This window comes from Deltaproteobacteria bacterium (genome assembly GCA_009692615.1).
Lineage (GTDB): Bacteria > Desulfobacterota > Binatia > UBA9968 > UBA9968 > DP-20.
Window position 1 is genome coordinate 1 of sequence record SHYW01000007.1, and the last position, 57671, is coordinate 57671.

The 57671-nt window shown below is 57.1% G+C and carries 56 protein-coding genes (1 of these 56 running past the window's edge); 27 read left to right on the forward strand and 29 right to left on the reverse strand.

Annotated elements, in window-relative coordinates; translation table 11 throughout:
• Positions 1-339, forward strand: coding sequence for a hypothetical protein (locus tag EXR70_02610; GenBank protein ID MSP37372.1), 339 nt, complete (start codon positions 1-3; stop codon positions 337-339).
• A gap of 194 nt (positions 340-533) precedes the next feature.
• On the opposite strand, the gene EXR70_02615 is transcribed toward EXR70_02610, so the two are convergent.
• Positions 534-1616: an extracellular solute-binding protein gene (locus tag EXR70_02615; GenBank protein ID MSP37373.1), complete on the reverse strand. Its 1083-nt coding sequence runs from the start codon at positions 1614-1616 to the stop codon at positions 534-536.
• Positions 1617-1754: 138 nt separating this feature from the next.
• Between EXR70_02615 and EXR70_02620 the strand changes: the two genes are divergently transcribed.
• Entirely contained in the window at positions 1755-2843 is a 1089-nt protein-coding gene (locus EXR70_02620) for a hypothetical protein (protein MSP37374.1), read from the forward strand.
• A gap of 279 nt (positions 2844-3122) precedes the next feature.
• Here the strand turns inward: EXR70_02620 and EXR70_02625 are convergent, their stop codons facing one another.
• On the reverse strand, positions 3123-4754 hold the full coding sequence (locus tag EXR70_02625) for a GAF domain-containing protein (GenBank protein MSP37375.1): 1632 nt from the start codon (positions 4752-4754) through the stop codon (positions 3123-3125).
• A 238-nt stretch (positions 4755-4992) separates the two neighbouring features.
• Between EXR70_02625 and EXR70_02630 the strand changes: the two genes are divergently transcribed.
• The 8 genes from EXR70_02630 to EXR70_02665 all read left to right on the forward strand — a co-directional run bounded on the left by EXR70_02630 (position 4993) and on the right by EXR70_02665 (position 15397).
• Positions 4993-7182, forward strand: a complete 2190-nt coding sequence (locus EXR70_02630) for a PKD domain-containing protein (GenBank protein MSP37376.1) — start codon at positions 4993-4995, stop codon at positions 7180-7182.
• Positions 7183-7694: 512 nt separating this feature from the next.
• Positions 7695-9542, forward strand: a complete 1848-nt coding sequence (locus tag EXR70_02635) for a hypothetical protein (protein MSP37377.1) — start codon at positions 7695-7697, stop codon at positions 9540-9542.
• 175 nt (positions 9543-9717) lie between these two features.
• Positions 9718-10395, forward strand: coding sequence for a class II aldolase/adducin family protein (locus EXR70_02640; GenBank protein MSP37378.1), 678 nt, complete (start codon positions 9718-9720; stop codon positions 10393-10395).
• A gap of 69 nt (positions 10396-10464) precedes the next feature.
• Positions 10465-11148: a class II aldolase/adducin family protein gene (locus tag EXR70_02645; protein MSP37379.1), complete on the forward strand. Its 684-nt coding sequence runs from the start codon at positions 10465-10467 to the stop codon at positions 11146-11148.
• The gene (locus tag EXR70_02650) at positions 11145-12092 is read left to right on the forward strand and encodes an isocitrate lyase/PEP mutase family protein (GenBank protein MSP37380.1); all 948 of its coding nucleotides are present in this window, start codon (positions 11145-11147) and stop codon (positions 12090-12092) included. Before EXR70_02645 ends, EXR70_02650 begins: the two co-directional genes overlap by 4 nt.
• Positions 12093-12152: 60 nt before the next feature.
• Complete coding sequence (locus tag EXR70_02655; protein ID MSP37381.1) at positions 12153-13151, forward strand: ABC transporter substrate-binding protein; 999 nt, start codon at positions 12153-12155, stop codon at positions 13149-13151.
• A 34-nt stretch (positions 13152-13185) separates the two neighbouring features.
• Positions 13186-14265: an LLM class flavin-dependent oxidoreductase gene (locus EXR70_02660; GenBank protein MSP37382.1), complete on the forward strand. Its 1080-nt coding sequence runs from the start codon at positions 13186-13188 to the stop codon at positions 14263-14265.
• A gap of 91 nt (positions 14266-14356) precedes the next feature.
• Positions 14357-15397: an ABC transporter substrate-binding protein gene (locus EXR70_02665; protein ID MSP37383.1), complete on the forward strand. Its 1041-nt coding sequence runs from the start codon at positions 14357-14359 to the stop codon at positions 15395-15397.
• A 113-nt stretch (positions 15398-15510) separates the two neighbouring features.
• Here the strand turns inward: EXR70_02665 and EXR70_02670 are convergent, their stop codons facing one another.
• On the reverse strand, positions 15511-16500 hold the full coding sequence (locus EXR70_02670) for a cupin domain-containing protein (GenBank protein MSP37384.1): 990 nt from the start codon (positions 16498-16500) through the stop codon (positions 15511-15513).
• A 119-nt stretch (positions 16501-16619) separates the two neighbouring features.
• On the opposite strand from EXR70_02670, the gene EXR70_02675 reads away from it, so the two are divergent.
• Entirely contained in the window at positions 16620-17849 is a 1230-nt protein-coding gene (locus EXR70_02675; protein ID MSP37385.1) for an amidohydrolase, read from the forward strand.
• 44 nt (positions 17850-17893) lie between these two features.
• Here EXR70_02675 and EXR70_02680 read toward each other — a convergent pair whose 3' ends face one another.
• Positions 17894-19123: an RtcB family protein gene (locus tag EXR70_02680; protein MSP37386.1), complete on the reverse strand. Its 1230-nt coding sequence runs from the start codon at positions 19121-19123 to the stop codon at positions 17894-17896.
• 235 nt (positions 19124-19358) lie between these two features.
• On the opposite strand from EXR70_02680, the gene EXR70_02685 reads away from it, so the two are divergent.
• The 10 genes from EXR70_02685 (at position 19359) to EXR70_02730 (ending at position 28288) form a co-directional block, all read left to right on the forward strand.
• Positions 19359-20375, forward strand: coding sequence for a Fic family protein (locus tag EXR70_02685; protein ID MSP37387.1), 1017 nt, complete (start codon positions 19359-19361; stop codon positions 20373-20375).
• A gap of 131 nt (positions 20376-20506) precedes the next feature.
• Positions 20507-21307, forward strand: a complete 801-nt coding sequence (locus tag EXR70_02690) for an ABC transporter ATP-binding protein (GenBank protein MSP37388.1) — start codon at positions 20507-20509, stop codon at positions 21305-21307.
• Positions 21308-21319: 12 nt separating this feature from the next.
• The gene (locus EXR70_02695) at positions 21320-22306 is read left to right on the forward strand and encodes an ABC transporter substrate-binding protein (protein MSP37389.1); all 987 of its coding nucleotides are present in this window, start codon (positions 21320-21322) and stop codon (positions 22304-22306) included.
• A gap of 102 nt (positions 22307-22408) precedes the next feature.
• Positions 22409-23155 carry an ABC transporter permease subunit gene (locus tag EXR70_02700; GenBank protein MSP37390.1) on the forward strand — a complete coding sequence of 249 codons (747 nt, stop codon included), beginning with the start codon at positions 22409-22411 and terminating at the stop codon, positions 23153-23155.
• 2 nt (positions 23156-23157) lie between these two features.
• Positions 23158-23973, forward strand: a complete 816-nt coding sequence (locus tag EXR70_02705; protein ID MSP37391.1) for an ABC transporter permease — start codon at positions 23158-23160, stop codon at positions 23971-23973.
• Positions 23974-24110: 137 nt separating this feature from the next.
• Positions 24111-24302: a hypothetical protein gene (locus EXR70_02710; protein MSP37392.1), complete on the forward strand. Its 192-nt coding sequence runs from the start codon at positions 24111-24113 to the stop codon at positions 24300-24302.
• A gap of 36 nt (positions 24303-24338) precedes the next feature.
• Positions 24339-24875, forward strand: a complete 537-nt coding sequence (locus EXR70_02715) for an adenylate/guanylate cyclase domain-containing protein (GenBank protein MSP37393.1) — start codon at positions 24339-24341, stop codon at positions 24873-24875.
• A gap of 56 nt (positions 24876-24931) precedes the next feature.
• Positions 24932-26032, forward strand: a complete 1101-nt coding sequence (locus EXR70_02720) for a hypothetical protein (GenBank protein ID MSP37394.1) — start codon at positions 24932-24934, stop codon at positions 26030-26032.
• A gap of 13 nt (positions 26033-26045) precedes the next feature.
• A complete protein-coding gene (locus EXR70_02725) occupies positions 26046-27032 on the forward strand; it encodes an ABC transporter substrate-binding protein (protein MSP37395.1) in 987 nt (328 codons plus the stop codon).
• 242 nt (positions 27033-27274) lie between these two features.
• Positions 27275-28288: an LLM class flavin-dependent oxidoreductase gene (locus tag EXR70_02730; protein MSP37396.1), complete on the forward strand. Its 1014-nt coding sequence runs from the start codon at positions 27275-27277 to the stop codon at positions 28286-28288.
• Between the two features lie 20 nt (positions 28289-28308).
• On the opposite strand, the gene EXR70_02735 is transcribed toward EXR70_02730, so the two are convergent.
• Positions 28309-28770 carry a septal ring lytic transglycosylase RlpA family protein gene (locus tag EXR70_02735; GenBank protein MSP37397.1) on the reverse strand — a complete coding sequence of 154 codons (462 nt, stop codon included), beginning with the start codon at positions 28768-28770 and terminating at the stop codon, positions 28309-28311.
• Between the two features lie 166 nt (positions 28771-28936).
• On the opposite strand from EXR70_02735, the gene EXR70_02740 reads away from it, so the two are divergent.
• On the forward strand, positions 28937-29998 hold the full coding sequence (locus EXR70_02740; GenBank protein ID MSP37398.1) for an extracellular solute-binding protein: 1062 nt from the start codon (positions 28937-28939) through the stop codon (positions 29996-29998).
• 249 nt (positions 29999-30247) lie between these two features.
• Positions 30248-31111, forward strand: a complete 864-nt coding sequence (locus tag EXR70_02745) for a GGDEF domain-containing protein (protein MSP37399.1) — start codon at positions 30248-30250, stop codon at positions 31109-31111.
• Positions 31112-31247: 136 nt separating this feature from the next.
• On the opposite strand, the gene EXR70_02750 is transcribed toward EXR70_02745, so the two are convergent.
• The 19 genes from EXR70_02750 to EXR70_02840 form a co-directional block, all read right to left on the reverse strand.
• The gene (locus tag EXR70_02750; GenBank protein ID MSP37400.1) at positions 31248-32258 is read right to left on the reverse strand and encodes a transporter substrate-binding domain-containing protein; all 1011 of its coding nucleotides are present in this window, start codon (positions 32256-32258) and stop codon (positions 31248-31250) included.
• Positions 32259-32355: 97 nt separating this feature from the next.
• Positions 32356-32970 carry an urease accessory protein UreG gene (gene ureG / locus EXR70_02755; protein ID MSP37401.1) on the reverse strand — a complete coding sequence of 205 codons (615 nt, stop codon included), beginning with the start codon at positions 32968-32970 and terminating at the stop codon, positions 32356-32358.
• A gap of 13 nt (positions 32971-32983) precedes the next feature.
• Positions 32984-33673: an urease accessory protein UreF gene (locus tag EXR70_02760; protein MSP37402.1), complete on the reverse strand. Its 690-nt coding sequence runs from the start codon at positions 33671-33673 to the stop codon at positions 32984-32986.
• Positions 33670-34176: an urease accessory protein UreE gene (ureE, locus tag EXR70_02765; protein ID MSP37403.1), complete on the reverse strand. Its 507-nt coding sequence runs from the start codon at positions 34174-34176 to the stop codon at positions 33670-33672. Before ureE ends, EXR70_02760 begins: the two co-directional genes overlap by 4 nt.
• Complete coding sequence (gene ureC, locus EXR70_02770; GenBank protein ID MSP37404.1) at positions 34176-35873, reverse strand: urease subunit alpha; 1698 nt, start codon at positions 35871-35873, stop codon at positions 34176-34178. The genes ureE and ureC overlap by 1 nt, the downstream gene beginning before the upstream one ends.
• A complete protein-coding gene (locus tag EXR70_02775; protein MSP37405.1) occupies positions 35870-36178 on the reverse strand; it encodes an urease subunit beta in 309 nt (102 codons plus the stop codon). Before EXR70_02775 ends, ureC begins: the two co-directional genes overlap by 4 nt.
• A 124-nt stretch (positions 36179-36302) precedes the next feature.
• Positions 36303-36605 carry an urease subunit gamma gene (gene ureA, locus EXR70_02780; protein ID MSP37406.1) on the reverse strand — a complete coding sequence of 101 codons (303 nt, stop codon included), beginning with the start codon at positions 36603-36605 and terminating at the stop codon, positions 36303-36305.
• Positions 36606-36617: 12 nt separating this feature from the next.
• Positions 36618-37457 (reverse strand): urease accessory protein, encoded by an 840-nt coding sequence (locus EXR70_02785; GenBank protein MSP37407.1) that lies wholly within the window; start codon positions 37455-37457, stop codon positions 36618-36620.
• A 7-nt stretch (positions 37458-37464) separates the two neighbouring features.
• Positions 37465-38154: an urea ABC transporter ATP-binding subunit UrtE gene (urtE, locus tag EXR70_02790; GenBank protein ID MSP37408.1), complete on the reverse strand. Its 690-nt coding sequence runs from the start codon at positions 38152-38154 to the stop codon at positions 37465-37467.
• A 2-nt stretch (positions 38155-38156) separates the two neighbouring features.
• Positions 38157-38987, reverse strand: coding sequence for an urea ABC transporter ATP-binding protein UrtD (urtD, locus tag EXR70_02795; protein ID MSP37409.1), 831 nt, complete (start codon positions 38985-38987; stop codon positions 38157-38159).
• A complete protein-coding gene (urtC, locus tag EXR70_02800; protein ID MSP37410.1) occupies positions 38984-40075 on the reverse strand; it encodes an urea ABC transporter permease subunit UrtC in 1092 nt (363 codons plus the stop codon). Before urtC ends, urtD begins: the two co-directional genes overlap by 4 nt.
• Position 40076: 1 nt before the next feature.
• Positions 40077-41693 (reverse strand): urea ABC transporter permease subunit UrtB, encoded by a 1617-nt coding sequence (gene urtB / locus EXR70_02805; GenBank protein ID MSP37411.1) that lies wholly within the window; start codon positions 41691-41693, stop codon positions 40077-40079.
• 61 nt (positions 41694-41754) lie between these two features.
• Positions 41755-43005 carry an urea ABC transporter substrate-binding protein gene (urtA, locus tag EXR70_02810; GenBank protein ID MSP37412.1) on the reverse strand — a complete coding sequence of 417 codons (1251 nt, stop codon included), beginning with the start codon at positions 43003-43005 and terminating at the stop codon, positions 41755-41757.
• A 146-nt stretch (positions 43006-43151) separates the two neighbouring features.
• The gene (locus EXR70_02815) at positions 43152-44465 is read right to left on the reverse strand and encodes a hypothetical protein (GenBank protein ID MSP37413.1); all 1314 of its coding nucleotides are present in this window, start codon (positions 44463-44465) and stop codon (positions 43152-43154) included.
• Positions 44466-44764: 299 nt separating this feature from the next.
• A complete protein-coding gene (locus EXR70_02820) occupies positions 44765-45802 on the reverse strand; it encodes an ABC transporter substrate-binding protein (protein ID MSP37414.1) in 1038 nt (345 codons plus the stop codon).
• 20 nt (positions 45803-45822) lie between these two features.
• Positions 45823-46797 carry an ABC transporter substrate-binding protein gene (locus tag EXR70_02825; GenBank protein MSP37415.1) on the reverse strand — a complete coding sequence of 325 codons (975 nt, stop codon included), beginning with the start codon at positions 46795-46797 and terminating at the stop codon, positions 45823-45825.
• A 14-nt stretch (positions 46798-46811) separates the two neighbouring features.
• Positions 46812-47681, reverse strand: coding sequence for a polysaccharide deacetylase (locus EXR70_02830; GenBank protein MSP37416.1), 870 nt, complete (start codon positions 47679-47681; stop codon positions 46812-46814).
• Positions 47682-47727: 46 nt separating this feature from the next.
• A complete protein-coding gene (locus EXR70_02835) occupies positions 47728-48675 on the reverse strand; it encodes a polysaccharide deacetylase (GenBank protein ID MSP37417.1) in 948 nt (315 codons plus the stop codon).
• 15 nt (positions 48676-48690) lie between these two features.
• Complete coding sequence (locus EXR70_02840) at positions 48691-49671, reverse strand: ABC transporter substrate-binding protein (protein ID MSP37418.1); 981 nt, start codon at positions 49669-49671, stop codon at positions 48691-48693.
• Positions 49672-49867: 196 nt separating this feature from the next.
• Between EXR70_02840 and EXR70_02845 the strand changes: the two genes are divergently transcribed.
• Positions 49868-50833, forward strand: a complete 966-nt coding sequence (locus EXR70_02845) for an ABC transporter substrate-binding protein (GenBank protein ID MSP37419.1) — start codon at positions 49868-49870, stop codon at positions 50831-50833.
• A gap of 140 nt (positions 50834-50973) precedes the next feature.
• On the opposite strand, the gene EXR70_02850 is transcribed toward EXR70_02845, so the two are convergent.
• The 4 genes from EXR70_02850 to EXR70_02865 form a co-directional block, all read right to left on the reverse strand.
• Positions 50974-51987 (reverse strand): ABC transporter substrate-binding protein, encoded by a 1014-nt coding sequence (locus EXR70_02850; GenBank protein ID MSP37420.1) that lies wholly within the window; start codon positions 51985-51987, stop codon positions 50974-50976.
• A 2-nt stretch (positions 51988-51989) separates the two neighbouring features.
• Positions 51990-52739 carry a hypothetical protein gene (locus EXR70_02855; protein MSP37421.1) on the reverse strand — a complete coding sequence of 250 codons (750 nt, stop codon included), beginning with the start codon at positions 52737-52739 and terminating at the stop codon, positions 51990-51992.
• 530 nt (positions 52740-53269) lie between these two features.
• Entirely contained in the window at positions 53270-53848 is a 579-nt protein-coding gene (gene pal / locus EXR70_02860; GenBank protein ID MSP37422.1) for a peptidoglycan-associated lipoprotein Pal, read from the reverse strand.
• Between the two features lie 164 nt (positions 53849-54012).
• The gene (locus EXR70_02865; GenBank protein ID MSP37423.1) at positions 54013-55176 is read right to left on the reverse strand and encodes a hypothetical protein; all 1164 of its coding nucleotides are present in this window, start codon (positions 55174-55176) and stop codon (positions 54013-54015) included.
• A 124-nt stretch (positions 55177-55300) separates the two neighbouring features.
• Between EXR70_02865 and EXR70_02870 the strand changes: the two genes are divergently transcribed.
• The 3 genes from EXR70_02870 (at position 55301) to EXR70_02880 (ending at position 57529) form a co-directional block, all read left to right on the forward strand.
• Positions 55301-56176 (forward strand): hypothetical protein, encoded by an 876-nt coding sequence (locus tag EXR70_02870; GenBank protein ID MSP37424.1) that lies wholly within the window; start codon positions 55301-55303, stop codon positions 56174-56176.
• Positions 56177-56227: 51 nt separating this feature from the next.
• Positions 56228-56953 carry a hypothetical protein gene (locus EXR70_02875; GenBank protein ID MSP37425.1) on the forward strand — a complete coding sequence of 242 codons (726 nt, stop codon included), beginning with the start codon at positions 56228-56230 and terminating at the stop codon, positions 56951-56953.
• Between the two features lie 84 nt (positions 56954-57037).
• On the forward strand, positions 57038-57529 hold the full coding sequence (locus EXR70_02880; protein MSP37426.1) for a hypothetical protein: 492 nt from the start codon (positions 57038-57040) through the stop codon (positions 57527-57529).
• 125 nt (positions 57530-57654) lie between these two features.
• On the opposite strand, the gene EXR70_02885 is transcribed toward EXR70_02880, so the two are convergent.
• On the reverse strand, positions 57655-57671 hold the 3' portion of the coding sequence (locus EXR70_02885) for a methionine synthase (protein ID MSP37427.1). The gene runs 1114 nt beyond the window's last position; only the last 17 of its 1131 coding nucleotides appear in the window; its start codon lies beyond the right edge, outside the window; its stop codon occupies positions 57655-57657.

Genomic DNA, 57671 nt, shown 5'->3' on the forward strand with positions numbered 1-57671 from the left:
TTGTACAATCTCGTCAAAGCCTGGGTGGCAACCAAACCCCGCCAGGAACTCTGGCAAGGGCTGCGCCACATCGACTACTTCGGCGCGCCGATCCTATCCATGGGTGAAGTCATCGAAGACGAGCATATCAAGGAACGCAAAGCGTTCGTCGACAGAAATCATCCGGTGGCCGGCCCAGTGAAATTGCTCGCGCCATGGATTCACATGTCGAAGACCCCCACCAGCATCCGCGCCGACGCGCCGCTGTTGGGCCAACACACCGACGATGTGCTGGGCAATGTCCTGGGCCTGAGCGGCGCGCAGCTAAGCGACCTGCGCGCCGGCAAAGTCATCAAGTAGCGAGAGTCTCGGATTCGGATTTTTCTCCCGCAAAGGTGCTGGGACGCAAAGGTAAGAAAATAACGACTGTCATTTCGACCGAAGGGAGAAATCTCTCCGATCTTCGACGGCTTGGTCCGGATGACGGGCCTTGCCCGTCACTTAGCGCCTTTGCGCCTTTGCGAGAGACAATCCGACTCCGAATCTTCTATCCCTTACTTCAAAAACTCTTTCTGAAAATAATCAGTCCACTCGTTGGCTTTCTCGTGCATCGTTTCCGGGCTGATGTAGCTGGCGCGTTTGAAGCGGCCGCCGCCGGGTTTGAGGTCGGCCTGGCGCGCCGGCACGTCCGGGTGTGACGGCAGGTAGTTGGCCGCTTGAATGATCCGTTGGCCTTTGCGCGACAACAGGAAATCGAGAAACAACATCGCCGCGTGGGGATGGGGTGAATATTTCGCTAGACCGATGGTGCTGATGGTCGCCGTCACCGGCTCCAACGGCAGCCACTCCACCGGCGCGCCGGCGGCCTTGCTGATGTAGGCATGGTGATTGAAAATTTGCAGCGCCATCGGATATTCGCCGGCGATTACTAAATCCAACACCTGGCGCGCGCTGGCGGTGGTCTTGGCGATATTTTGCTGTTTCAGCTTTTGCAAATACGCCTTGCCGGCCTCCTGCCCCATGGTGAGAAGAATATGGCCGATGAACTGCGGCCCGCCCGAGCCCCGGCTGGTGGACCACATGATCTGGCCTTTCCAACGCGGATGGAGCAAGTCCTCGTAGCTCTTCGGCACATCGGCGGCTTTGACGTTGCGCGTGTTGTAGGCCGCGGTCATGAAATAGACGTTGCTGCTCGCCCAAAAACCCTTGGGATCTTTGAGTTCCGGCGGATACTCGGCCAGCTGCGGCGAAGTGAAACGCTGCATGAAGCCCGCCTGCTGGATCATCGTCGTCGAGCCGCTGCCGCTGATCAGGTCGACGTCGTAACGCTTGGCCTGATATTCGAGCAACATCTTTTGCGCGACGCGCTCCGAGTTGCCGCGAAAAAATTCCAGTTGAACGAACGGATAGTCTTTTTCGAAAGCTTCCTTCAACGGCCGAACCACCTGATCGACGATCAGTCCGGTATAAAAATTAATCTTGCCTTCCTTCTTGGCGCCTTCGACGAGAGTCTTTTCCCGGTTGGGCGACTTGAGCAACGCGATCTCTTCCACGGTGGCGGCAAACGGCGATCCCGCCCATTGCAGCGCCAGCACTAAAGCACCGACCGCCAATTGGTATGTTCCGCGCTTCATCATCGCAATCTCCAGCTCAAAATAAACTCGTCAAACTCTAATCTTAGCGCCGCATCTTTATCAAGCCGGCGGCTGGTTTGACAGCGCCGCATCACTGCCATAATTTGTCGAAGTGAATCGGCAAGCGAAAAGGATAAACCCATGCGTGTGATCGATTGCGACGCCCATGTCGAAGAGTGCGTCGAAACTTGGCAATATCTCGACCCGGAATTTTATTTACTGCGGCCGATCCCGCTGACCTTTCCCGAAGACACCTGCTTTGGCTGGCACAACGCCGCCTGGGTGATCGATTACAAGCTGCGCTTTTTCGCCGCCAACCCGACGACCATGGCGCGGGCGTCAAAGAAAGACGTATCGATCCCGGTGCAGGAAATGCGCGATGTCGAAACCCGCATGCGCCACATGGACGAGTTGGGCATCGACACCCAAGTGGTCTTTCCGTCCATCTGGTTGGGCTGCTTGGCCGAGAACGTCGAACTGGAAGCCGCGCTGGCGCGCAGCTACAACCAATTCATGGCCACCCAATGCGCTCAATCCGGCGGTCGCATCTGGTACGTCGCCATCGTCCCCTGGCGCCGGCCGGAGATGGCGGTGCAAGAAATCCGCCGGGTGAAAACTCTCGGCTCGGCCGCCGGCATCTACGCCCGCGGCATCGAGTGGGACCGGCCGCTCACCCATCCCGAGCACTGGCCGATTTTTGCAGAGGCGGCGAAGCAAGATTTGCCGGTGACGGTTCATGTCGGCAACGGTTCCAGTCCGATGATTCGGGAAATGTTTCAAGGTGTGCCGCGGCCAACCTACGAAGACGGCCGCCCCCATATCCATCCCCTCGGCAAAGGCATCGTCAGCGGGCCGTACGTCCTCTACGCTTTCCAACAAATCTTAGGCTCGACACTGCTCGAAGATTTTCCCAAACTGCGGGTGGCATTTTTAGAAGCCGGCTCGGAGTGGACCACGCGCTTGATCAAAGGTTTGCGCGCGAGCAAGAAAACCAAGATCGATCAGTGGCTCGCCGAGCGGGTTTTCGTCTCCTGCGCCATGGACGACGATCTGCCCTACATCATCGGCAAGAACGGCGACGACTTTCTCGTCACCGCCACCGACTTTCCCCACGGCGACGCGTTCCGTCAGGATCAGTTGGCCAACGGCCTCAAAGCGCGCGGCGATCTGAGCGACGAAACCATGGAAAAGATTCTCTCGACTAATCCCCAGCGGCTGTTTCATTTTTAGGCGCTTCAGGCTTTTGTCTGGATAGCGCGTCACGTCCAGTTTGTTTTTTTCACCACGAAGAGCACAGCGCGGCACAGCCGCAACCAAACGGGAAAGAGTTTTCACCACGAAGGGCACGAAGGGTTAGGAAAATTTTTAGTCCGAACTTCGTGCTCTTCGTGTCCTTCGTGGTGAATAAGTCTTCACGGTAAACCCGGAAGAACCCATTTTTTAATATTTCGTAGGGGCGACCGGCGGTCGCCCTTGGTCACGGGTGAGAATGACGGCTCGAAGAACGAATCAGCCGTTCGTAGCCAGGCGAAAAATTTCCGCGTCGCGAAACAGTTGCAGCAGATCGCCGTCGATGGCGCCATGCTTGACTTCGTCGAGCAGTATATCGAGGGCGCGCTCCCGCGGCACGGCGCGTTTGTAGGGGCGGTCATTGGCCGATAGGGCGTCGTAAATATCTGAGATCGTCATCATCTTCGACTGGAACGGAATCGCCGGCGCCGCCAGATTGCGCGGGTAACCGGTGCCGTCGAGTTTCTCATGATGCGCCGAAGCGATCTCGGGAATATTTTTAATTTCCTTGGTCCAAGGGATCTGGCGCAAAAAACTCTGGGTGTGCGTGACGTGGGATTGAATCTGCAGCCGCTCGTCGTTATCCAGGCTGCCGCGGTCGATGGAAAGTAATTTAACTTCCGCGCTCGCCAACAGCGGCTGCGGTTGGCCCGCCGGATCGATGAACTGGCGCGCCGCCAGCTCGGCGAGCTGGGTAAAATTGCCCTCGCGCATCACCGTCGGCTCGTTGCAGCGCACGATGAATTCGAGAAACTCATCGAGCTCACTCAATTGCGCGTCGAGTTCATTTTGAAACTCAGCCTGGCGGGCGAGAAATTCGGCCCGGCCTTTGGCCAAAAGATAGGCCAGCTTGCGCTCGCTCTGTTCATGCTCCAGCGCTTTGCGCACATAGGCGAAACGCTGGCGGATCAGATCTAATTGCCGGGGATAAAGCTTTTTGGCCTTGACCAGCACCTCTTCGCGCACGCCGACCTTACCGAAATCATGCAGCAAGGACGCGTAGCGAATCTCTTTCATCTCGGCGCGGCTGAAACGAATGTCGCGGAAAGCCTGGCTATCGGCGCGGTCCACCGCCTCAGCCAATCCTACGGTTAGATCGGCGACGCGAAAGGAATGGCCGGAAGTGGTCGGATCGCGCGACTCGATGGCGCCCACCGAAGCGCGCACGAAGCCCTCGAATAAATTTTCGATGCTGTCATAGAGCCGGTTGTTCTCGATCGCCACCGCCGCCTGGCTCGCCACCGAGCGGAGCATCGGCCGGCATTGTTCGGGATAGGACGCCACGACATCGTCGACGGTTTGGCGATCAACGCGCGAATTAATGTCGCGCTTAAAATTGATCAGTTGGATCACTCCGGTGATTTCACCGCGCGGATGTTTCATCGGCACCACCAACATCGACTTACAACGGTAACCGCTGTCCTCGTCGAATTTGGGATTGAAGCGAAACGGCAACTCCGGCGGGATCTGATAAACATCCGCCAAAGCGATCTCGTCGCCGGTGCTAGCGACGTAACCGGCCAGACTCGAACGATCGATGGCTAACAGCGATTCGGTAAACGGCACCGACACGCTGTCATTCTGAGTGATTTTGAAACGCAACGAGCGTTCGCCGCGGTCGTTCTCTTCGGTTAGATAAAGCGAGCCGGCGTCGCTGTTGGTGATCTCGCGGCACTTTTGCAGCATGAAACGGAGCAGCGCCTCGCGATCTTTTTCGGTCGACAGCGCGATGCCGATCTCATTGAGCTGAGCGATTTCCCAACGAGCGCGATCGAGATCCTGTTCAAGCTCGACCTGGCGCGCGGGACTGATCGCAGTTAATTGTGGGGATAAATCCCGGCCATGAGTCATAAATAGAAATATCTCTTCGACCGACGCTGAAAACCTATCCGAAAAGCGCCCACAGCGTCAACATGTCAGTCCATTTGCGGCGGCCACGGACAATTCACCTGGCAGCGATGACATAATTTAGCAGATCTTTGGCGTTAAACTGCTTTCGCCTACACGGCAAACCCTCGGCATGGTTTCTGCTCGTTTCCCCGCCCGTAGTCGAATCATTGTATCCAACCAAAAAACGGGGGCCAAGATTATGGTCTGTTCAAGTCGTAGCTACTTATCCCGCTTAATTCGTACCGTAGTCATTTTTTTCGCGCTTGGCGCCGGCGCGCAGAATCCGCCAGCGACGATCAACGTCGACGTCAATTTGAATCGCCGGCCGATTAATCCGAACATTTACGGCGTTGCCCATGCGACTACCGCGCAGTTAAACGACTTGAACAGCCCACTCAACCGCAACGGCGGCAACAACACCAGCCGTTACAATTGGCAGTTGAACGCGGACAATCGCGCCAACGATTGGTATTTCGAAAGCATACCGGAACCGAGCGCCGTGGCCGGTGAGCGCGGCGATACATTTATCGCAAATGCCAAGGCAGCCAATGCACAAGCAATGCTCACCATTCCGACGCTCGACTGGATCGCTAAGCTCGGAGCGAATCGCGGCAAGTTAGCGAGTTTTTCCATCGCCAAATACGGCGCCCAAACCGGCAACGACTGGCAATGGTTCGCGGACGCCGGCAACGGCATCCGCAGTGGCGGCGGTTACGTCACCGGCAACAATCCCAACGATGCCAACGTCGCGTCGAACTCGACGGTGCAGCAAAGCTGGGCGCAGCATTTAGTCAACCGCTGGGGCGCCAACAGCAACGGTGGTTTGCGCTATTACATTCTCGACAACGAGCCGAGCATCTGGCACGCCACGCATCGCGACGTCCATTCCACTGGCGCGACCATGGATGAGATCAAGAACAAAATTATCGACTTCGCCGGCAAGCTCAAAATCGTCGATCCATCGGCCCTGGTGGTTGGCCCTGAGGAATGGGGTTGGAGCGGTTACACGCTCAGCGGCTACGATCAGCAGTACGGCAGCTTGCACGGCTGGAGCAATCTTCCCGATCGCGTCGCCCACGGCGGCTGGGATTACTTACCCTGGTTGCTCGATCAGCTGCGGCAAAATGACTTAGCCACCGGCAAACGCTTGCTCGATATTTTTACCGTGCATTACTACCCGCAAGGCGGGGAATTTAGCGACGACACTTCGACGGTGATGCAGCTTCGGCGCAATCGCTCGACGCGCTCGCTGTGGGACCCTAATTATATCGACGAAAGCTGGATCAACGACCGCGTCAAGTTAGTGCCGCGCCTGCGCGACTGGGTGAACGCCTACTATCCCGGCACGCTCACCGGCATCACGGAATACAACTGGGGCGCGGAAAATCATATCAACGGTGCCACCGCGCAAGCCGACATCTATGGCATCTTCGGCCGCGAAGGCTTGGACATGGCGGCGCGCTGGACCACGCCGGATGCCAGCACGCCGACTTACAAAGCGATGAGACTTTATCGCAACTACGACGGCAACAAGTCGACCTTCGGCGATGTCAGCGTCGCGGCAACGGCGGCGAATCCCGATAACGTCACGGTCTTCGCCGCCGAACGCTCCGCCGACGGCGCGCTGACGATCATGGCGATCAGCAAGTATCTATCCGGCACGACCGCGGTGACGCTCAATCTCGCCAATTTTCCCCATAACGGCAGCGCCCATGTCTGGCAGCTCGGCGCGACCAATGCGATTAATCACCTGGGCGATGTCAATTTCATCGGCGGCAGTTTTAACTACACGCTGCCAGCCCAGAGTATCACACTTTTCGTTTTGCCCGCGGCGAGCGGCAACCAAACGCCGGTGGCGGTCATGTCGGCGCAACCCGGTTCAGGCACCGCGCCGCTGAATGTTGCCTTCACCGGCAGCAGCTCGACCGATGGCGACGGCTCCATCATCGCCTATGTTTGGAATTTTGGCGATGGCGCAACCGCTTCCGGTTCCACCGCGAATCATCTCTACAGCGCGCCGGGCAGCTACCTCGCGCGCTTGACCGTCACCGACAACCAAGGCGCGACCAACTCGACCACTACGACGATCCAGGTCAACGCCAGCTTGCCGAGCGCACCGAGCAATCTAACGGCAAGCACGATCTCGCGCAGCCAGATCAATCTAAGCTGGTCCGACAACGCCAACAACGAAACCGGCTTTAAGATCGAACGTTGCACCGGTGCCACTTGCACCAACTTCGCGCAAATTGCCGCGGTGGGCGCCAACCTAAAAACTTTTGCCAATAGCGGCCTCAAACGCAACACCGCCTATCGCTATCGCGTGCGCGCTTATAACGGCGTGGCGGATTCAGCCTATTCAAATATCGCCGGTGCGATAACCGCGCGCTAGGCGAATCGGAAATTGCACTACGTAGGACACGAAGATCACGAAGTTCGGGGTGATTATTTTCCTAAACCTTCGTGCCCTTCGTGCCGTCGTGGTGCAAACAAATTTTTCAACGACATAACAAACTTACGGTGAGCGATCGAATCTCCATCGACTCCAAAAAACGCTCGAACATTGCCTAAACCACGCCGCTGGTGAAACCACACGCAAGCGACGCCAATCTTCGCCCGCAATTCTGAGCAGGACCAACGCACGTTCCCACCTAAGCGTAGCGAAAGGCCGCCGCCAGCAACTCAATCCTCGCCCAGCCGTCCAATTGTGTCGAACGCTTCGGCCAGCGGTGGAAACAATCAGAGAGCGCCAAGTGACATCGGGTAAGAACGATGAAAAAGAATTTTTCGTACAGCGGCTGGCATAGCACGTGCTCCATTAGCGAGAAACCAAAGTTTCCAGGTCGGTGATGACGCGGATGGGGTTGCCCCTCCAACGCGCTCGCCAACGAACCAGAAGCGCCCATGAAAGGATTTTTTATCATGAAGCCAAAACCAGTTGGAGCGAAACGCTTTGTCGCATTTGCATCGGGTCTCTTGTTGTTTTTGTTCGCCGTGGCGCTGCACGCCCAAAGCCATCCCCATTTATTCAAAACCCGTCCAGTGCCGACCCAAGCTGGCCAAAATGGGCAAAGCGCTCTGCTCGGCGATATCGATCAAAATTTTTTAGGGAACGGTCCCGAAAACATGACCATCGTCCTTCCCGGCAAAGCCGACCTGCTGGTCAATCGCGAACATCATCAAGCGCGCGGCGCGCGCAGCTTGGTCTGGCGCGGCGCCGCCCAAGGCGACTCCAGTCACAAAGTTACATTGACCGTTCACAAAGGCATACTGCTCGGCCATATTCAGCACGGCAACGAGATTTTTACTCTGCGGCCGGCCGCCAATGGCCGCACCGTCGTCGAGAAAATTAATTCCTCCAGTTTCGCGCCGGAGTGGGGCCATGATCAGCATACCCATGGCAAAGAGATGGTGCCGCCAGTAAGCGGTTCGATTGATGATCAAAGCACCACGACCACTGCACCCGCCGTGGCGGCACTGGGTGCCACTACCGAGATCGTACTCATGTCGGTCTATACGCCGCAAGCGCGCGCCGCCGGCGGCGGCACGACGCAGATCCAGGGGCAAATTCAGGCCGCCGTCGATCAAGCCAATAGCGCCTTCATCAACAGCAACATGATCGGCCGTTATCGTCTCGCCTATGCGGGTGAAGTTGCCTACAACGATTCCGGCGTGATCACGACCGATTTGAATTGGGTCACTGGCGATGCCGGCGTGGCTTCGTTGCGCGATAGTAACGCCGCCGACATGGTGTCGCTGATTACCGCCAACGGCGGCGGCTACTGCGGCATCGGCTGGGTGCAGAGAAATCCGGGCTCCGGTTTCGCAGGGTACGCGTTTCAAGTCACCGCCCAAAGCTGCTTGACGAACCAGACTTTAGCCCACGAGCACGGCCACAACCTCGGCATGGAACATAACCCGGAAAGCGCCGGCGTGACTCCGGACCAGGCCTCCTATCCATACTCGTTCGCGCACTGGGTCAATGGTCAATTCCGCACGATCATGTCGTACGATGTTTGCAGCTTGGGTTGTCCGCGCGTTTTGAATTATTCCAATCCCGATGTCCTCTACAACGGCGTCGCCACCGGCGTGCTCGATCAACGGGACAACGCGCAAACCGCCGATAACACCGCAGCCATCGTCGCGGCGTTCCGCTCCGGCGGCGCCGTCACGGTAAACAATCCGCCGGTATTCACCGGCAATCCCATCGTCAAGCCCGACGCGACTCAAGGCGCGGCGTATTCCAGTACGCTCGCGGGCAGCGCCAGCGATGCCGACAACGATACGCTGAGCTTCAGCAAAAGCGCTGGGCCGGCTTGGCTGATCGTCAGCGCCAATGGCGCGCTGAGCGGCACGCCAGGGTCCATCGACGTCGGGCTCAATAACTTCACGGTCACTGTCTCCGACGGCCGCGGCGGTTCCGCCAGCACCACGTTGCAGATCAACGTGGCGGCACCGCTGATCACAGTAACGCCAACATTGACCGCGCCAACGAATTTAGCCGCAGCCTCCATCATGTCACGGCGCATCGATCTGTCCTGGGCGGACAACTCAGGCAACGAAAGCGGCTTCAAGATCGAGCGCTCGAATAACGGTTCGAGCTTCTCGCAGATCGCCACGGTGGGTGCCAACGTGACGACTTTCTCCGACACCAAGCGCCCCTCGGGTAGAACCTATTACTACCGCGTGCGCAGCTTCAACAACACAAACAACTCCGGTTATTCGAACATGGCTCATATGATGGCGAAGTAATCCCACAGGTTCGAAACCAGAAGGTTTAACCAACCGGCTCGGCGTACAACGCCGAGCCGGTTTTTTTTCGCCGCTGTAAACCGATAATTCTCCCGCGAAAACCAACCTAGCCGTGGACATTCTTGGCGCCTTGGCATAAGTCATTTGGCACAGCCGATAAAAAGGAACTGTGCCCATGGACATCGATCAGCTCAAGCAAGACATCGTCACCGCCAGCCACATTCTGCATCAGCAGGGCATCGCCGCAGCCTTTGGCCACGTCAGCGCGCGCATTCCCAGCACCGACACTTATATCTTTCCACCGCGCATGAGTCCCGCGCTGGTGCGCAGAGATAATCTTTTAACCCTCGATGTCGAAGGCAATCAGTTAAGCGGCGAAGGCCGGCCCAATACCGAGTTTTGGATTCACGCGCGGATTTACAAAGCGCGACCCGATGTTCAATCGGTCTGCCATGTTCACCCGCCGAGCTGCGTCGTGCTCGGCGCCCTCGGTGAAACCATCCGGCCCCTGCACGCCTCGGGAGCGGTGTTTAAAAATGACGTGCAAGTCTTCGATCCGATCACCTTGATCCGCACCCGCGAGCTCGGAGACGAAGTCGCCAAGACCCTCGGCAAACATGGCGCCATGTTGCTGCGCGGCCATGGCGTCAATGTCGCGGACAAAGATGTCCGGCGCGTCTGCGTCATGACGCTGTGGATGGAAGAGGCGGCCAATTATCAGCTACGCGCCATGTCGGCCGGCAAGCCGCGCTATTTTACGCCGGAAGAATTGGCCGTGATTTACGCCCAAGTTTCCGGCGAAGAAGTTTCCAACCGCGCCTGGGAATATTTTAGCAGCCGCGTCGAATCTTGATCGCCAAAGGGTTGAGACCGGCCAGCGCATCACGATATTGTCGGTCGCAACACTACGAGGGGAAAAACCATGGTACTGAAACACATTGAGCTACGCCAAGCGGTCATCGATAGCGCCAATTTTCTGGTCCGCATCGGCGCGATCTCGATGAGCCATCATGGCAATTTTAGCGTGCGCGTGCCCGGCACCGAGACGATTTTGCTTACCGCTTCCAGTTCATTCGATAATCTCAAACCAGAAAATCTCGCCTTGCTCGATCTCGACGGCAAACTGATCGAAGGCGAGATCAACCCGACCAACGCGGAAATCGTCCACATGCACGCCATCGTCTACAAACAGCGGCCGGAAACCGGCGCGGTGGTGCACACCCATTCGACCTACGCCACCAGCTTCGCCATCGCCAGCCGCGCGCTCGGCTGCTCCTACGAAGCGCTGGTGCGCAACGACATGGCGGCCGGCGTGCCGCTTGCTAAATACGGCCCGCGCGGTTCGAAGGAATCGGTCGCGAATATCGCCGACGCCTTGAGCGCCAGCAAAAACACTAAAGCGGTGCTGCTGGAAAATCACGGCGTGCTCGCCTTCGGCGCCGATCCCGCCGCCGCGGCGCGCGCCAACTTGATCGTTGAAGAAGCGGCGCAGATGGCGATCTACGCCGAAGTCCTCGGCGGCGCCAAGATGATCCCGCCGGAAATGTTAAAAGCTACGGTCGGCCGGCGCGACGAATTCGCCCGCGCCGGCGTCAAAAAAGCATGACGCAGGGGCAACCCGCCGGTCGCCCAAATCGATATCAGCAGAACATCACGATTAGGAAATTCGAAAGGAAGAAAGAAAAAATGGAAATGACCGCAGGTGAAAAACGCAAAGCATTGAAGGCGATGATGCAGCAATCGGTCTGTCATCTGGCGCCCAGTTGTAACGATGGAATTCAAGCGCGCTTAGTCGAATGGCTCGGCTTCCCGCTCGTACATATCTCCGGCAGCGGCCAACACCGCTCGCTCGGCTTCGCCGACGCCGGCCTGCTGACGCTCACGGAAATGATCAACAAAGCGCGCGACATCGTCGACGCGGTGAACATCCCCGTGGTCAGCGACGCCGAGACCGGCTATGGCAACGCGGTCAACGTCTATCGCTCGGTCAGAGAATTCGACCGCGCCGGCGTCGCCGCGATTCACATCGAAGATCAGCTGACGCCCAAACGCGCCGGCCACGAAGGCTTCGATGTCGGTTTGATTTCCAGGCAGGAATTCGTCGCTAAGATCAAAGCCGCCGTCGACGCGCGGCGCGATGAGAATCTAATCATCATCGCGCGCTCGGAAGCCAAGGACTCGCTGCAAGAAAGACTCGAACGAACTCAAGCCTGCATCGAAGCCGGCGCCGACGCTTCCTGGGTGAGCGCGCGCACGGAAGAAGAAATTTTGGCCTACGCCAAACTCGACAAGCCATTGGTCGGCGTCCCACCGCGCGGCGTCATGACCGTGCAACGCTACGGCGAACTGGGCGGCCGGGTCGGCTGCATTCCGACGGTGCTCCAAGTCGCCATGCTGCACGGCATGCGCCAGTGTTTGGAAGAGTTGAAAAAAAGCGGCACCGAAGCCGCCTATTTCAAAAACACACCAGGCATCGAAGACACTCGCAAGTGGTACGCCAACTTGGGCAACGCCGAACTCAAAGAGCTGGAAAAGAAGTACGGCTATTAACCCGCGAGCCAAAGGCGCTCATTCGCATTGGCGAGAGATTCGAACCGAACTGGAGAGCAAATGCTGAGAGCAAGAAACGTTGGGCAAATGTTTTTTGCCGCAGCGCTTTCGCTAGGCGTTGCGCAATCGGCGCTGGCCCAATTGACGAAGATTAACGTCGGCTACAGCGCCATCAGCGGCGACGCTTTGCCGGCGTGGCTGGCCAAAGACGCCGGCATCTTCGAAAGAAACGGCCTCGACGTTCAGCCGGTGTTTTTTACCGGCGGCACCACCGCCGTCATGGCATTGGTTTCCGCCGATACACCGATCGCCCAGTTGGCTGGACCGGCGGTGGTGAATTCCGTGATGGCGGGTTCCGACGCGACGATCATCGCCGGCGGCGTGGTCTCGCTCAACTATTATTTGCAAAGCCGCCCCGATATCAAAACTCCCGAGCAGCTCAAAGGCGGTTCGGTGGCGGTCAGCCGCTTCGGCTCGTCGTCCGATTTCATCGCCCGCTATGCGCTGACGAAGATCGGTTTGACTCCCGGCAAAGATGTCACCATCGTGCAGATCGGCAGCACCACGGCGCGGGTCGACGCCGTCATGGCCGGTCGGGTTCAAGCCACGGTAGTCAATCCACCGGCAAGTATCATCGCATCAAAACGCGGCATGAACACGCTCGCCGACCTGCCCAAGCTCGGTCTAGTCTATCAACACACCGCGGCGGCGACCTCGAGAAAGTATATCCGTGAAAATCGCGATGTCGTCCGGCGCTATGTGAAATCGCAAATCGAAGCGGTGCATCGAATCTATACCGACAAGGAAAGCGCGATCAAAGCCTTGGGCCGATTCATCGGCCGCACGGTCGAGCGCGATGTCTTGGAAAAAACCTGGGAGAATTTAATCAGTGAAGCGGTATTGCCAAAAAAACAATATCCGTCCATCGAAGGGCTGAAAACCATTCTCGCCAGCGAGCCTAAAGCGAAGTCGCACAATCCCGAAGACTATTTCGACGCCAGCTTCGTCAAGGAATTGGATCTCAGCGGTTACACTGACAGCCTCTACAAGAAACGCTAGTTAAAATTCGCGCAATGCCGGGCTAAAGCTTCGAATGAAATTCGCCCACTTCTCCCATGTCTGGAACAAGCCGGGAATGACCGCGGCGCAGCGCTACGAACAATTGTGGCGCGAGCTCGGCGTCTGCGATGAGCTGGGCTTCGACTTCGGATTCTGCGTCGAGCATCACTTCAACCCGCGCGAAAGCTGGATGCCGTCGCCGTCAATCTACAGCGCCGCGGCGGCGATGCGCACCAAACAATTGCGCATTGGCACCATGGGCTATATCGCGCCGCTCTACGATCCGCTACGCATCGCCGAAGATGCCGCGGTGTTAGATAACGTACTCAACGGCCGCTTGGAGCTTGGATTGGTATCGGGCATCGTGCCGGACTTCTTCGGACCGTACAACGCCGATTTTCAAAATCGCCGGGCCAACACCCATGAAGCGTTGGCGATCATAAAAAAAGCGCTGTCCAGCGACGGTGCCTTCAGCTTCACCGGCGAATCGCGCCAGTATCAAAACGTCACGCTCGGCGTCAAGCCGCTGCAAAAGCCCCATCCGCCGATCTGGATTCATTCCCGCGATCCCGAAACGCTAGCGTTGCTCGCCCGCGAGGGCGTTCACACCGGTTATTTATTTCTCGTGCCGCGCGCCGATGTCGCGCCGCGCTACCGTGAGTACTTGCGCTTGTGGAATGAAGCCAATCACCCGCAGAAGCCGAATATCGGTTATTGGATCTTAGTCTACGTCGACGAAACCGATGCCAAAGCCGTGGCCAAAGCGAAACCGTTGTTCGAATACTGCTTCACAAATGTTTTCGGCACGAGAGCGGAGGGCGGCGTCGGCTACCAGCGGCTAGCGGAAAATCACGCCAAGCGCGGCGATCCCGGCGGCGCCGAAATCGCGCTGCACGCCATCGACGTCGACTATCTGCTTGAGCGCAATCTCGCCTTTGTCGGCTCGCCGAAAACGGTCATCGAACAAATCAAGCAAGCCGCCAGCGAAGGGGTTTTTAATACCGTGATGGCCGAGTTCAACATCGGCGCCATCGCCGAGGACGACCTCATGCGCTCGATTAAACTATTCGGCAAAGAAGTGCTGCCGGCGCTGCGCGGCTTCGAGCCGTACTAAATAGACTATGATTCACCACGAAGGCACGAAGGACACGAAGGTTTCGGACAAAAATATTCCGAACTTCGCGATCTTCGTGCCTTCGTGGTGAATGGTCTTTAACAACGCGCACAGTCAAAACAATCTAAAACGAGAAAGTCGCATGAATGGCAGATCATTCTTATCCCGCTGGGCACCCATGCTCATCATCGCCATCGCTTCAGCCGTCACACCGAGCCACGCGCAAGAACCCAGAGCCAAGATTCGCATCTCCAACTCAGCACTCAGCGTCACATCGTTGGCGCTATTGGCGGCGCGCGAGTGGAAACTGTTTCAGGAACGCGGTCTGGATGTCGAAATTATTCTCATGTCGCCGGCGATTACCGTGCCGGCGATGATTTCCGGCGAGATCGATTATTTTGCCGGCGTCGGACCGGGCGTGGTCAGCGCTAGTCTCGGCGGCTTGCCATTTCGCGCCGTCTGGGTTTCTTCCGATCGCGTTTCCTACTCGTTGGTCGCCCATCCGAAGTTCAAAACCTTACAGGATCTCAAAGGCAAAAAGATCGGCGTCATCGGCAGTTTGGGCGCGGCCAATCACGTCTCCTTGGTGATCGCCTTGGAAAAACTCGGCATCGCGCCGAAGGAATTCAACATCATGGCCTTACCGCCGCAAGAAATGCTCCGTTCGCTGGAAAGCGGCTTTCTCGACGCCGCCTCGCTCAATCCGCCGACGCTGTTCATGGCAACCAAGAAAAACTTTCCGATCATTCTCGACATCGGCTCCCTGGTTGAAATGCCCGGCGGCGGCCTGACAGTGCTCGCCAAAGATATCAAGAACAAATCCGATGAAGTGAAACGGGTGATCCGCGCCATGCAGGGGGCGAAAGAGATCATGCGCAAATCGAAAGAAAAAAGCGTCGAGCTGATGACGCGGATTCTAAAAATGGATCCAGAAACCGCCGCCAGCACCCATGAAGTATTTTTGAAAACCCTGAGCCCCGACGGCGTGCCGACCCGCGCCGGCATGGAAAATCTGGTGAAATCAATCCAAGCCCAAGGCCGCTTCGTCGACAAGAAGCCGGTCTTCGCCGAGTTAGCCGACGACCGCCTAGCGAAAGAAGTCGCAAAAGAAATGGGTTACAAAGTGCAGTAGCGCGATTGGCGGGTTTCAAACCCGCCCCTACCAATCGTATTCTTTTTTGTGAACTTTGCGTTCTTTGCGGCCAATCACTCGGGTTCCGAATCCTGGCGCGATAAATCGCGCCCTTATTCTGCTTCTTCGCGATACAGTCCCAGCGCCTCCGTCGACGGCCGGTCGCTGATCGAAAACAGGATCGCGTCTTCGTTGGTCGTGTTCTCGTGCGAGTGCCACTGCCAGGACGGCACGACGAAGATATCGCTCTGGCCCCAGTGGAACTCATTGGCTGACACTTTGGTCATGCCCTTGCCGCGGAAGGAATAGTACACCGTCGTGCTGGTATGGCGGTGCGACTTGGTTTTTTCCTTGGGGCGCAAGAGTTGAATCGAACAGGAACAAGTCGGCAGCGTATGGCCGCCGTCCAAGGGATTGGTATATTCAAGAATAATTCCGTCGTAGGGATCGCCGGCGCTGTCTTTTAGACCTTGCAGCGTCGCGTTGGTTTCCGTCCAAGGATAGCGATAGGGCGGCGCCTGAAAAGAATTCTTGATCCAGCTCGGCCGCGCGTGGGCGAACACCTTCGACGAATAACTCTCCGGTTTCTCCACCGGCTGCTGCTGGGCTTTGAAATTTTCTTGGATCATGGCGCCGAAGTGGGTCACTAGCCGCACATCCAAACCATCGAGCCACATCACCGGTTCGGTCGACTCGTTGAAGTGATCGTGCCAGGTCCAGTTGGGCGTCGTGATAAAGTCGCCCTCGAACATCTGGAAACGCTCGCCTTCGACGATGGTGTAAGCGTTGGGCGTGCCTTTGACGATGAAGCGGATCGCCGCCGCGGTGTGGCGGTGCGCCGCGGCGATTTCGCCGGGCTTCACCAATTGCACGGAGATATGCACCGTGTTGGTCATGCCCGTGGACAGACCTGGATTGCGCATCTGAATCGTTCTGCGCCCAGCTTCGCCCGTGGTGATCAGCTCGCCGGACCAGTTGAGCGCCTGCATGATTTCCTCGCCCTTCCATAAATGGGGCTTCACCGTCTGCGACCACTCCGAGTGTTCCCAATGGCCTTTGAGGTTTCGATCTTTCATCCACTGGCTGAGTTCTTGTAAATCCATGTTGTCCTCCTAAGAGAAGCTGGATATGAATGTTCCTTACAAACGACGCGCCAAGCTGTCAAGCCGTTGCCTGCGACCCTATTATCATATTATAAAAATTGCGAACCGGCTTCGCCGCCATGAAATCAAATCGTATCACCGTTACGTTCTTGCTGATCCTCGCGACGTTGTTCTTATCGGCCTGCCTGATCGACCGAATCGGCGGCGCGTTCTCAAAGCAACCGGAAGAACTTGAGCGCAGCGCATCGCCGGCGGCGCAAAAACTCATCGACCAAGCTTTTACCGACATCGACTCGAACAAACTCGTCGACTTCCACACCCACGTCATCGCCCTCGGCACGAGCGCGCGCGACGCTTTCGTCAATGCGAAAATGCAAAGCGGCTTCACTCTCGACCGGCTGAAATTTCTCATCTACACCAGCGCGGCGGATATCAAGAATATAGACAACGCCGATCGTGAATATATCGGCCGGCTGGCGCGCTTGGCCCGCGGCGCCAAGCGCCATGGCAAGTACCGCATCCTCGCCTTCGACAAACATTACAACGCCGACGGCACGGTCAATCTCGCCAAGACCAACTTCTATGTGCCCAACCAATACGTCGTCGACCTCGCCCGTCAGCATAGCGATATCTTCGAGCCGGTGATCTCGGTCCATCCGCACCGTTGGGATGCGCTAGTGGAATTGGAAAAATGGGTCAACGCCGGCGTCAAATATGTCAAATGGCTGCCCAACGCCATGGGCATCGACCCGGCGGACAAATCGGCGGAACCGTTCTATCGCAAGATGAAAGAGTACAACATGATCCTGCTGAGCCATGCCGGCGAAGAACAAGCGGTCGAAGCCGACGCGGATCAAGAACTCGGTAATCCGCTGCGCTTGCGCAAAGCGTTGGATATGGGCGTGCGCGTGATCGTCGCCCACGCCGCCAGTCTCGGCCGTTGCGCGGATCACGACAACGGCGGCAAGCAAACACAGTGCTTCGATTTATTTCTGCGCCTGATGGACGAGCCCAAGTATGTTGGACGGGTCTTCGGCGAAATCTCGGCGATGCTGCAATTCAATCGTATGCCTGGGCCGTTCACGACCTTGCTTAAACGCCAAGACCTGCACCCGCGCTTGGTCAACGGCAGCGACTATCCACTGCCGGCGATCAACGCGCTAATCCGAACGCGGTCACTGGCCAGCGACGGTTTCATCACCAAAGCCGAACGCACAGCACTCAATGAGATCTACGACTACAATCCGCTGCTCTTCGATTTCATCTTGAAACGCACCATCCGCCATCCGGAGACCAAACAAAAGCTAGCGCCGTCGGTGTTCATGGAAAACCCGGGACTGGAGAATTAGCAAACAGGGTTCTTACTGTTGCCTATTGCCTGCTGCCTTCCTCGTCATCCTTTCACGCACACTACTTGCCGCAGCGTGTGGACGATCTCGACCAAATCCTTCTGTGCGTTCATCACGTCGTCGATGGGCTTGTACGCCATCGGCGTTTCGTCGATCACGTCAGAATCTTTGCGGCACTCGATGCCGGCGGTGGCTTTGATATGATCTTCGAGACTGAAACGCCGCTTCGCTTCATTGCGCGACATCAAGCGGCCAGCGCCATGGCTGCACGAGTGAAAACTCTCGTCGTTGCCGAGGCCGCGGACGATGTACGAGCGCGCGCCCATGCTGCCCGGAATGATGCCCAGGTCGCCCTTGCCCGCGCGCACCGCGCCTTTGCGCGTGACAAAAACCGACTGGCCGTAATGCTCCTCGCGGGCGACGTAATTGTGGTGACAGTTGACCGCCGTCTCAGTCAAAGAAAACTGCGGCACTCCGCTTAACTGCGTCACCGCTTCGACCAACTGCTCCATCATCAGCTTACGATTGTACAGCGCGAACTCCTGCGCCCAGCTCACCGCTTCGACGTAGTCGTCAAAATGCTCGCCGCCCTCGGTGAAATAAGCGAGATCCCGATCCGGCAAATTTTTTATATACTGGCGCATATCTTTTCGCGCCAACTCGATGAAGAACGTGCCGATGCGGTTGCCGACGCCGCGCGAGCCGCTGTGCAGCATGAACCACACTTGCTCGCTCTCGTCCAAGCACACTTCGATGAAATGATTGCCCGTGCCCAGAGTGCCGAGATGATTGACGTCGTTGCCGCGATTGAGGTTGGGAAATTTATCGGTAATGGTTTTGTAGCCGCGCTCAAGTTGACGCCAGACGCCGATCTGCCGCTTGGGAATCTCACCCCACGCGCCGCGGTCGCCTTTGCGGCCATTTTCAGTACGCCCGTGCGGCACCGCCTTTTCGATCGCCGTGCGCACGGCGCGCAAATTGTCCGGCAACTGGCTCGCATTCAAAGTCGTCTGCACCGCCATCATGCCGCAGCCGATGTCGACGCCCACCGCCGCGGGAATGATCGCGCCCTTGGTCGGAATCACGCTCCCAACCGTCGCGCCAATCCCCCAATGCACATCCGGCATCGCCGCTACCCATTTGTAGATGAACGGCATTGAAGCGACATTACGCAGTTGCTTTTCTGCCACCGCTTCGACCGCAACGCCTTTGGTCCAGGCTTTGATGGGGACGCCGTTCTCGGCTTGGATTGTGTTGTAGTTGCTCGCGCTCATTCCCCGTTCTCCCTTTACGGTGAAGCACAGAATAACACCATACCTGCCACCGTCACATCTCGTGAAAACTCGCGCAGACATCACTAACATTCGGCTTTAATTCAGCGCGCGAAATCTAAGCATCTCCGTTAAACCAACTGGGGTAGGCAGAATGTAACCAGGCCGCAGGTAAACTACTTTGAGCGCCCTGCGGACCACTTGACCCATAACTTGACTTATACTTGACTCATAACTTATCCTGCCGGTTGTGAGCTACCAACCCCAATTCACCATCACACCGGGCTTGCTCGCTCGGGTTGAGCATATCGCGGCACTGCGGGAGAACATTTTGGCCACGGCGGTGCAGGTTCCGTGGATTCCGGCGCTGCAAAAGGATACACGGCTGCGCAACGCGCATAGTTCGACCGCCATCGAGGGCAATCCGTTAACGCTGGAGCAAGTACGCGCGGTCGAGGAAGGGCGCGAACTGGCGGGTGTCACGGACCGCGCGAAGCGGGAAGTGCTCAATTATTTCGCCGGCCTACGGTTCATCGAAAAGAACCTGAAGAAATCCCGGCTGACGCACGAAGACCTGTTCAAGCTGCACAAAATCATCGCCGCCGATGTCATGGATCAGGGCATGGCAGGATGCTACCGCACGATTGGCGTGCGCGTCGGTCGATTCGTGCCGCCGCCACCCAAAGACGTATCGGGACTGATGTTTGAACTCCTGGAGTGGTGGAACAAGGAAGCGGGCAAACACTCGTCAATCATATCTTCGGCTATTATCCATCACCGTTTTGAATCCATCCATCCATTTGCCGATGGCAACGGGCGGGTCGGACGGACACTGGGCCTGTGGGAACTGTTTCGACGCGGATTCGATACCCATCACATTTTTTCGGTGGACGAGTTTTATTGGGAAGACCGTCCGCGTTACTACGCTGAGCTCGATGCCGCACGCCAACATGACAGCGACCTGACGAGTTGGCTAGAATATGCCGCGGAAGGACTGCACGTGACCCTGGAAAAAGTTTGGACCCGTGTGCAACGCTTATCGGCGCAGTCAGGCCGCAAGAAATTAGTGCTGCGACCGAAGCAAGAGCAATTACTGCAAATGTTGCGTGACCAAAAGAGTATGACGCCACAGCAGATTTGGGACGGCATCGGAATGTCCAAGCAAGGCGCACTGGATTTGTTGCGCCCGTTGATAATGGCGGGCTTAGTAAAAAGAGTTGGCACAAAAAAGTCTGGGCGTTACATCCTAAAGTGAACGAATCGTGATCAAGCCAAGGGAGAAACCCAATAAATCAGCGCTTTTCGTCCCCTTCCATTTCTCCTTGACGCCCACCAACTTTGCGCCTATTTTAGGCCACCTTTTACTCGTGCGTTTGAAATAGTTAGATGTCTATCTTAAATCTCCGCAACGTCAACAAAGTCTTCGGCGAACCTAACAACGGGTCGGCACTGGTTCCCGCCGTCGACAATGTTTCTCTCGACGTCGACGCCGGCGAATTTTTCTCGATCATCGGGCCGTCGGGCTGCGGCAAGTCGACGCTGCTGCGAATCATCGGCGGCTTGCTTCCCGCCACTTCAGGAGATTTGACCGTCGGCACGGAGAAAGTCACCGGTCCGCATCCTTGGCTCGGCATGGTGTTTCAAGAAGAGTCGACGTTTCCTTGGCGCACGACGTTGGGCAACGTCGAGTTCGGTCTTGAGATGCGCGGGGTGGCTGTCGAAGAACGACGAGCAAAAGCTCGGGCTATGATTGGTCTCGTCGGCTTGTCGGGATTCGAAGAGCGCTATCCGTCAGAGCTGTCCGGCGGCATGAAACAGCGCGTCGCCATCGCCCGCGCGCTCGTGCTCGAACCGAAGATCCTATTGATGGACGAGCCCTTCGGCGCCCTCGACGAGCAGACGCGCATTATTCTCGGCGAAGAGCTGATGAAGATTCGCGATCAACTCAAGCAGACGATCATTTTAGTCACGCACAATATCAACGAATCCGTCCAGCTCTCTGACCGGGTCATGATCATGACCGCACGGCCGGGGCGCGTGAAAGAAATCGTCGCCATCGACTTGCCCCAGCCGCGCGACTCGTCGATCATCGCGTCGGACCGTTTCGGCAAACTGGTCGGCCAAGTCTGGGGCGCGCTCCGAGAAGAATCGATCAAGAGTTTTAAACAAACCGAACAAAGACAATAAGGAGATTCGTCAATGAAAAAGTATCTTGTGTCGGTCGTATGGGTCCTATGGGTCGTATCGCCCTTCGCTTCTTCAACCTGGGCTGCGGCCGCGCGCACCAAGATCATCGTCGTCGTCCCCCATCGCATCCTCTTCACCGTCGCCCTGCCGGTCTACATCGCTCAAGAGAAGGGTTATTACCGGGAAAATAATATCGACGTCGACGCCGTCTTCACCCGCGGCGGCGGCGAAAACGTCCAAGCGGTCGTCTCCGGCGACGCGCAAATTGGTCTTGGCACCGGTACCCTGGCGGTGATCAGCGCGTTCATCAAGAAGGCGCCGATCAAGATCGCCGCCGCCGAGATCACCGGCATGGACGCTTTCTGGTATGTCCAGGCCAACACGCCGATGCGCAAACTCGAAGACCTGGCCGGCAAGAAAGTCGCTTACAGCCGGCCCGGCGCGTCGAGCCACATGGCGGTCTTAGGTATCGCCGACCAAATCAAAGCGAAGGGTTTAAAACCGGCGGAACCGGTCTCCTTGGGCGGCATCCCGGAAGTCTATACAGCGCTACGGACCGGCCAGACCGACGCTGGATGGTCGGTGGCTCCGTTTCAATTGGATCGCGTCGAGAAGGGCGAGCTGCGCGTCGTCGTCAAGGGCGATGAGATCGTCGCCATGCGCGAACAGTCCGCCCGCGTCCATTTCACCAACAACGACTTCGCGGCGAAAAATCCCGACGCGGTGCGCGGTTTCTTCCGCGCCCAGCAGCGCGCCCTCGACTACATGTTCGCCAATAAAGAAGATACCGCGAAAATCTGGATCCGCCGCGCTGAAATGAAATATCCCGAGTCGGCCGTGCTCGCCACCTGGGACTACTACAACCGCGCCGCGATGAATCTGAAACCGATCCGCGGCCTACAAACGATCATCGACGACGGCATCAGAAACAAATTCCTGAACGCGCCGCTGACCCAGGCCGAACTCAACGCCCTAGTCGATCTGAGCTTCCTACCGTAGTAATGGACGGAACAGAATCAAAAGGATTAGCCGCAAAGAACGCAAAAGCGCAAAAAAATATTTTGCGAACTATGCGTTCTTTGCGGCCAACACATCCGAATCATGTCTGAAAGCACAAGACTTGCCGCCTGGCGATTGGGCATCATCTTCGGCGCACTGGTGATCGTCGAAGCCTCGGTGCGTTCCGGTTGGATCAGCACGTTTTTTCTCGCTGCGCCGACTCGCGCGGTCATCGTCCTGTGGCAGCAACTGCTACATGGTCACGCACTGGCGCTAACCGGCATCACGCTGTTCGAGATCGCCGCCTGCCTGACGATCTCGACAATTTTCGGCGTGCTCGCGGGTTTTCTCCTCTGGCGTCACAAACTCATCGGCACCAGCTACGAAATGCCGCTCGCCGCGTTATTCTCCTCGCCGATCATTCTCGCTTACCCGATCTTTCTCGTCACCTTCGGCCGCACCAGCGCGGCGGTGATCGCGCTGTCGTCGATCTTCGGCTTGATCCCGATCATCATCAACACCAAAGGCGCCTTTCAAAACGTCAACCCGATCCTGCTACAAGTCGGCGCCAGCATGAATCTCACCCGCCGGCAGCTGTTCCGCCACATCTTGCTCCCCGCCGTGGCGCCGACGATCTTTAGCGGCTTTCGCTTGGCGCTCACCTACATTTTGAAATCGGTGCTCGGTTTAGAATACGTCGCCCAGGTCGGCGGCGTCGGCATGTGGCTATCCGATGCGTCGTACAAATTCGAAGTCGAAGAAGTCTACGCCGGCCTATTCGGCACCATCGCTTTGTCGATTTTGTTTCTTTATCTGATCAACCGAGGCGAAAATTGGTTTCGTAAATAGTCATGGCAACCGCGCAATCCAATCGCTCACCTCTCGCCACGACATTCCACACGCCGTTGGCCGTGCAAATTCTCACGCTCCTCGGCGTCATCGCCGTCTGGGAAGTCATCGGCCGTACCGACTTGCTGTTTCCCGATCTTTTTCCTTCGATCATAGAAATTCTCCAATCGCTGTGGACCTACGTCACCACACCGGTGATGATCCCGCATATCAAAGCCAGCCTCTACGAAGTCGGCGGCGCCATCGCCATCGCCGCGCTCGCCGGCGTGCCACTGGGAATTTTGTGGGGCAGCAAACACAGTTGGCTGGAAATCGTCGAGCCACTGATTCTCTACGCCGCGGTGGTGCCCAAGATCGTCATCTTTCCGGTATTCATTTTGTTTCTCGGCATCGACGTGTATTCAAAACTCGCCGTCGGCGCCATCGCCGCGTTCTTTCCAATCTCGCTTTTGACCATCGCCGGCATGCGCGAGGTAAAAAAAGTCTACGTCGACGTCGCCCGCACCATCGGCGCCAGCCCGTGGCAGATAGCTAAAAATGTTTATCTCCCAGCCATCGCTGGCCAAGTCTTCACCGGCATCCGAATCGGCCTCGGCGCCGCCGTCACCGGCGCGCTGTTGGCGGAAACCAAAATCGCCAAAGCCGGCTTGGGCTTCATGATCGTCGAGTACTACGGCCAGTTCCGCATCGCCGACATGTACGCGCTGCTGCTGTTCATCTTCATCCTCGCATCGCTCGCCAATTGGGCGATGAAATCACTTTTCGGCTGGCTCTCGCCAATCTCCCGCCGCGGCGGCGACGCCGGAATGTACTTTTAGCCTTGCGCTCGCAACACCCCAAGTGAAAATCATCGTCACCGCCAAACGCACCAAGCCGTAGGGGCAAGGCATGCCTTGCCCTTCCGAACCCTTCGTGGTGTAAGATTCATTGCGCAGAAAAGTGAAACGCGACTGTCATGCGAAAATTACTCATCTGGCTGCGGAAAGTTTTAGGCACCACCCAACTGGCCCGGCTGTTCTACCGCCACTTGCCGTCGGCCAAACGCTGCAAAGAATGCATGGTGCCGTTCCTCGGTCTGTTCGCGCTGCCGTTTCGCTTGCTGCAGATCCGCCCGTCGCGCAAAAATCCTCATCTGTGCACGCTTTGATACGAGCTCGCTCCTCCGGGCGGGGAGACTAAAAACATCTCGGTGCTGTTCGTCGACGTGCGCGGCTTCACTTCACTCGTGGAACAAATGAATCCCGCCGATGTCGCTATTCGGTTGAACCGCTTTTATGACATCGCCACCCAGGCGATCTTTCGCCACGACGGCACGCTCGACAAATTGGTCGGCGATGAAGTGATGGCCTTTTTCGGCGCGCCGTTGAACTGGCAGGATCATCCCCAGCGCGCCGTACAAACCGCATTGGATATCATGCGCGAAGTCGCGGCGATGGCCGAGAAAGACCGGCTCCAAATCGGTATCGGTATCAACAGCGGCGAAGCTTTCGTCGGCAACGTCGGCGCCGAGGGCTTCACCGACTACACCGTGCTCGGCGACACCGTCAACGTCGCGGCGCGCTTGCAAGGCGCCGCCGCGCCCGGAGAGATTTTGCTATCCGAGGAAACTTACCGTCCCAGCGCCGATAAATTTCCCGCTGCGCGTCGGCGTGAACTCGATCTCAAAGGCAAAAGCGATAGGGTGATCGCCTGGGAAATCGTCGGTCGATCCAATGATTGACAGCCACGCATCGCCTCAACTAGAGTTGAGCGATCAAAACGAAATCGGAGTAGACCATGGCCAACACTAAGAAAAACATGATCGTCGACGCCGATGCCCACGTCGTCGAATGCGCCCGCACTTGGGACTTCATGGACAAGTCGGAGCAGCAGTATCGACCCCAAGCGCTGGAGGCGCGCGAAGAAGCCGGCGTGCGCCAGCAGTTTTGGCTCATCGACGGCAAAGTGCGCGGCTTTCGTTTCGCGGCTTTTTCCGAGGAAGAATTGGCCAAGCGCCAGCAACAAGTAGGCCGCAAATTCTCCGAGCCCCAAGCCTCCCGCGAACTCGGCAACGTCGATCTGCGCTTGGAATATATGGACGCCACCGGCGTCGACGTGCAGGTGCTGCACAATACGATTTTCATCGAGTCCTGCGCCGACCGTCCCGCCGCCGATGTCGCGCTGTGCAAAAGCTGGAACCGCTGGCTCGCCGACATTTGGAAACAAAGTAACGATCGCTTGCGCTGGTCGTGTATGCCGCCGCTGCTGAGCATGAGCGACGCTTTGGATCAAATCCGCTGGTCCAAAGAGAATGGCGCCGTCGCCGTCTGCTTGCGTCCGGTGGAAGGCAATCGTCTGCTCGCCGATCCCTATTTTTATCCGCTCTATGACGAAGCGCAGAAACTCGATATGGCGATCGCCATTCACATCGCCAACGGCAGCCCGTGGTTAAACGATCTCTACAATCATCCGACCCGCATCGCCGCCACTTTGCACCGTTTCCGCGTACCCACCGTGGCCTCGTTCAACGACATTCTGCTGAGTGAAATCCATGAGCAGTTTCCCAAGCTGCGCTTCGGCTTCATCGAAGCCAGCGCCCAGTGGGTGCCGTGGGTAATGCACGAAGCCAAGAACCGTTTCAAAACCATGGGCCGCAAAATGCCTGACAACTTGCTCAAAGAGTACGGCATGTTCGTCACCTGCGAAAACTCCGATGACATCCCTTACATCGTGCGCGAAGCGGGGGAGGACAGTCTGGTCATCGGCACCGACTACGGTCACACCGATATCTCCAGCGATGTTGACGCGATTAAAATTTTTCGCCAGCGCGACGACCTGACGGCGGAGGTCAAGCAGAAAATTTTGAGCGACAACTCCCGCGCGCTTTACGCTTTGTGATCACGATCCGACGGTGAAATTGAAAACGATGCGCCACATCGTTTTTTGCCTGTTACTCCTGATCTGCTTCGCTGCGCCGGACAATTGCACCGCACAACCGGCAGCTAAGAAAGTCCGCCTCGGCATCCAGTCAAGCAACATCGGCTTTCTGCCCTTTCACCTCGCCTATCATAAGGGCTTTTTCCGTGAGCAGGGCATCGATCTCGAAACCATTTTCATGGCGACCCAGGCGGTCAACGCGGCGTTCGTGCGCGGCGACATCGATTACAGCGCCGCTATTAACGGCGTGATTCAGGGCGTCCTGCGCGGCAACCCGGCGAAGATTCTCGCCTGCGCCATCGATCGGCCGTTGATCTCGCTGATCGCCCGCAAAGACATCCGCGGCCCGCAAGATCTCAAGGGTAAAAAAATCGGCGGCAGCACACCCGGCGGCACCGCGAGCTTGATGGCCGACACGGCGCTCAAGCATCTCGGCTTTCAAGCCGGACGCGACGTGACCGTCGTGCCGCTGCGCGACAACCGCCTCGCCGCGCTGGAATCCGGCGTCGTCGACGCCGCCTTGCTCGGCGTGCCGGACAATATTATCGCCGTCGACCGCGGTTATAACGAGCTGTTGTTCGTCGGCGACATCGTTAATTTTCCCCAGAACGCCATCGGCGCTTCGGCCAAGAAGATTCAAGAAAACCCCGACGAAGTTTACGCCATGGTGCGGGGCGCCCTGCGCGCGCTGATTTTCGTGTTGGAACCGCGTAACCGCGACGAAGTGATCAACATTATCGTCAAGCAATGGAAGCTCGCCGACAAACGCGTCGCCACGGAAATGCTGCGCCAATTCAATCGCGGCATGGCCCGCGACCTGATGGCCAAACCCGAAGGCATGCAGCTGATGATCGACTTAGTCAGAGAAGATTCCAAAGTCAGCCAACCGTTTACGATTCCCCAAGTCGTCGATTACAGTTTTCTCGAAAAAGCCCGCCGCGATCTGGGCGCGAGCCGGTGACGCGGTCAAAGAGAAATCCCAATTCACCGCGAAGTCACGAAGGGCACGGCAAAAAGGGCAAGGCACGCCTTGCCCCTACAAGTCCTAAATCCTTTTTGCGTTCTTTGCGTTCTTTGCGGTTAATACTCCGATGCCCGTTCTTCTCCTCTGTGATCTCTGTGGCCTCTGTGGGGAAATCTCGTCGCAGCTTTGCCGCTCCTAGCGGATTATGTTACAGCCATAACCACTGACAGGAGCGAGCCGTGCACTTTTATATCAATATTCTCACGACCTATTTCCCCGACATAGATCCGCCCTACGATGTTTACTACCAACAGATTCTCGAACAGATCGAACTCGCCGAAGAGCTCGGCTGGGAATGTTTCATGTTCAACGAACATCACTTTCTCGGCTACGGCGGCCTGGTGGCTAATCCCGCGGTGCTTTTGGCGACCGCGGCGGCGCGCACGAAAACAATTCGTTTAGGCCCATGCATCGCGATCCTGCCGCTGCGCCATCCGCTCAATACCGCCGAAGACTACGCCATGGTCGATGCGATTTCCGGCGGCCGCTTGGATTTCGGCGTCGGCTCGGGGAATACTGAAATGGATTACCGTGTCTTTGGCGTCAGCCGCGACAACGACCGCGAGCGCGCGGCGGAAGCGCTGGAAGTGATTTTAAAAGTTTGGTCCAACCAACGCGCCAGTCATCAAGGCAAGTTTTGGCAATTCGAAGAACTGTCGCTCTTTCCGCGTCCCGTGCAACAACCCCACCCACCGATCTGGGTCGCCGGCACTTCGGCGGCGGGTTTAGGTTGGGCCGGTCATCAGGGTTATCACATCATGACCGTCGGCCATCCCCATCCGCCGGAAAGAGTCGCTCCGGGAGTCGCAGCGTGGAAACAAGGACTGATCGAAGCCGGCATCGATCCCAAAGAACGCCATTGCCAGTTTCACGTGCGCACCCATGTCAACGAAAGCGCGGCGCGCGCCAGGGAGATCGGCATGGCAGCGGTCGCCCGCTATGACGAAATCTCGCGCATCGGCCGCCGTTCATTGACCGCCGCGCCGGCGCAATACGATTGGGAAATGATGCTGGCGACTGGAAGAAATAACTACGGCACACCGGAGCAAGTCATTGAGGGCGTACATAACGCCGCCAAGCACTACTATTTCGATACGCTGACAACGACTTTCAATTACGGCGGCATCCCGCATAGCGAGATTTTAAAATCCATGTGCCTGTTCGCAAAAGAAGTGATGCCGGCGCTGCGTTAAAGGCGAGCGCAACGCGAGAATTATTTTTCCAGGTTCGCAGCTTCGCTAGGCGCGACGACTTCGAGTTTCACCTGGGCCATGCCGGAACCAAAAAAGCCTAGCTCCCGCGCCGCTTTCGGCGTGACATCGATGACGCGGCTTTTTTGCACTGGACCGCGGTCGTTGACGCGCACGATCACGCTGCGTTGGTTGCGTAGATTGATCACCCGCACCAAGGTGCCGAAGGGCAGCGTGCGGTGCGCCGCGGTGAGCGCATTTTGATTGAAAGTTTCGCCGTTGGCCGTGCGCCGGCCGTGAAAGGCCGAATGATAGTAGCTCGCCAAACCAGCGGCCGCCGGCTTCACGGGCGCAAGCGGCACACTCGGCTCGTCGACCGGCGGTAGCGTCGGTTCCTCGTCGCTCACTTCTTGCGCATGAACGACTTGAGAAACTACCAGTGTCACAGTCAGCAGTAAGAAAATGACCCTTTGGATGAACCCCATTGGGCCATTCTAGTCCATCGCTAAAGCGCTCGGCTAGAGCTACAGCGTAAAAAATCGCTCAACGAACGGATTTTCGCGAGCATGCTTGACGCGGCGAATACATGGGCTATGCTGCGCGGCAATACGCTAAGAATCGCCTAAAGAAATTAACCCGATAGGAGTAACCATGAACGTTCGCATCTATTCGCCGCGCAGGCGCGCAGTCCTTACCACCGCCGCGCTGATTCTAGCTCTAGTCAGCGTCATTATTTCAACCGCCAGCGCCCGCGCCGCCAGCGCGCTGGCCAAGAGCGAATCGCTCGCCGAGATTTATGAAAGAGCCAAGAAGGAAGGCCAGCTGACGATCTACGCGGCGCTGTCGGCCAATTCCATCGACGTCATTTTCGCCGCCTTCAGAAAAAGATTTCCCGGCGTCACCATCGACCACATCGATCTCACCGGCGACAAACTGATCGCGCGCATCGTCACCGAAGCGCGCGGCGGCCGCGTGCTCGCCGACGTGTTCGGCTCGGCGTTGCCTTACACCATGCAGATCACGGAGCAGAAAATGCTCGAGCCTTTGGCGATCCCCGAGATGGCCGCCTATCCGGCGTCGTTGAAGAGCGATTTCTGGTTCGCCACCGACACGCAATTTTTTATCACCGGCTGGAATACCAATTTAGTCAAGAAAGGCGACGAGCCGAAGAATTTCGAAGACCTCGCCAATCCCAAGTGGAAAGATAAACTGATGGGCGAGTCGCGCGACTTCCAGCTGCTCGTCGGCCTCGCCAAGGGCAAATATAAAAATGACGACAAGGCGCTCGACTTGATCAAGCGCATCGCTTTGAACCAACCGGAGTTCCATCGCGGCCATTCGCAGTTGGCGGAATTTTTAGTCGCCGGCCAGAGCGCGGTGTGCTTCACCTGCTACGCGCACCACTTTCCGCCGCGGGTGAAAAAAGGCGCGCCCGTGCAAGCGTTGCTGAGCGAAGGCGTCGGTGAGATCGGCGGCAGCGTCGGCATCTTGAAAGGCGCGCCCCATCCTGCGGCGGCGCTGCTTTGGGCCCGCTGGGTGGCCAGCGAAGAAGGTCAGCGCGTCTATGCGCAAGCCGGCGAGACGCCCGCCCATCCCAAGGTCGAACCGGTCGAAAAAATACGCCCGGCGAGCGCCTACATGCTTTCCCAAGACGACGTCAAAGAATTTCCCAGGTACGAAAAACTTTGGAAAGAAGTATTTCAAATCCGCTAGTCCACTCTGCGGCAGCGCCGGTTGCTACATCGGCAATGCGGCGCTGCCCATGAAATTTTTCCTTCGGTATCTTTTTCCACTCCGCCACCAGCGTGAGCGCGTCGGGTAAATTACGGCTCGACGCGTTAGTGATAGTATTGGCGGCTCTCTGACAGCCGCAGGAAATAAACGAAACCCGATTTGCGTTGACGGCGATGCACCGATCACTTAGAATTTATTCAAGACCGCGGTTAATATAGGAGTATTGGTATGATGAAGTTACTTACGCCCCCTCTATCGGCTCGGCACAAAGGCATTGTCGGCCTGTTCGCGTTGGTGTGCGCCAATTTCTTGGCATACTGCGAACTGGTTTTGAGCGACGGGCTCAACTTTTCCTATCTCTATTTGCTACCGGTTTTTCTCGCCAGCTGGTTCGCTTCCCGTGCCATGGGCATCACCGTGGGAATTTGGGCCTCGGCGGTTTGGTTCGCCGGCGAAATGATCCTCGCGCGAAACTACGCCAACGCTTCGACTCCCATGTGGAATTTGCTGACCCGAGCCGGCGCCTTCGTCGCCTCAGCCGCGATCCTGGCGCAACTCCGCGCCAAATTCGAAGAAATGTCGAAACTGGCGGCGCGCGATTTTCTTACCGGACTACCCAACGGCAACGCATTTTACGAATTGGCGGCCAGCGAAATGAACCAGGCATCGAGCACTGAACCGCTGACCTTGGCCACGATCTTGGTCACTGGCGTGCAGATGGTCAACTATCGCTTCGGCTATTCGGCCGGCGATCGAGTGCTGTGCACCATCGCCAAGACGATCCAACAGCAAGCGCCACGGCCCGATCTAGTCGGCCGCATGGGCGGCACTTCGTTCTCAGTACTGTTACCCAACACGACCTCGGAAAATGCCCATGCGATTCTCCAGAAGATACACGAAGCGCTCGACGTCCAACGCCATCAATTTGCCGGTCCCGTAACTTTCTGCTTCAGCGCCATCGCGTGTGCCGAGTCAACCAAGACGCTCGCCGAGCTGCTCTACCAAGCCGACAACCAGATGGAGAGCATAAAAGTCGCCGGCAAGGACCACATTCAAATATCCCCGGTTGAAGATATGCCGGCGTTGAACTAAACGGAGCGAAGTGAAGAATGCGCCCGACAAATTTCGAACTTTTATTGCGAATTGTCCGGCAAATGTTCCCGTCTTCAATTGACGGGGATAAAGTAATCTTTGCGGTTCGGCGTCGGCGTCGAATATTTCCAAAATTTCATTTATAGAGCGCGTTGATAAAACCGCTCTTGTCCAACTCCTGCAAAATGCTGTCATCGTAAAAGCGCTTGGGGTCTTGGCCCTTGGCTCGAGGATTCACTTGTCCTAGTTCATCGAGCACGGCGCGAAACGCCTCCGGGGTTGGATACGGCACCCGCTTCAAATATTTGGTCGAAGCAACTTCGTAGGTTTCCGAGAGCATTTCTTTATCGGTGCTGCGAAAGTATTTGCCCATCACTTCCAGCGCAAAAGGCTTGTCCCGTTTGACCCGCGCGATCGCTTCGACCACCGCCTTGACGTAATTCACCGCCACCTCTTTGCGCTGGGTCACGAAACTGCGGCGCGCGGTGATTCCTGACGCCGCATAGGGCATGCCCAACGACGCAATGTCGAGCATCTCGCGAAACCCTTCGCGCCGCGCTTGCACCAGCGTCGGATAGGAAAGTATCGCCGCTTGAATCCTTCCGCTGCGTAGCGCGCCCACCGCCGATGCCACCGCGCCGACTTGGATCAAACTCACGTCCTTGACCGGTTCCATGCCATAGTGCTGGATGACGATCCGCGCCGCGGTATCGATCGACGTGCCGAAGCGGCTGATGCCGATCGCCTTGCCGCGCAAGTCTTCCGGTTTTTGAATCGTCGAATTGACCACCAAGCTGGTGAGCAAACGATCGTGAGTGATGCCCAATGAGATCACGTCCGAGCCTCCGATGTTGGCGCTCGCCGTCGTGCTGCCGGCGATGGCGATGAATTCGATTTCGCCGGCGATGGTCGCCGCCATGCCTTCGTTACCGCTGGGAAACGCCACTTGATCGATGTCGAGGCCGTATTTTTTGAAATAGCCGCCTTCCTTCGCCACCCAAAACGGCGTCATGTTGCCGGAAAGCGACGCATAGCCCGATCGCAGCCGCCGTTCTTGGGCGGACAATGAAGTCGCAAGCAAAAGAAAAAGTAGCGCGATAACGCTAGTCGACTTGCGGATTGATCGACGGCAAGAAAACCATTTCATAACGTCCTCCAAGCGAAAAACTGGGTAGTCGCAATTAGCTTACCGAGTTTTACGCTAAAGCAGGCCGGAGAGACAACTGCCGCAGCCTGAATGACAGCTAGGAATTGCCGCGCAATTGTTTAGTGAGCCAATCGACGATGGCGGCGACGCCGGTACCGTCCTTGAGATTGGAAAATAAGAAGGGTCGCGCGCCGCGCATTTTTTTGGCGTCGCGCTCCATCACGGTGAGATCGGCGCCGACGTAGGGGGCGAGATCGATTTTGTTGATCACCAATAAATCCGACTTGGTAATTCCCGGACCGCCTTTGCGTGGGATCTTGTCGCCGGCGCCGACATCGATGACGTAGATCATCAGATCGGCTAGCTCCGGACTGAAGCTCGCGGCGAGATTGTCGCCGCCCGATTCGATAAATATCAACTCAAGGCCGGCGAAGCGGCGATTGAGCCGCGCCACCGCTTCGAGATTGATCGAAGCATCCTCACGGATCGCCGTGTGCGGACAGCCGCCGGTCTCGACACCGATGATGCGTTCCGGCGCCAACGCTTGATTGCGCACCAGAAACTGCGCGTCTTCCTCAGTGTAAATATCGTTGGTCACCACGGCGAGATTATATTTCTCGCGTAGCGCGCGGCAAAACGTTAGCGTGAGAGCAGTTTTGCCGGAGCCAACCGGCCCACCGATTCCCACACATAAAGGCTGCGCGTCACTCATGTACCACCGACAGCTAGGAACGAAATAAGCGAGAATATTGAGTTTCATGCTGGCTCGACAACAGCGCCAGCCCCGGTACGAAGCTACCGAGATCGTCGTCATCTAACAAAGCAATGCGATCGGCAATCGCGTCGAGCCGAGCGCCGACCGCGAGCAGCATCCGTTGGCCGTCGGTCTGGCCGAGCGGCACAGCTTTCACCGCGGCCATTACTTGGTTTTCCAACCACGACCAGAGATAGGCCACCAACGCCGATTGCGATGAAATCTGCCACTGCGCCACCGCGCAACCAAACGCGGTCGGATAGGCAATTTCTTCCAAGCGTGCCAGCTGCGCCCGCGTGTCGTCACTCATGCCAGTTAATTCAGTCAGCAATTTTCTCAAGGAAAAACCCATCTGCAAAGTCTCCGCCCTGAGCTCGGAAGTTTCCCGGCTGGCGAGAAACAGCGCGTTCCATTTCTCCACCGCTGAGTAATTCGGTACTTCCCACGCGGCGATCGAGCGCAACAGCACCGGGGCTTCCATGGGCGCGATGGAATATTCGAGCATGTCACCAATCCACCTTGCCGCGGTCGATGCATCGCGAATTATTTTTATCTCAACCGCCGCTTCCAAACCCTGCGAATAGCTATAAGCCCCCACCGGCAACGCCGGGCTGGCGAGCTGCAACAAGCGCACGAGACTAATGTCTTTATCAACTTTCATCCGTCGGAACGCTCCGACGTGCCGAATTCATGAATCCGTCCTGAGTGATTTTCGCTCGGTTCATCATGAAAATGAGCACTGCCATAAGCACCCGACTCGGGCTCGAAGGGCGCATCGATGTTCGTCAGCGTGGCGCCGAGACCACGCAGCATATTTTCTAACACATGATTTTCGCCGAGACGGAGGAATCCGTCGCCCACCTGCACCGGCACGTGACGATTGCCAAGGTGATAGGCCACCCGCGTGAGGTCGCAAACCGTTTTACATTCGACATGAACAACACGCTCAACCATCGCAATAACTTCAATGACGCGGCCGTCCGCAGCCAACAGTCTATCGCCGCCGCGCAAGTTCGCGCCGCGCCCGAGCTTCACTGCCACTTCTTCGCCGGACACCAGCGCGGCAAAGAGCCAGCGCTTCTGGCGCAAATCGAAAGGCAAGCGCAGTTGACCCTGCACTTCGCCTTGCGCACCTGAAGGTAATTTCGCGGTGATCTCAATCATCAGAATAAAAAGTAGCGCTGCGCCAATGGCAACACTTGGGCCGGCGCGCAGATCAGCAGCTCACCATCGGCGCGCACTTGATAGGTCTCGGGATCGACGTCGATCTTGGGCTGATAGTTGTTGTGCACCATGTCTTTCTTTCTCAGCTTGCGGGTATTTTTCACCGCCTCCAACGGCCGCGACAGCTTTAATTTTTGCAGCGCGCCATTTCTCAAGCTCGCTTTTGAGACGAAGGTCACCGAAGTATTTAACGCCTTGCCGAAGGCGCCGAACATCGGCCGGTAATGCACCGGTTGCGGCGTCGGGATCGAGGCGTTGGCATCGCCCATGGCCGCCGCTGCAATCATACCGCCTTTGATGATCAGCTCGGGCTTGGCGCCGAAGAACGCCGGCTTCCACAAAACCAGATCGGCGAGCTTGCCCTCTTCCACCGAGCCGACGAGATGCGCGATGCCATGGGTCAGGGCCGGATTGATCGTGTACTTGGCGATGTAACGCTTGACCCGATTGTTGTCATGCTGCACCGGATCGCCGCGCAGCGCGCCGCGCTGGTTTTTCATTTTGTGCGCCGTCTGCCAGGTGCGAATGATCACTTCGCCGACGCGCCCCATCGCTTGCGAATCGGAGGACATCATCGAGAAGGCGCCGAGGTCGTGCAGAATATCTTCCGCCGCGATGGTTTCTTTGCGAATGCGCGACTCGGCGAACGCCACGTCCTCGGCGATGCTCGGATCGAGATGATGGCAGACCATGAGCATGTCGAGATGTTCGGCGATGGTGTTGACCGTGTAGGGCCGGGTCGGATTGGTTGACGACGGCAAGACATTAGGCTCGCCACAGACTTTTATGATATCCGGCGCGTGGCCGCCGCCCGCGCCTTCAGTATGAAAGGTATGAATCGTCCGGCCTTTAAACGCCTGCACCGTCGCTTCGACGAAACCGGATTCGTTCAACGTGTCGGTGTGAATCGCCACCTGCACATCCATCTTGTCGGCGACCGACAAACAATTGTCGATGGCCGCCGGCGTCGTGCCCCAATCCTCGTGCAGTTTTAATCCGATGGCGCCGGCGTTGACCTGCTCGACCAGCGGCGCAGGCAAACTCGCGTTGCCTTTACCGAAAAAACCGAGATTCATCGGAAACGCTTCCGCCGCCGCGAGCATGGAGTGAATATGCCATGGCCCCGGCGTACACGTCGTCGCGAAAGTCCCGGTCGCCGGACCGGTGCCGCCGCCAAGCATGGTCGTCACGCCCGACATCAACGCTTCGTCGATCTGCTGCGGGCAGATGAAATGAATATGCGAATCGATGCCGCCGGCGGTGACAATCTTGCCTTCGCCGGCGATCGCTTCGGTGGCCGCGCCGATGGGAATCGTCACGCCCGGCTGAATATCTGGGTTGCCGGCCTTGCCGATCTTCCAGATGCGGCCGTTCTTGATGCCGATGTCGGCTTTGACAATTCCCCAGTGATCGATGATCAAGGCGTTGGTGATCACCGTATCCGCGACTTTGGCCGCGCCGAGTTGGCTTTGCCCCATGCCGTCGCGAATCACTTTGCCGCCGCCGAACTTCACCTCTTCGCCGTAGACGGTGAAATCTTTTTCTACTTCGACCCACAAATCGGTATCGGCGAGCCGTACGCGATCGCCCACCGTCGGCCCGAACATCTCCGCGTAGGCATGGCGGGCTATTTTCATTTCAGCGCTCCCATCACTTTGCCGTTGAAGCCGTAAATTTTTCGTCCGCCGGCCATCGCCACCAACTCCACCGTCCGTGTCTGCCCCGGCTCAAAGCGTAACGCCGTGCCGGCGGCGATGTTCAAACGAAAACCCAGAGTTTTCTTTCTCTCGAACTTGAGCGCTTCGTTGGTTTCAAAAAAATGATAGTGCGAACCGACTTGAATCGGCCGATCGCCGCTGTTGGTGACTTCGAGCATCAAAGTCTGGCGCCCTTTGTTGAGCTCGATGTCGCCGTCGACAATTTTCATTTCACCAGGAATCATCTCACTCTCCTCTACACTCGAATCCTCTAATACCCTCTCCCTCTGGGAGAGGGCAAGGGTGAGGGCTCTGCACGAATGGGCCCTCACCTCGATCCTGTCCCAGAGGGAGAGGAGGTAAGAATGACTAAACAATCGGCTGATGCACCGTCACCAACTTCGTGCCATCGGGAAAAGTCGCTTCGACTTGAATCTCCGGAATCATCTCCGCGACGCCTTCCATCACGTCGTCGCGGCTTAATAACGTCGCGCCCCAGCCCATTAAATCAGAAACGCTGCGGCCATCGCGCGCCCCTTCCATGATCGCCGCGCTGATAAACGCCACCGCTTCGGGATAGTTGAGCTTCACGCCGCGGGCTTTGCGCCGCTCGGCGAGGAGCGCGGCGGTAAATATTAGCAGTTTATCTTTTTCTCTCGGGGTTAGTTCCATGGGGATCTCCGATTAAGTCCGCCAAATGCGCGGATCGATGGCTTCGCGGCCGACAACTACGAGACGCAAAATATGCCACAACTGAATGAAATAATTTTTCGCCGCCTCGCTCGATGCTCCCAAATATCGCCCAACTATTAAACCCGGCAACAACGTCGCCGCGCCTGCGCCATTTATCGGCCGTAATGCGCGACAAGCGTTTAGCGCGGTAGAATCCAATTTAGCTGAGGCGACAAGCAAAGTACCAACAACCGTGCGATCCGCCATGACCACCGCCGAACGCAACGCCGCACCGCCGCCTTCAAGCCGGCCATTTTCAAACCATAGCGGCCGGCCGTCCCGTTCGATCAACGTGCGTGCGCGCAAATTGCCGCGAGAAAATTTTTCTCCCGACCCGCTGCGTCCCAAACAGCAGATTTCCCAACCGATAAAACTGCTGTCGCCGGCTAGCCTCACCGCCGTGCGCATCTCGGCATGAGCCTGGTTAAAAATAATATTTTCCTGCGGCAACCATTCGAGGCAGGCGCCAGGGCTGATGTCGAATTGCAGGGATTGGCGCGCCAGCTCGCCAGCCGAACGGTACCATTTACCGGCACCCGGGGTGGTTAACAACGCATGAGCTGTTACGTCCAGCCGCGCGCTCAAGCGCAGATCATCGCCGCCGGCAATGCCACCCGGCGGATGAACAACGATCGAATGACAAACCCCATCGCCTTCCGGATAGAGCGATTTTTGGACTACCAGTGGACCGTCGTGACGGCGCGCCGCCAATACCGTGCGCGCACCACGCCGCTGGTAGTCGAGGGCCAATTCGGCGCGCCAACCGATTTCGTTTTCGTAAACTGCCAACATGGACGGATCATACCGCAAGTCGGCCGCGCACGTCATCCTTATCCATGTCGACGCCCAAGCCGCGCTGCACGATCACGCCGCGCTGCATGACGAAATATTGATCGGCCAGCGAGCGCGCGAAGTCATAATACTGTTCGACCAGTAGGATCGCCATATCGCCGCGCTTTGCCAAGCTTTGAATCACCCGCTCGATATCCTTGATGATCGAAGGCTGAATCCCTTCGGTGGGCTCGTCGAGAATCAGTAATTTTGGTTTGGTCAGCAGCGCCCGGCCGATGGCCAGTTGCTGCTGCTGGCCGCCGGAAAGATCGCCGCCGCGCCGCTGCCGCATGGTATGCAGCACCGGAAACATTTCGTAAATCTCCGGCGCGATTTTCTGAATTTTCTGTCCGGCCAGCCCGGTGAGCAAGTTTTCCTCCACCGTTAGGCGCGGAAAAATGTCTCGCCCCTGGGGCACGTAGGCCATGCCGCGCCGGGCTCGTACATAAGGCGCCGCCCACGTCACATCTTGGCCGGCGAACTCAATCTTGCCGGAACGAACCCCTTCCAAACCCATCAACGTTTTCAACAGCGTGCTTTTGCCCACGCCATTGCGCCCAAGCACCGCCGTGCAACTTCCCGCGGCGATTTCAAAAGAGATGTCGTTCAGCGTGTGGCTGCCGCCATAGTAATGATTTAAATTTTCCACCCGCAGCATGGTCAGCGTCCCAGATAAACTTCGATCACCCGCTCGTCGTTCTGCACCGTTTCCATGGAACCCTCGGCGAGCACGCTGCCTTCGTGCAGTACGGTCACCTTGCGCTTGAGCGAGGCGACAAAGTCCATGTCATGCTCGACGACGATCAGCGAATGCTCCCCTTCCAGCGATAAAAATAATTCCGCCGTGCGCTCGGTTTCTTCATCGCTCATGCCGGCGGCGGGTTCGTCGAGCAAGAGAATTTTCGGCGCCTGCATCAGCAGCATGCCGATTTCCAGCCACTGCTTTTGACCGTGCGACAAAAGCCCGGCGGGTTCGTCCATCCGGTCCGAAAGATTAATTCGTTTGAGCATTTCATGAATGCGGTCTTGCTGCTCCGAGCTACGCCGGTGCCACAGCGTGCTCCACACGCCCTTCGGCCCGTCCATGGCGAGATCGAGATTTTCAAATACGCTGTGATTCTCGAACACCGATGGTTTTTGAAATTTTCTGCCGATGCCGAGGCGAGCGATTTCATATTCGGTGCGCTGGGTGAGATCGATGGTCTGGCCGAGAAAAATGCTGCCGCTGTCGATGGCGGTTTTGCCGGTGATGACATCCATCATGGTGGTTTTGCCGGCGCCGTTGGGACCGATGACGCAACGTAGCTCGCCGGCGTCGATGGCGAGGGACAGCTCGTTGAGGGCGCGGAAGCCGTCGAAGCTCACCGTCACGCTGTCGAGGTAGAGGACCACGCCATGGGAAACATCGATCCGATCGGCAGCGACCAGATGACTCATGCCGCTGGCCACCGCGCCGCCGTCAAGCGCGGAATTGACAACTTCCGTGCTCATCGCGCCGAACTCCTGCGCCAGCCCATCACGCCTTGCGGGAGAAACAGCGTCACGACAACAAACAGCGCGCCGAGAAAATAAAGCCAGAGTTCCGGCCAAGCGACGGTAAAATAACTCTTGGCGCCGTTGACGACGGCGGCGCCGACCAACGCGCCGACCAGCGTGCCGCGCCCGCCCACTGCCACCCAGATAGCGATTTCGATGGAATTCGCCGGCGACATTTCGCTCGGATTGATGATGCCCACTTGGAGCACGTAGAGCGCGCCGGCGATGCCGCACAACACCGCCGATAAAGTCCAGACGAACAACTTGTAATCCCGCGTGTTGTAGCCGGAAAACATCGTGCGTGATTCGGCGTCGCGAATCGCCGTCAGCACCCGGCCGAATTTCGACGTGACGATGTAGCGGCACAGCAGCAAGCTTATTATTAGCAAAATCCCGGTGATCATGAATACGCTCACCCGCGTGACTGGACGGGCCAGGGAGAAACCGAGAATCCGTTTGAAATCGGTAAAGCCGTTGTTGCCGCCGAAGCCGGTGTCGTTGCGAAAGAACAGCAACATGAACGCGAAGGTCAGCGCTTGAGTGATAATCGAAAAGTAAACGCCTTTAATGCGCGAGCGAAACGCGAACCAACCGAAGATAAACGCCATCAACGCCGGCACCAGAATAATTTTTACTAGCGCCAGCCAAAAATATTCACTGCCGGCCCAATACCAGGGGAATTCCTTCCAGTCGAGGAACACCATATAATCAGGTAAAAAACTGCGGTACTGCCCTTCGTTGCCGATCTCGCGCATCAGATACATGCCCATGGAATAACCGCCCAGGGCGAAGAACAATCCATGGCCAAGAGACAAAATTCCCGCGAAACCCCAGATCATATCGAGCGCCAACGCCACCATCGCGTAGCACATGATCTTGCCGATCAGGAGCACGTAATAATCGGAAACATGCTGCGCGCTGGTCGGCGGCACAACCAAGCGCAGTAATGGAATTGCCATTAGAATAATCGTCCCAAACGCCGCCAGCCAAAGCCAAGCGCGCCGGTCGTAAAGTCTTGCCACAGCGGAAACGAAGCCGATCATATTAATTTTCCGCCACGCGCCCTTTGAGCGCGAACATTCCCTGGGGCCGCTTTTGAATGAACAGAATGATCAGGATCAAAACGAATATCTTGCCGAGCACCGCGCCGGCGAAGGGTTCGAGAAATTTGTTGATCTCGCCCAAGCCCACCGCGGCGATGATCGTGCCGGCCAACTGGCCGACGCCGCCCAACACCACGACCATAAAAGAATCGACGATATAACTCTGGCCCAGGTCGGGGCCGACGTTGCCGATCTGCGACAGCGCCACGCCGCCGAGACCGGCGATGCCGGAGCCGAGACCGAAAGTCAGCCAGTCCACCCGCGGCGTCGGGATGCCCATGCAGTCGGCCATGGCGCGGTTCTGGGTCACGGCGCGCACATAGAGACCTAAGCGCGTGCGCGCCAGAAACAGCCACATAATAAAGACCACGATAGCCGCGAACAAAATAATCGCGATACGGTTATAAGGCAGCACAATATCGGCGCCAAGGTTGAAGCCGCCGGACATCCACGACGGATTGGCGACTTCGACGTTTTGCGCGCCAAACAGAGTGCGAACCAATTGAATCAGCATCAGGCTAATTCCCCAAGTAGTGAGCAACGTCTCCAACGGTCGGCCGTAGAGAAAACGAATGACGCTGCGTTCGAGCGCGACGCCGACCAATGCCGCGACGATGAAAGCCGCTGGGATCGCCGCGATCAGATACCAATCCAACGACTGCGGCAAATAAGCGCGGAAAAAAGTCTGCATCAGATAGGTGGTATAGGCGCCGAGCATCAGCATCTCACCATGGGCCATGTTGATGATGCCCATCAAGCCAAATGTAATCGCCAGGCCGAGCGCCGCCAAGAGCAGCACACTGCCAAGGCTCAAGCCGCTGAACAAAGCGCCGAGTAGCTGCGGCAGGATAAAACTTTGATCGAGCGCTTGGATCGCCTTTTGCGCTTCGGCTCTGACGCCGTTGTCGGTTTCGGCGAAGCTGCCGTAAGGATTTTTTTGCAACAGCGCGATGAGAATCTGTTTCGCTTGGGAATTCTTGCTCTCGCCCAAAAGCTTGGCCGCTTCGCGGCGCGCCACCACGTCGCTACTTTTGATCTCAATCAGCGCGCGCGCCAGCGCCAAAAGCGTTTTCACTTCGCCGTCGCTTTCCTTCGCTAGCGCCGCTTTGATCAGCGGCAACATCGCCGGCTCGGGATCGGCCGCGACGATCTTCGCCGCCGCCAGCCGTTCGTCACGCGCGGGCGAGATCAGTTTGAGCGCGGCGAGGGCGGCGTCGAGCACGCCGCGCACCCGATTGTTGACCACGATCTCTTCAAGTTTTTCCGTCGGCGCGGCGATCGACTCGCCGGTAAGCGCATCCGTGACCGAACTGCCGGCGACAATCACCAGCCGGCCGTTGAATAAGCGCAAGGCATCGTCCTGCATCGCCTTGAGCAATGGCACCGCGCTGGCCGCGCCGGAAGCGGCGAGTTTGGCGATCGCGTCGAGCTTTACGTCACTATCTTCAGCGGCGAGTTGCTGGATCAAAGCGGTGTCGAGGGCAATAACCTCGGGTGCGCTAAAAGCGAGCCAAAGAAAAACTAGCGCCCAGAGGCGCCAGCGAATCGATGTGATCATGATGTCGAATTGGGGTTAGAAAACAGGCCGGTGGCCAGCGCGCCGCCGGCCTGTCGCCGAGTTACTTTTTCGTCGCAACCATTTCCGGCTCGTCTTTCTTCTTGTCGTTGCCGGCGATATAGGGACTCCAGGGTTTCGCCTTCACCGGACCGGAAGTTTTCCAGACGATATTGAACTGGCCGTCCGCTTTAACTTCGCCGACGAACACCGGTTTATGCAGGTGATGATTCTTCTCGTCCATCTTGATGGTAAATCCCGAAGGCGCCTTGAAGCTCTGGCCGCCCACGGCGGCGATCACCTTGTCCACATCGGTGGTTTTCGCCTTTTCCACCGCTTGCTTCCACATGTACATGCCGACATAGGCGGCCTCCATCGGGTCGTTGGTCAAAGGTTTATCCTTGTGGCCGGCAAGATTTTTCGCCTTGGCGTAGGCGGTCCACTTCTTGGTAAACTCTTCGTTGGTCGGATTTTTTAGCGACATGAAATAATTCCACGCCGCCAGATGGCCGACCAACGGCTTGGTATCGACGCCGCGTAACTCCTCTTCTCCCACGGAGAATGCCACCACGGGAACATCCTTCGCCTTCAAACCTTGATTGCCCAGTTCCTTATAGAAGGGCACGTTGGAATCGCCATTGATGGTGGAAATCACCGCCGTCCGTTTGCCTTCGGCAGCGAACTTTTTGATCTTGCCGATGATCGTCTGATAGTCGGTATGACCGAACGGCGTGTACTCTTCTAGGATGTCGGCCTCTGGAATGTTCTTGGACTTCAGGAAGGCGCGCAGAATTTTATTAGTCGTGCGCGGATAAACGTAGTCGGTGCCAAGCAACACGAAGCGCTTGGCGGCGCCACCGTCCTTCGACATGAGATATTCCACCGCCGGAATCGCCTGCTGGTTTGGCGCCGCTCCGGTGTAGAAAACATTTTTCGAAAGCTCTTCGCCTTCATATTGCACCGGATAGAAAAGCAAGCCGTTGAGTTCCTCGAAAACCGGCAACACGCTTTTGCGCGATACCGAAGTCCAACAGCCGAAGACGACGGCTACTTTATCTTGAGTGAGAAGTTGGCGCGCCTTTTCGGCGAACAGCGGCCAGTTCGAAGCCGGGTCGACGACTACGGCTTCCAGTTTCTTGCCGAGCACGCCGCCCTTGGCGTTGATTTCTTCGATAGCCATCAGGGTCACGTCCTTTAAAACGGTTTCGCTGATCGCCATCGTTCCGCTCAATGAATGAAGCACGCCGATTTTAATCGTGTCTTTGCTCTGCGCCCTGACCGGCAGCGGCATCGCCAACATTGCGGCAACTCCCATGAGCGCGGCCACCCGCTTCAAGAAATTACACCGACTTAATCCAAGCACGATATCGATTCTTTTAAATATGGTAACCATGAACTTCCTCCATCTTAAAAATTAGTTAATATAGGGTTCTCTGGATCTCTCCTGTTGGCATATCACAGCTAGAATAAAAATTGTGCTTGCAACCTAAAGCGATGCGCATCCAGCGCGCTCGCTTGGCCGCGAAAACTTTCGTTGTCGAGAAAGCTGTAATCGGCCTGCAGCTTCAGGTTGTGGCCGTAAACGTAATAGTTCAGACCGCCGGTGTACGCGGTGGTTTTGCGAAACACTCCCGAGACATTGAGCTTGTCAAATTCAACACCCGAGACTCGCCCGGCCAATTCCAACTTACCGGGCATCAGGTAGTAGCCAAGCTGAGAATAGTATCCCCAGTCATTGCCGTCCGACACTCCAGGCGTGGTAAAGCTGTCGTGGCGATAGTAGCCGGCACTCTGGAAACTCAATTGATCCCAACGATAGCCGAGATCTAAAGTGACATTGGTCGTGCTGTCTTTCGCTTTTAGATTTTGAAACGATGACGCACCGTCGATTGGATTGTACGCCGCCGCTACGCCGACCGAGAGTTGCGCTTCGCTCGCCGCCTTGGGCGAACTCTCGTAGTAACCGTACGGTTTAAGAATATCGAACTCTAAACGTCCAAGCGCGCCGATGTTACTGCCGAAATTCTGCTGACCCGGAGCATCGAGCGCGCGGACACTGTTGAGCATCGCCGCATGATAGGAAACCGGGCCGAGTTTACCGGACACATGGGCGCCGATGGAACGTGGCAGATTGAACGCATAATCGGCTTCCGACAAATCGGAGAACAGGAGGTTTCCCGGATGGGTGTAAAACTGCCGGCTATACGGCAGGACAAAGCGCCCGCCTTGCAGGCCAAATTCAGGAGCGAAACTATATTTCATCCACCAATCCAGCATCGTAATGTTATTGTTGTTGCCGAAGGTGCTTCCTTGCAGCTGCGTGAAGTAAGTTAATTTCGGATCGAACATATTGCCGGACAGCGCCAACCGCGCCAACCCGACATCGAAGTTCTGGTTGTAGCCGGCGCCGTTCGGCTTGTCCAGCGTGTAACGAAACTGGCCGAAGCCGTTGACGACCAGAGAAAACGGCTTGTCCTTGCTACGAATGTAAAATCCACCGTCGTAACCGGCCTCAAGGCTAGGTGCCTTGGCCTTTTCCACGGCATCCACTTTTTCCTTGGCGGCCAGTTTCGCCTCTTGCGCTTCGAAACGTTTCTCAAGCTGCTCAACATAAGCACGCTGCTTTGCCAACTCTTGGCGCAGCAGTTTTAAGTCCTCTCCGGCGTCCGCCGCCAACGCCTTACCCGTTGTTAAACCGCTAAAACTGTAACTAACCGCCGCCGCGACCATCGCGATGGCCAGACGACTCCATTCGACCTTCATAGAAATTCTCATCTCCTTATTTTTTTCCCCAAGAATTGTTTATCCGACGCTGGATCAAGCAGAGAGACCACGTCGTATTCCGCCTCTCATTAAGGACACTAAGCAACTCCCATGCCGCGCATGAAAGACTCGGAAATTCTCTTAACTTACTCGAAACAAAGCAGGTTTCGGCATGACGCGAAGGTTTTTGTGCCTATTTAATTGGCAAGCAGTGCCTAACGTTTAGGCGGTTACCCAAATTATTATCAAGCAAAGTTTAACTGGCGGGATTTGCTGCTCAATATTCTGGGCGAGCGGCGGCTGAATTTGACTCAACGGTAAAGCCCATCGATGAAACCGTTGGCTTGCAGCTCACGGACGAAGCGATCGTCGAAAAATCTTTTCGGATCCTGTCCCTTCGCCTTGGGATTGCGTGGCTCAAGCTCTTCGAGCACCGGGCGAATCGCTTCGACGGTGGGCAACGGCGCGCGCAGCAGATATTTGCTCGCGTAAATGTCGTACGCTTCCGACAACTGCTCCATATCGGTGGTGCGCAGAAACTTGCTCATAACGCTAATCGTGAATGGCCGGTCGCGCTTCATCCGTGCGATCGCTTCGACTTGAGCCATCATGTAGCGGCGCACCAGATCCGGCTCCTTGCGAATCACTTCGCCGCGCGTGCTGATGCCGGTCGAGGCGTAGGGAAAGTTCAGCGATGGAATTTCGAGCAGCTCGCGATAGCCCAGCTTTTTTGCCCGCCCGATCGCCGGGTAGGAGAGAATACCGCCTTGCACCCGATTGCCCTGCATTGCCGGTACGATCGACTCCATGCCGCCGATTTGCAGGATCGAGACATCTTTCTCCGGAACTAAATTATAGTGGCGCAGCGCCACGCGCGCGCCGGTATCGATGGTCGTGCCGTAGCGCGTGATACCGATCGCCTTGCCGCGCAGCTGCTCGGCCCGTTCGATCTCCGGGCGCACCATCAGGCTCAGCACTAGCGTGTCAATGGTCGTGCCGATCACGATCACATCCGCGCCACCTACCGCAGCGCTCACCGTCGTGCCACCGGCGATTTGGAGAAAAGTAATCTCGCCGGCGATCAACGCATTCATCCCTTCCACGCCGCTCGGCGTCGCGATCACCTCGACTTCCAAGCCATGTTTCTTGAAAATGCCGGCCTCGCGCGCCAACCATGGCACCGCCATGGAGCCGGAAAGCGAAGTGATCGCCACGCGCAGTTTACGCAGCGGCGCATTCTCCGCGCTTTCAATTTGACTGGCGTTACAGCATAGAAAAACCACGACCAAACTTAAGGCGCACAACCGGTTGTGAATTCGTTTCATCGTCTCAGGCCAGCCTTCCACCATATATCATTACTCCAGTCCCACTACCGCCCTATGCCTAGCTCCTGCTGCGCGCGCCGGAGATAGCTCAAGTCGAGATATTTTTCCGGCGCGGGATAAGGTTTGCTTTTGAACAAGCGATCGCCCATCAAATCGATCAGCCGTTGAAACCCTTCGCGGTTCACCGAGCCGTCTTTGCTAATAATTCCCTGGGAGAGATATTCGTCGACGGTGACACGCGTCGACTTGAGCGGAATCCCGGTGCGCTTGGAAATCAAATCAGCCGCTTGTTCGTGGTTGGCGTGAGCCCACTGCATCGCTCGCACCATCGCTTTTAGATAGCGCACCGTCAACTGGCTATTCGTTTCCGCCCAGCGGCCATCGACGATCAAACTGTGAAATTGCAGGTTGGGAATATAGTCTGACAGTTTTGCGATCTCCAAGAAGCCCAGCTCGCGCGAGCGCGGCAAATCGCCGCCGAGCAGCATCGTCGCCGACGTACTGCAAGTTTTGAGGCTGGCCAGCCGCTGTCCGGTGGGACCGTTCTGGATAATCGTATAGTCACGGTTGAGCTCCAGCCCTTCAGCTTTGAGCATTTCCCGCAAAAAGATCGTGCTGCCGGAAACCAAGCTCACCACACCGATGTTCGTGCCCTTGAGATCTTTGATCGATTTATATTTCGGACAAGTGACCAACGTGTAGGCCGCGATCGGCACCGTGCCGCCGATGATTTTTAACGCCGCGCCGCGCTCCACGGCATTGATCGCCGCCGACGGATCGACGATGGCGACATGGATCTGTCCAGCGATCAACGCTTGAATCAACGTATCGGTCGAGCCGATCAGCACAACATCGCCTTGGATTCCTTCTTGAGCGAAGAAACCTTTGTCCGTCGCCGCGTAGTTCGGCAACTGCTCCACCGTGCGCGAGACGTTGCCGATGATCACCCGGTCGGCAGCGACGGCGAAGTGAAATGACGAGAGAACTAAAACAAGCACCAGCGGCAAAAAAAATTTCATGTTCGCCTCCAAAGCTAAAGCTTCTGATAATAGTTGGCGTAAAAGTAATCGGCGATCTCCGCGCCCGTCGCCTTCCACACGCCGTCGTGAGAACAAATATACTGCAACGCCAAGTCGAGATACTTGACGCGAAAGGCCAGACCGATGACAAACGGATGGAGCGGCAGCGTCATCACCCGCGCTTGGGTCTCGCCCTCTGCGTAGAAGGTATCGAACTGATCGCACACCATCTGTAACCAATCCTTCGGCGTGTGGCCGCCTTGGAAGATCACGCGGATATCGTTCAATCCTTGCTGATAGGGAATCGCGATCATCCGGCCCGACTTCACCCGCATCGCGCAGGGCTGATCGTCGAAACCCCAGTCGCAAACGTAATCGAAACCTTCCGCGGCGAGATGATCCAATGTGTTAGGGCTTTCATCGCCGCCGCCCGGTCCGAGCCAGCCGCGCGGCGCTTTGCCGGTCGCCGCGGCAATAGTATCTCGAATTTGCCGAATCACGCCGCGCTCTTCGTCGGCGGGATATTGATTGATGCGAATATTGTTGGTCACGCCGTGGCCGAGCCACTCCCACTTTCGTTTATTGCCCTCTTCGATGATCGCCGGATGATGCGCGCAGACATCGGCGTTGAGCAACACCGTGGCGCGTATGGAATGCTTGTCGAGTACGTCCATCATGCGAAACACGCCGATGCGTGAACCATAGTCGCGCAGCGCGTAACCGGTCACGTCCGGCAAGGAAGAATTCGCCGCGCCGGGAATCACTTTGTCGATGTGGAAGAATTCGACATTCGGCGCCACCATCAACGCGACGCGCGCGTTGTTCGGCCATTTGAATGGCTGGCGCCTGACAATCGGCGAGTAATCGTAACGCTCAGTCTGCATGGTTGCTCTCCAAACTTCTTATCCGAAACCCCCAACTCCCTACCCTTTACCCCGTACGCGGTTCACCGCTTGGGATATGCGTCTCGTGCACAGTCATATACCAACTCGCGATCTCCTCGCGGCTGGGGAACCAAACTTTTTCGCGCGAGAGCGCATACTCGACAAACTCGCGCAGCGCGCCGATCCGATGCGCGTGGCCCATCACGTGAGGATGCAGGCCGAGGTTCATAATGCGCCCCGTCGCCGCGCCTTCAATGTAAAGTTGGTCGAAACAGCTCTTCAGCGTTTCCAATCCCGCCGACGCCGGCATGCCGCCGCGTGCGAATAAGTTAAAATCGTTGATATCGTTCGAATACGGCACGCAGACGATCGGGCCTTTCGAAGTGTGAATCAGATAGGGCTGATCGTCGTTTAGATAATCGCAGTAAGCGATCACACCGAACTCTTTCAAGAACACCGGCGTTTGCAGCGTGCCACGGATAGCCGAAGACAACCAGGCTTTAGCAGGGCGGCCGACTACTTTCTCGTAGATATCGAGCGTGCGCCGAATCACGGCGCGCTCGTCTTCTGGCTTGTGCGCGTAATAGGTGAGCAGATCGTTCTGCGCCCAGTTATGCGGCACCAGCTCCCAGTCACGCTCGTTGCAAGCATCGACGATGCGCCGCCGCTCGGTCATCGTCATGCCGTTGATCGTGCACGATGGCTTTACGCCAAGCTTGTCGAACATCTCGAACATGCGCCAGATACCAATGCGCTGGCCATACTCGCGCCAAGTCCAATTTGCCGTATCGAGCACATCGCCCGGCAGCGCGTGCGGAATCGTCATCGGCCCGCCGGTGAACAGCGGCTCTTTCTGCCCCGGCCGGAACGGTTCCCAGTATTCGATGTTGATCGTAATAATCAGCGCCAACTGCGCGCCGTTGGGAAAGCGCAGCGGCCCGCGGTCCGGTAGCGGCACATAGGGATAATGTGAAGGCGAAACTTCATCGCTCATTCTGTCGTGCCGATCCTATCTTCGAACCCTGTCGATAAACCCACTCTTCTTAAGCTCGTCAAGAATACTTGGCTCCATCACGCGCAGCGACTCCACCGTCTGCCCTTTGGCTTTAGGATTGGTTTTCGCCAGTTGGGCGATCACCAGCTCGACGCCCTTGCGGTCCGGCATGCTCAAAAGCCCATCGGCATGGGCTCCTAAAAAATAGTCGTAACCAATTCCATATACTTCATCGTCGGCGCGGATATATTTTTTAATCACCTGAATCGTCATGGCGCGATCGCGCTTGGCGAGAAACAGCGCTTCGACCAACGCCTTGACGAAGTTCGTCGCCCTCTCCTTGTTGGCGTCGAGATAACTGCGCTTGATCATCAAGCAGCTTTGCGGATAAGCCATGCCTGCTTCGGCCATGTCCAAAAGCAAGTTCATTCGGTGCTTTTTAATTGCCATGGTCGCAAACGGCTCAGTGAACAACGACGCCTCCGTCGAACCATTCGTCAGCGCCGTCAGTCGGTTGGAACTGGCGCCCAGTTGTATGACCGTAACTTGCTTCGAATCGACAGCGAATTTTTCCAAGGCCGCCTGCACCGCGAAATCGGTGGCCGAACCGAACTGGCTGATGGAAATTTTCTTGCCGCGCAAATCTTGCACGCTGCGGATCTCCGGCCGGCCGACTAATTTAAATGCAAAAAGATTGAAACCGCCGGTGATCATCGCGATATCCGCGCCCTGCAGGTCGGCGGTGACCGCCAGGGCGCCGGTGGAGAAGAGAAACTGGCTATCGTTGGACAACAGCGTCTGCACGCCCAACGTGCCGCTATTCATCGCCAAGTATTCCACCTCCATGCCGTATTTTCGGAACAACCCTTCCTGATTGGCGACCCAAATAAGCGAATGAAGCGGCGTCATACCGCCGCCGCTGACGCGGACTTTTTCCGCTGCGAAGGTCGGCGTAGCACAAAGTAGCAGAATTGCGATGACGGTTTTTAAGCCCATGAATGAACCTTCTCGTGTTTCACTTAGCCCATTCACCTCCACCTGTCCATGGCGGAGACCGAGAAATAAGACAGAGCTTGGAGACAGAGACCGCTCCCCTACCTTTCCTATTTCTATCCCTGTCTCTGTCTCGTCCCGCCGATTGACTTCCACACCGCAGTCAACTTACATTCGCGACTATTGCAGCGGAGGGAACATGGCTAATCGCACGATCTCAATCGGTATGCGCGACTACGATCATTGCCGGGCCTTGGCCAACGGTAAAGTTAAAATCGACGGCGTCGATCCGAAGTTCATCAACATCTCGCCGCCGTCGCAAATTTTTCTGCGCATGCTCAACGACGAAGAGTTCGACGTTTCGGAAATGTCGCTGTCCAATTTCATGATCGCCATCGGCAAGGGCGACCGGCGCTTCGTTGCGCTGCCGATCTTTCCATCGCGGGTATTTCGTCATTCTTATATTTGGATCAACACTAAAGCCGGCATCGCCAAACCGGCGGATCTCAAAGGCAAGAAAGTCGGCATCGCCGATTATTCCATGACCGCGCTGCTATTCGTGCGCGGCCTGTTGCAGCATGAGTACGGCGTCAAGCCCGAAGACATTCACTGGTTTCGCCGCCGCTCCGAACATGTCGCCATCGATATGCCGCCGGGCATTCGCATCGACAGCATCGCCAAGGATCAAAACCTCGACGATCTGCTCGAAGCCGGCGAACTCGACGCCGTCGCCGTGACTTCACCGCCGCGCGCTTTTCTAAAAAATTCCCCGCTGGTCGCTCGGCTGTTTCCCTACTGCCGCGCCGTCGAAGCGAACTATTACCGGCGGACACAAATTTATCCGATCATGCACATGACCGTCATGCGCCGGGCGATTTACGAGCAAGACCCGTCATTGGCCGTGCGTTTGTCGCAAGGGTTCCAAGACGCCAAGGCGCTGGCTTTCGAAGATTATGAAGAAGGTTTGGCTTCGCTGCCCTGGGTGAATCTGGATTTGGAATACGCACGCCAAGTCCTCGGCCCAGACGTTCATCCCTACGGCATCAAGAACAACGCCGCCACCTTGGAAGCCGCCACGCTCTATTCCCATGAGCAGGGATTGACGAAAATTAAATTCGCCGTCAACGAACTGTTCGCAGCGGAGACCCTGGGGCTTTTCGCCTAAGAATCGACTCGGAGAACTCTGCTCCTATTCCGTCATACCGGCGTAGGCCGGTATCCAGGTGGGGTGGTTCATAACCATTAAGATGGATGCCGGCCTGCGCCGGCATGACGGACTTAGGTCTTTTGTTTAAGCGGTGCCAGCTATCTGATTTTCTTGCGCAGCTCGGCCAAGAAGCCGCTCGATTCCAATTGCCGCGTAAAACTCGCGTCGATCACTTGATCGAGATCGACCTGGGTGATTTTCGGGTTGATGCGCGCCACCAGGCGCTGCACCGATTTGAAAGCGGCGACGTTGGGCGCCAGATCGAGCGTCGTCATCTTGCGCAACACTTTGTACGATCCTTCGATGACGTCGCTACGGCTCAGGCGCAGATTGCGCTGCAAAACTTTGGCGACATCGGTCTTGTTGTTGTCGTCGAGGATGTAAGCGACCGCCTCGGCCAACCCTTTTAGCACGCGCAGATAAAATTCGTTGCGGCTGGCGACGGATTCTTTCAGCCCGCAAATTTCCGGCCCCTGGTAGGGAGCGGAAATCTCGGCCGCATCGACCAACGATTTGAATCCCTGCGGGTACAAAATCTCGCTCAAACCGTAGGTGATCACGCCGAAGTCGATGTTGTTGGTGATCATCGCCTGGGCCAGAGTCGCTTCGTCGCCGATGACGCGCACTTTGATGCCGTATTTATCGGGATCGACGCCGAGGTGATCGAGGATAATCATCGTTTGCAGCCACAAACCGCCGCCGATACTTTGCACGCCGACGGTTTTGCCGCGCAAATCTTCGGCGCTCTTGAGCTCTTTGCGCACCATCAGGTTGCGCGGAATTTTATTCACCGGTCCGCCGATGCAGGTGAGCTTGATGCCGCCGGATACGGTGCTCAAGATCGTCGACTGCGCCGGCCACACCGCTTCGACTTCTTTGGCGACTAAAGTCGCGATGCTCAAGGCGCCGTTACGCACCTGAACCATTTGCGCGTCGATGCCGTATTTTTTGAACATGCCGCGCTCGATGCCGACCCACATGGAAGTCGCGGTTTCGTTGAAGCCGCCGTAGGAAACCCGAAACCGTTCTTGCGCAAATGTGGGTGAAATACAAAATTGGCCGAGCGCGATCAGCGTACAAGCGAGAATCGTTGTCGATAGGCGAATGCTCATGGTCAATCCTTTCGGCGCCCCATCCGCAAACTCTCCAGCAACGAACCGTAACCCGGCTGACAGTCGAAAATCTTCAGCGCTTTGAGCGCGCCCCAGATCATCGCCGCCGGCGCCGCGATCACCGCCATGCCGGTATCGGCTTCCAGCGGTGCGATGATATCCACCGACGGCCAACGCGGGCAGGCGATATAGATCGCATCGGCGTCAGGATGTTGCTTGGCTAAATCCCGCGCGAGCGTGAACGCCGCGTCCGGCGACTGGCTGGCGAAATCGATATTTTTCGTCAAGCCCAAACCTTTGGTCGCCGGCACTTGAAACTGATTCGCTGCGAGAAAGTTTTTGATTTCCTGATTGCGTGCCTCGATGAACGGACTGACCACCAGCACCGAACGCGCCCCCAGCGTGCGCAGTCCGTCAATAACCACGCCGTTGGCCGTGACTACCGGCAATTGAGTTTCACGACGCAACAGCTCGGTCAGCTCGGCGTCGCCCGCTGCGCCTTTGGACAACGCCACCGGCGCACCGCCGCAAATCAGCACGTCGACTTTCTCCGCGGCCAATCTCTTGCCGGCTTCGACCAGGCGGTCAAACGCCGCCGCAGCCTGCTCCGCGCCGAGAGTCTGAATTGGCTCGCTGATGGTTAATCCGACGTGCAACACGCCCACCGGCAAGAGCTTGCGCATCTCCTCGCCCGAAGTATCCAATATCGCCGGCGCGATATGACCGATCCGCGCCCGCCAACCATAACGCATAAGTTCGCCCTCGTTTTGCTAAGTCAGTGATTGATCCGCGCACCGACAACCAGCTGCGACCCTAACAAAGCCGTCGCCTCGCTGTCAATTCGATGAGCCATAGCGTTGATCCGCGGCGCAACCGCAGCCAAGTGGAAAGCGTCTTTCACCACAAAGTGTTTCGTATGCTTACCCACACCTACGGACACTCAAGAGAGCGAAACCCGTAGGATGTGGTGAGTCCGCGAACCGCATCGAGCGAGTGCGACTTACCAACGATGCGGTTCCCTTTGGTCACCGCATCCTACAAAACAATGCCCGTTTTTTCGAAGGAGAGCATGCAGGGTTATTGCCGGCGCGAAAAATCTTTCGCCCCTACCTCGGTCATCCGAACCTTCGTGCCATTGGTGTCTTCGTGGGGAGAACGGATTTTCCTGCCAAGTAAATCAATTTCACCGGCGGACAATTCCTCGCAACCGCCAAAAAAAAGGCCCGTGTCGTTGGACACGGGCCTTTTGCTCGTCGCGATTTGCGATTTTGAATTTCTGAGTCTACTTGGCTGCGCCAATGACGAAGCGCGCGCGCCGGTTCTTGGCCCAGCACTCTTCGTTCTTTTCCTTACAGACGGGAATTTCTTGACCGTAGCTCACGGTCGACATCCGGTTGGCGGCTACGCCGAGCGTCGCCAGATAATCTAGCGCGGCTTGGGCCCGCTTGGCGCCCAGCGCCATATTGTATTCCGCCGTGCCGCGCTCGTCGCAGTGGCCTTCGATCTGAATGCGCGCCGTGGCATTGGACTTGAGCCAATCGGCATTGGCCTTCAACGTCGCCCGCGCCGCTTCCGAGAGCGCCACGCTGTCAAATGAGAAATTGACATCCTTCATCGGCCCCGCGGTTGCCGCTTCGCCCTTGCGCAGCGCGTCGAGGCTCGTTGTCGTGCCTGGATCGGGTTTCGGCGGTGCCGGTGGTTTCGGTGCTTCCGGTTTGGCCGCCGCCGCGCCGGATGAAGCGCTCAGATTTTCCGCCGTCCACGTCGGTGCCGGCGGATTGGCCGGACTGGTGCAGGAAAATAGAAATCCCAATGCGAGTAACTTGACTGCCGCTAGATAAATGCTTTTTTGCTCCCTCATCACTCCCCCTTTTCAGTTCCGTCACGAACTGTTTTCAATGTAACGATTGTGAAGCATCCCACTCACGCTGTCAACGTTTTTTGCCCAGAATCGCTCGTCTGAGCATGCAAAATCCGGTCGCGGCTTACCAAATTTTGCATCAAGCTGTTCGCGGTCCTCTATTATTAAGCTGTCGGCATTAGGCGCACACCGTAGAGTTTCGGCTGCGACACCAGCAGCCGGCGCCAGCTCCCGCCGGCGTCGTTGGTGGCGTAAACCGATCCATCTGTGTAGCCCACGCAGAGCGTGTCGGCGTCGCCGGGGTGCGTCGCAAAACCGCAGGTCATATGTTCCGTGCCGGCGGGCAAGCCATTGGTCAGCTTGTTCCAACTCTTGCCGCCGTCGTCGCTGCGCAGGATCTGCGTCTTGGCACCGCCGGTTTCGGCCAAGCGGAGGTTGCTGAATTTAACTGTGTTGTAGGGTCCCGCGCGCACGGTGCGATAGCCCGCCCAGGTCGCCGGCCCGTTCTCCGCGGCGCCGAGAAAGATCCGCTCCGGCACCGACGAATGGTTGGCCATGGGAATCGCGTAGGCGCGCCCCATGCCGTATTCGCACTTGCGCCAAGATTTGCCGTCGTCGTCGGTCTGATAGGTGCCGATGCCGGTACTGGCGAACAGCGTGTCGAGTTTCGCCGGATGGCGCGTCACCCAATGGACGTCGCGGTACAAGCGCCCCTCTTCATGCTTGCCCATTTCGTAAGGCACGATGCCGGCGGGATCGTTGATTTTGGGAAACGCCGTCGGACTGGCCGGGCCGCTGATGTCTTCCCAAGTCGCGCCGCGGTCGCGGCTGCGCGCCACGCCGCCCTCTTCAATGCCGACGATGATTTCATCCGGCACCCGGGCGTCGAGCGCAATCGAACGCACATGCGCCACATGCGCGCCAGGAGGAAAGGTCCACTTGTTGTAATCGGGCAGATCGCGAAACGATGCCAGCTCGCGAAACGACCGGCCGCCGTTATCGCTGGCGTAAATCGCCGCCGGCAGCGTGCCGACGTAAATCTCATCGGCCCGGGTCGGATGCACCGCCATGGTCCAAATATCGCGCCGCTCAATGCCGCCGGAGGGTAGCCACTTCCAGCTCGCGCCATCGTCTTCGCTGACGTGGATCTCGGTGAGCGTGGCGGCGTATAATTTTTTCGCATTGAACGGATCGCGCGCCACTTCGCGCACGGTCTCGCCATCCAAAGCGCTGTTGAGAATCTCGACGTTCTCAGTGCGCCCATCCCAACGGCACCGCAATAATTTCTCCGCGCCTAACAAATAGAGTTGCAGGTTTTCAGCTGTCATTGCCAACCTCCGCGCTCATTGATTTGAATTGAATATACGCACGCTAAGCAAATCGCTGCGCGCCGTCAAGCCGCCCTACGAATTCGCTGGATATTCATGCCGCTTTTGAACTAGATTGAGCGCCATGCGAGTCGTTCAACCACCCAAGCAAAATCCCCACAAGCCAAAGTATAAACTGCCCACTGGCGCCTGCGATACCCACTTGCATGTCTACGGTCCCTTCGACCGTTATCCGCTTGTCGCCGGGCGCGGCTACGATCCCGATCCCCACTCGACCCTCGATGATTATCTTCGAACTCACGCCGCCGTCGGACTGGAGCGCGCCGTGATCGTCACCGGCAGCGGCAACGGCACGAACAATCGCATCACGCTGGATGCTTTGAAGCGCATGCATGGCAGCTTCAAAGCGGTGGCGCTGCTCAATCCGGCGGTCACCGACGGCGAGTTAATCGAACTCAAAGACGGCGGCTTCACCGGCTTCCGCATCAAGTCGCAAGGCCGCGGCGGTTTTTCTTACGAAGATGCCAAGCGGATCGTTGATAGAACCCAAGGCTTCGGCTGGCACATCGAGTTCACGCCACAGTCGGTGCTGGACGCCATCGCAGGCGTGCCGTTTCTGAACTCGCTAAAAGTACCTTATCTTTTCGACCACGTCGCCGAAGTCGAACCGCATCATCGACGCGGCGATCAGGAGTTCGATGCGCTGCTGAAGATTTTACAAAACGAAGAAAACGCCTGGCTCAATCTTTACAGTTTCTATCAGCAGTCCGAAGTTGGACCGCCGAATTACGAAGATTTGCTCGACGTCGTCCAAGCGCTCATCGCCGTGCGCCCCGACCGCGTTGTTTGGGGCAGCAACTGGCCCCACGCCAGTATCACGGTACCGACGCCCGACGAAGGCGACCTGCTCGATTTTCTGTTAGCAGCCGCGCCTGACGAAAAGTTACGCAACGCAATCCTCGCCGACAACCCGGCGAAGCTCTACGGCTGGCCGAAATAATTTGGAATCTGGAATTTTGAATTTGGAGTTTTTTACTAAGGAGTAAAATTTATGTACGGTTGGCGCGCCCGCATCGGTCACATCGCCCCCTCCCGCGGGGATACCTTGGTTTACGAATTTTACAAAATGTTTCCCGAAGGCTTCATGATGCTCAACACCACCGGCACCGTGCGCCAGCTGGTCGACAGCGACTTCGAAGCACAGCTCGGCCGCATCGAGGAATCGGCGCAAGATTTGGTCGACAACAATTGCGACTCGATCATCTTCAGCGGCTCGCCGCTGTTCACCCGGCTGCCCTTCGGCGCCGACCGCGAACTCGGCAAAAAACTCAGCGACAAATTCGGCGTCCCGGTGGCCGCTGGACTCACCGCCGAAGTCGAAGCGTTGAAAGCGATGAACTGCAAAAAACTCGTCGTCGGCACGCCCTACGAAGAAGAAATCAACCAGCGCCTCAAGCGCCATCTAGAACAATCTGGCTTCGAAGTCTTGCAGATCGCCGGTTACGGCGTGCGCAAAAATTCCCAGCTCACCGATCTGCCCGTCCACGCGTCCTACAAGATCGCCAAAAAACTCTACGCCAAAGCGCGCGACGCCGACGGGGTTTTCATCGCCTGTCCGCGCTGGCCGACGATCACCGATGTCGCCATGTTGGAAAGCGAAATCGGCAAGCCAGTGATCACCAGCAGCCTGGCTTGCAGCTGGTACGCCATGAAACTCATCGACATCAAGGAAACCGTCAAAGGCTTTGGCCGCTTGATGGAAAGTTTGGCAAGCTAGGGAGCCGCGAATCGAGCGGCGAACAAGAAATTTCTAGCGGTTCGCGCCTTCGATAGTCTAAAATAGGATCGATTGGAGGACGTTATGAGTTGGATCAAAGCAGCTTTATTGGCAGGGCTTCTCAGTAACTTTTTGATGACCTTTGCCCCAGACGCGAGCGCCGCCGATCGCAAAAAAGATCGCCGCCGCGACGCCAGTTGCCAGCGCGGCGATCGCTTGAACATCGAAGATCTCGACATGTCGCCCGACCCGGTGAGCGAGGGACAGCGGATTCGTTCTTGGAAAGTGCGCATCCGTTTCGACGGCCGGCGCGACTGTGAAACCGAGGTCTACGTCCGCGAGGGCAACACCATCGCCGGCCACGCGCGGGATTACAAGATGCATCCCGGCGTCAACGAAATCGAGATTCCCGCAGCCCAGGGCTACCGCTTCAGCGGCCGCGAACATTGCTTCAATGTCCAAGTCGATCTCGACGGCACGCGCCAGCAGATCGACGCCGCGCGCCGTTTCTGCGCCACCCAAAGATCGGCCTGGTCCATGCGCGAAGCCGACGACCGCGGCCGCGTTCCGCGCTAGCGAGAGGGCGGGTTTCAAACCCGCCCTTTCAATTCCCATTTCTTTTTTTGCGTTTTTTGCGGCCAACTCTCCGAATCTGATTCCCCCACTCTGTGATCTCTGTGCCCTCTGTGGTGAATTCCCTCTTAGTCCCAAACCCGTC

Excerpts from the sequence above, each read along its gene's own strand:
- EXR70_02665 (MSP37383.1), top strand. The coding sequence starts at position 14,357 with ATGGTCTTTAACAACGCGCACAGTCAAAACAATCTAAAACGAGAAAGT.
- ureE (MSP37403.1), bottom strand. The coding sequence starts at position 34,176 with ATGATTGAGATCACCGCGAAATTACCTTCAGGTGCGCAAGGCGAAGTG.
- EXR70_02630 (MSP37376.1), top strand. The coding sequence starts at position 4,993 with ATGGTCTGTTCAAGTCGTAGCTACTTATCCCGCTTAATTCGTACCGTA.
- EXR70_02615 (MSP37373.1), bottom strand. The coding sequence starts at position 1,616 with ATGATGAAGCGCGGAACATACCAATTGGCGGTCGGTGCTTTAGTGCTG.
- urtE (MSP37408.1), bottom strand. The coding sequence starts at position 38,154 with ATGCTGCGGGTGGAAAATTTAAATCATTACTATGGCGGCAGCCACACG.
- EXR70_02670 (MSP37384.1), bottom strand. The coding sequence starts at position 16,500 with ATGGATTTACAAGAACTCAGCCAGTGGATGAAAGATCGAAACCTCAAA.
- EXR70_02820 (MSP37414.1), bottom strand. The coding sequence starts at position 45,802 with ATGGTGGAAGGCTGGCCTGAGACGATGAAACGAATTCACAACCGGTTG.
- ureA (MSP37406.1), bottom strand. The coding sequence starts at position 36,605 with ATGGAACTAACCCCGAGAGAAAAAGATAAACTGCTAATATTTACCGCC.
- EXR70_02785 (MSP37407.1), bottom strand. The coding sequence starts at position 37,457 with ATGTTGGCAGTTTACGAAAACGAAATCGGTTGGCGCGCCGAATTGGCC.
- EXR70_02710 (MSP37392.1), top strand. The coding sequence starts at position 24,111 with ATGCGAAAATTACTCATCTGGCTGCGGAAAGTTTTAGGCACCACCCAA.
- EXR70_02660 (MSP37382.1), top strand. The coding sequence starts at position 13,186 with ATGAAATTCGCCCACTTCTCCCATGTCTGGAACAAGCCGGGAATGACC.
- EXR70_02695 (MSP37389.1), top strand. The coding sequence starts at position 21,320 with ATGAAAAAGTATCTTGTGTCGGTCGTATGGGTCCTATGGGTCGTATCG.
- EXR70_02645 (MSP37379.1), top strand. The coding sequence starts at position 10,465 with ATGGTACTGAAACACATTGAGCTACGCCAAGCGGTCATCGATAGCGCC.
- EXR70_02760 (MSP37402.1), bottom strand. The coding sequence starts at position 33,673 with ATGAAAGTTGATAAAGACATTAGTCTCGTGCGCTTGTTGCAGCTCGCC.
- EXR70_02855 (MSP37421.1), bottom strand. The coding sequence starts at position 52,739 with ATGCGTTATGGTTGGCGGGCGCGGATCGGTCATATCGCGCCGGCGATA.
- EXR70_02680 (MSP37386.1), bottom strand. The coding sequence starts at position 19,123 with ATGAGCGCGAGCAACTACAACACAATCCAAGCCGAGAACGGCGTCCCC.
- urtC (MSP37410.1), bottom strand. The coding sequence starts at position 40,075 with ATGATCGGCTTCGTTTCCGCTGTGGCAAGACTTTACGACCGGCGCGCT.
- urtA (MSP37412.1), bottom strand. The coding sequence starts at position 43,005 with ATGGGAGTTGCCGCAATGTTGGCGATGCCGCTGCCGGTCAGGGCGCAG.
- EXR70_02745 (MSP37399.1), top strand. The coding sequence starts at position 30,248 with ATGATGAAGTTACTTACGCCCCCTCTATCGGCTCGGCACAAAGGCATT.
- EXR70_02775 (MSP37405.1), bottom strand. The coding sequence starts at position 36,178 with ATGATTCCTGGTGAAATGAAAATTGTCGACGGCGACATCGAGCTCAAC.
- urtB (MSP37411.1), bottom strand. The coding sequence starts at position 41,693 with ATGATCACATCGATTCGCTGGCGCCTCTGGGCGCTAGTTTTTCTTTGG.
- EXR70_02875 (MSP37425.1), top strand. The coding sequence starts at position 56,228 with ATGTACGGTTGGCGCGCCCGCATCGGTCACATCGCCCCCTCCCGCGGG.
- EXR70_02750 (MSP37400.1), bottom strand. The coding sequence starts at position 32,258 with ATGAAATGGTTTTCTTGCCGTCGATCAATCCGCAAGTCGACTAGCGTT.
- EXR70_02835 (MSP37417.1), bottom strand. The coding sequence starts at position 48,675 with ATGAGCGATGAAGTTTCGCCTTCACATTATCCCTATGTGCCGCTACCG.
- EXR70_02735 (MSP37397.1), bottom strand. The coding sequence starts at position 28,770 with ATGGGGTTCATCCAAAGGGTCATTTTCTTACTGCTGACTGTGACACTG.
- EXR70_02650 (MSP37380.1), top strand. The coding sequence starts at position 11,145 with ATGACGCAGGGGCAACCCGCCGGTCGCCCAAATCGATATCAGCAGAAC.
- EXR70_02640 (MSP37378.1), top strand. The coding sequence starts at position 9,718 with ATGGACATCGATCAGCTCAAGCAAGACATCGTCACCGCCAGCCACATT.
- EXR70_02870 (MSP37424.1), top strand. The coding sequence starts at position 55,301 with ATGCGAGTCGTTCAACCACCCAAGCAAAATCCCCACAAGCCAAAGTAT.
- EXR70_02690 (MSP37388.1), top strand. The coding sequence starts at position 20,507 with ATGTCTATCTTAAATCTCCGCAACGTCAACAAAGTCTTCGGCGAACCT.
- EXR70_02880 (MSP37426.1), top strand. The coding sequence starts at position 57,038 with ATGAGTTGGATCAAAGCAGCTTTATTGGCAGGGCTTCTCAGTAACTTT.
- pal (MSP37422.1), bottom strand. The coding sequence starts at position 53,848 with ATGAGGGAGCAAAAAAGCATTTATCTAGCGGCAGTCAAGTTACTCGCA.
- urtD (MSP37409.1), bottom strand. The coding sequence starts at position 38,987 with ATGAGCACGGAAGTTGTCAATTCCGCGCTTGACGGCGGCGCGGTGGCC.
- EXR70_02635 (MSP37377.1), top strand. The coding sequence starts at position 7,695 with ATGAAAGGATTTTTTATCATGAAGCCAAAACCAGTTGGAGCGAAACGC.
- EXR70_02840 (MSP37418.1), bottom strand. The coding sequence starts at position 49,671 with ATGGGCTTAAAAACCGTCATCGCAATTCTGCTACTTTGTGCTACGCCG.
- EXR70_02825 (MSP37415.1), bottom strand. The coding sequence starts at position 46,797 with ATGAAATTTTTTTTGCCGCTGGTGCTTGTTTTAGTTCTCTCGTCATTT.
- EXR70_02815 (MSP37413.1), bottom strand. The coding sequence starts at position 44,465 with ATGAGAATTTCTATGAAGGTCGAATGGAGTCGTCTGGCCATCGCGATG.
- EXR70_02620 (MSP37374.1), top strand. The coding sequence starts at position 1,755 with ATGCGTGTGATCGATTGCGACGCCCATGTCGAAGAGTGCGTCGAAACT.
- ureC (MSP37404.1), bottom strand. The coding sequence starts at position 35,873 with ATGAAAATAGCCCGCCATGCCTACGCGGAGATGTTCGGGCCGACGGTG.
- EXR70_02700 (MSP37390.1), top strand. The coding sequence starts at position 22,409 with ATGTCTGAAAGCACAAGACTTGCCGCCTGGCGATTGGGCATCATCTTC.
- EXR70_02740 (MSP37398.1), top strand. The coding sequence starts at position 28,937 with ATGAACGTTCGCATCTATTCGCCGCGCAGGCGCGCAGTCCTTACCACC.
- EXR70_02830 (MSP37416.1), bottom strand. The coding sequence starts at position 47,681 with ATGCAGACTGAGCGTTACGATTACTCGCCGATTGTCAGGCGCCAGCCA.
- EXR70_02705 (MSP37391.1), top strand. The coding sequence starts at position 23,158 with ATGGCAACCGCGCAATCCAATCGCTCACCTCTCGCCACGACATTCCAC.
- EXR70_02850 (MSP37420.1), bottom strand. The coding sequence starts at position 51,987 with ATGAGCATTCGCCTATCGACAACGATTCTCGCTTGTACGCTGATCGCG.
- EXR70_02655 (MSP37381.1), top strand. The coding sequence starts at position 12,153 with ATGCTGAGAGCAAGAAACGTTGGGCAAATGTTTTTTGCCGCAGCGCTT.
- EXR70_02720 (MSP37394.1), top strand. The coding sequence starts at position 24,932 with ATGGCCAACACTAAGAAAAACATGATCGTCGACGCCGATGCCCACGTC.
- EXR70_02675 (MSP37385.1), top strand. The coding sequence starts at position 16,620 with ATGAAATCAAATCGTATCACCGTTACGTTCTTGCTGATCCTCGCGACG.
- EXR70_02845 (MSP37419.1), top strand. The coding sequence starts at position 49,868 with ATGGCTAATCGCACGATCTCAATCGGTATGCGCGACTACGATCATTGC.
- EXR70_02625 (MSP37375.1), bottom strand. The coding sequence starts at position 4,754 with ATGACTCATGGCCGGGATTTATCCCCACAATTAACTGCGATCAGTCCC.
- ureG (MSP37401.1), bottom strand. The coding sequence starts at position 32,970 with ATGAGTGACGCGCAGCCTTTATGTGTGGGAATCGGTGGGCCGGTTGGC.
- EXR70_02865 (MSP37423.1), bottom strand. The coding sequence starts at position 55,176 with ATGACAGCTGAAAACCTGCAACTCTATTTGTTAGGCGCGGAGAAATTA.